This window comes from Collinsella aerofaciens, from assembly GCF_040910245.1.
GTDB lineage: Bacteria > Actinomycetota > Coriobacteriia > Coriobacteriales > Coriobacteriaceae > Collinsella.
Window position 1 is genome coordinate 1 of the sequence record NZ_JBDGAY010000005.1, and the last position, 57,671, is coordinate 57,671.

Here is a 57,671-nt window from a genome sequence, read left to right on the forward strand (position 1 = left end):
ACGTCGACGCCGATCCAAACATGACGCTGTAGTCGTACGGGTGTGGTCCCCGACCGGAGGGGCCGGATATAAGGTTTCCTGCTCTACAGTCCTGCGCAAGACGAAGGCCACATTAAGTGGCCTTCTTTGCGTGCGGAACTCGCGATAAACCTTATATCCGGCCCCTCCGGTCGGGGACCTTTCTGTATCGATATAGCTTCTGAGCTGGTTTGGCGTCGACAACGTCCGGCAAGGTTAACAAACCAGCGTCGAATTTCCGGCGTGCTTTAGCTGAAAGAAACCTACCTGATGATCGACTCAATATCTCGGCTTTTATATAGCAGTCGGCGGACTTCCATAACGTCGTCGATGACGACATAAAAAACCATGTAGTTGCCAACGTAGAAGCGGTAATACGGGTGCAACCGTCTTCTTGTCGAAGGGTATGTTGGTGACATGGTTGGATTCTTGAGATGCTCGAGTATGCCTGCTTCAACATTGTCGACAAGCCTATTTGCTGCAGCGGGGTTATTGAGATCAAAGGCGATATATGACGCTGCTTGGCTGAGGTCCTCCCAAAATAGGGGAAGATAGCGGAGCTTATAGTGCCTGTCCATCGAGACCGCCGTTGAGCATTTTTCTGACAGAGCCAAAGACATCGTCGTGTGTATAGCGAAGTTGCATGCTGGCAGCCTGACGATCAGCGGCATCAAGTGCGCTCTCGATTGTATTGCTCAGTGACTTGTACTGCTCAAAGCTCATGACGACCATAGAGCCCCGCCCGTTTTTAGTTAGAAAAACCGGACCCTCTTGTTCGACTTCGCGTTCAACGTCCGGGTAGTGATTTCTAAGATCTGAGATTGGCCTAATATTCACAGCTACCTCCTGAGCTATCAGGATATTATCGTAATTATGATAACAGAGTTGAGATTTGGGATGGGAGCCCCCGAGAGCGGCGGGAGCCGGGCGGCGCATATGAACTTTATCGCGAGTTCCGCACGCAAAGGAAAGCACTTAATGTGCTTTCCGTCTTGCGCAGGACTGTAGAGCAGGAAAGTTCATATGCGCCGCCCGGCTCCCGCCGCTCTCGGGGGCATCTCTCAAGCAAAAACTGTCGTTGGGTAAAGTCCGAGGTCAGTGGCGTTTTATACCGAGAAATTCAAAAAAAGTTGAAAATTCATTACAAATTTGCGTTGACTTTAGGTAACTAAAGTTTCATACTCCTTTTCAACCACTGGGGGATGTGAACACGCACGGATCGTTCACATCATGATTGAAGAGGATTTCTCAGACATGTTCACGCATCAGCTAAACATTATCAGCGTAGTAATTATCTGATGCGGGTTAGCACATACAGCTAGCCCGTACGATAACGGGCGGCTGATGAAGATGAGGGCCGTCGAGCGCAACCGACGGCCCTCATTTTTTATGTCTGAGTAGTTCTTTTTAGAGGAGGAAATGTAATGAACGGAGTTTTGCTCATGGTTGTGGCTGCGGCGGTGCTCGCCTGCGGCTATCTGGGCTACGGCCGCTGGTTGGCCAACAAGTGGGGCGTTGACAAAGAGGCCCTCACGCCGGCCAAGCGCATGAAGGACGGCAAGAGCTTCTCGCCTGTCTCCGCCTTCACCGCGTTCTCGCACCAGTTCAGCTCGATCTGCGGTGCCGGTCCTGTCACGGGTACGATCGTCGCCATGGCCTTTGGCTGGCTGCCCGTCGTGCTTTGGGTCCTCGTCGGTGGCATCTTCTTTGGCGCCGTCCATGACTTTGGCGCCCTGTACGCTTCGATGAAGAACAACGGCAAGTCGCTCGCTCAGCTCATCGAGAAGTACATCGGCAAGACCGGCCGTCGCCTGTTCCTGCTGTTCTGTTGGCTGTTCTGCATCATCGTCATCGCCGCCTTCACCGACATGGTCTGCAAGACGTTCATGTTCACCCCGGCCGTTGACGCTTCTGGTGCTGCTACCGGTGCCATCGACTTCACCAAGTCCTATGCCGCCGGCTGCGCTGGTACCATCTCCATCCTGTTCACCTTCGTCGCTATCGCCTTTGGTTGGGCCCAGAAGAAGTTCAACCTCACCGGCGCTGCCGAGTTCGTCACCGGCGCGGTCCTCATGGTACTCATGTTCGCCGTCGGCATGCAGTTCCCGGTCTACCTGGATAAGTTCCAGTGGTTCGCCGTCGTCATGGTCTACCTGGTCTTCGCTGGCGCTATGCCCATCCAGATGCTCAAGACCCCGCGTGACTACCTTACTTCCATCATGATGATCGTCATGATCGTCTGCGCTGTCCTCGGCATCGTCGTCCTGGGCGTTAACGGTCAGGCCACTATCACCGCTCCGGTCTTCACCGGCTTCTCCGGTGCCTCCGGCATGATGTTCCCGGTCCTGTTCGTCTCCGTCGCTTGCGGTGCTCTCTCCGGTTTCCACAGCCTCGTTTCTTCTGGTACCTCCTCCAAGCAGGTTGAGAAGGAGCAGGACGCCGTCAAGGTCGGTTATGGCGCCATGATCGTCGAGTCCTTCGTCGGCATCCTTGCCATCATCGTCGCCGGCATCATGTTCTCCGATATGAACACCGCCGGTACCGGCGCCCTCAACGCCGGTGTCGCTTCCACCCCGTTCCAGATCTTTGCCGCTGGCATCTCCCGCGGTATGCAGGCCTTCGGTGTTGACGGCACGCTTGCTACCGTCTTCATGACCATGAACGTCTCCGCACTGGCCCTGACCTCGCTCGACGCCGTCGCCCGCATCGCCCGCACCTCGTTCTCTGAGTTCTTTGCCCAGACCAACGACGCTCTGGCCGTCGACTCCAAGGCCGGCTACATGAAGGTCCTCGGCAACCCCTGGTTCGCCACGGTCGTCACCCTGCTTCCCGGTCTCGCCCTCGCTTTTGGTGGCTATGCCAACATCTGGCCGCTCTTTGGTGCTTCTAACCAGCTGCTCGGCGGTATGACCATGATCACCCTCGCCGTGTTCTGCAAGTGCACCGGCCGCAAGGGTTGGATGCTCTACGTGCCCGTTGTCTTCCTGCTCTGTTGCACCTTCACCTCGCTGGTCCAGAGCGCCATGGGCTGCATGACCGCCGTCCAGGCCTACGGCTTCTTCGGCACCATCCCGGCTACCGCCACCACGGCTGCCGTTTCCGTCGCCGCCACCAAGGGTCTGCAGCTCGTCTTCGCCGTCCTGCTGATGGTCCTGGGCCTCATCGTTGCCGTCAACTGCCTCAAGGAGTTCTTCGGCAAGGAGGCCGGTTCCATGCCCGACGAGGAGCCCGAGTGGTCCGAGATGGGCAAGGCCGAGTATGGCCGCACTGCTGCCGCCGAGGCTCCCGCCGACGCCGAGGCTGCCAAGGCCTAGTCAACTTGATGAGCTAACCGTTCCATCCATATGACTCGGAAAGACCGGGTCCGCAACGACGCGGGCTCGGTCTTTTTTCTTGCGGGAACGGGTGATGCAAAGGCGTCCTCGCAGATGTTTTGCGTGGATAGGCTCGCGCGATGTACCATATAGACGTATATGTGTACATATGAAAGGGGCCCCGTGGCCAAGACGGTATATTCCGATAACCAAAATAATGTCGATGCCCTGGCTGAGCGTCTAAGCAGCCAGACGTCGCTTTCTGCCGAGCGCGCCAAGCTGGTTGCCTACGACCTGCTCTGCCGCAAGGCGCTTAAAATCAAGTCGAGCGCGCTGGCACAGATTTTCCGCTCCGTCGATAAGGAATGCGACACCAAGGCGATGCGCGACGAACTCATCGCGGCAAAAATCGTTACCAAGATCGAGGGCAGCGGCATTAACGGACGTCCGGCGTTCTATACCATTCATGCCGAGATAAGTGATGCCCAGGAGCAGCTTGCCGAGGTTGCCGAAGAGGCCGTCGAGGACGTTGTCGAGGTGCCCGCTTCGGTGGAAACGGCCCCGCGCGAGCATATCGATACCGACGAGCTGCTCGATGAGAGCGTCGTTCGCGCCTTTACGGCTAAGGCCGGTCGCGGCGGTTTTGGCGGGGGCGGCAAGCGCGATGCTCAGCGCCGTGCCCAGCAGGAGCGCTTCCGTCGCGCCGTTGCTCAAAGGGATGAGCTCGATACCGAGGCTGTCGAGACCAAGGTTGCTGCCGAGTCGCAGAAGCCCGCGCAGGAGCAAAAGCCCGTGGAGGCCCAAGAGCCCAAGCGTCGTCGCGGTGCTCACTTTAAGGCTGCGCAGCAGGATGTCGCGCATGAGGTTGAAGAGCCTCCCGAGGTTGCAGACGATGTTGAGGAGTCTGCCAAGAGGGCTCCGGGTTCGTGTCGTCCCGGCCGCGGTTTTGCGGGACGCGCGTATCCCGTAAAGCGTCAGGAGAAGGGCGAGCCGGCTTCGACCGCTCAGGCCGATAAGGCCGAACAAACCGAGAAAACCGTTGAGCCGGTGGCTTGCGAGCAGCAACCTTCCGAGTCGCAGCCTGCGGCCGACGCCGAGGTCAAAGCTCAGCAGTCCGCTGATAAGCAGGCAGGGGAGAGCGCTTCGAGCAAGCCTCGCCGTCGTCGTCACCGTGGCGGTCGTGGCTCGAATGCCGAGGCCGCGGCCGAGAAGGCGGCGACGCAAAGCAAGGATGCGAAGGTTGAGGCCCCGGTGGAGCAACCCAAGCGCCAGCCGGCGAAGGGGGACAAGCCCGAACGTTCGCAAAAGAGCTCGTCCGCGCCAAAGCAAGAGCGCAAAGCTCAGGCAGATTCCAAGCGCAAATCCCAGGCGCAGCCCAAACCGACTGCAAACGATGCGGCCGCCCAGCAGCCTGAGCCGCCCGCTCATGGCGAGGTTTCGGCGTTTGCTCTGGCCCGTGTCCTGGGCAGGCAGCTGCTCAAGGTCGTTCCCACGCCTACGGCGCTCTCCAAGATTAAGGAGCAGCAGACTCAAATCGTTAAGGTCGAGGGCAAGGACGGCAATAAGGCTCCGCAGCGCACTCAGCACAACGAGATGTCCAACCGCAAGATTGCCGAGGAGATTGCGATCATCCAGGCTTGGATAGAGCAGAATCGCGGCGCCGACACGCCGGTCGCTTCGCGTCGCCAGCGCGCCTACCAGATTTTTAACGATGAGAAGGCCTTTGACGGCAAGCATGGCGAGCGTCTGATTCGGCGTATGACCGAAAAGGGCATTAGCATGCAGGCAATCAAGGTTGCTCCCAACCGTCCTGTGCACTTTACGGGCTTCTTTACGCTGGGCGCCGACAAGCCGTTCATTATGGTCGAGAACCTGGACACCTATGACGAGATCGTCAAGCTCCTGCGCGGCCGCAAGCACGCTAAGCTTTTTGGCACCAAGGTGGGTGGCGTGATCTTTGGCGGTGGCTGCAAGGCGAGCGTTTCGCACGCACTGGATGATTATCTGGCCGAGATCGGCTATCGCTTTAACTATGTCTACTACGTGGGCGATATCGACCGAGAGGGTGCGCGCATTGTCGAGCAGACCCGTAATGCCAATGTTGTTGAGATTCGCCTGCATGCCGGTATGTATCGCGCCATGCTCGCCGAGCACAAGCGCCGCGTGAAGTCCGGCGGTGAGTGCGAGCCCGCGGCTGCCAACCAGGGTGTACCGCAGAACCTGGCGGCGACGATCAAGGATCTGCCCATGGTCACGCGCGTACAGTTCCGCAACGTGCTGCGTGAGGGCGGACGCATTCCGCAGGAGATTCTGATGACCGCCGACTATCGGGATGGCGACTCGGGAAGCTTCGACCGCATGCTTAACAACTAGATTCCGCCGGCCCCGGGAGAGCGGGGACACCGGCTTAGGTTTCCTGCTCTACAGTCCTGCTCACGACGGAGGCCACATTAAGTGGCCTCCTGTTCGTGCGGAACTCGCGATAAACCTAAGCCGGTGTCCCCGCTCTCCCGGGGCCTGTGGTTACTTGGTTGTTGCATGCGGCTCGCTTTTCGGAACAGGGCTGATAATTCTAGATGCAAGGCGCTCTTGGTCGTTATGGGCCTGGGGCGTCTGTCTTATATAGGTAGATTCCTTGCGGGTTCGAATCCCTCCGCTTGGCGGCGTTGGCTCGATTTTCTTAACGCGAGGAGCTCTCGGTCGATGTGGGACGGAGGGATTCCGCGTCCGCCTGCCGGCGGCCGCGCCCCGCTGCGTCGCTTCGCTCCTTGCGTGCTGCGCTGGAAAACGCTTCGCGTTTCCTCAGCTCTGCACCCTTGCGGGTTCGAATCCCTCCGCATGCCCACGAAAAAGCGCTCCAGGTTCATAAGAGCCTGGAGCGCTATGTTCTTTGGGGCTGGGACGGAGGGATTCGAACCCCCAACAGCCGGCACCAAAAACCGGAGTTCTACCGTTGAACTACGTCCCAATGTGTGGTGTTGCCCAAAAGCAACCCGTTTAGTTTACCTAATCTGCGAGGGCATCGCAAACGCCATCGAGCAGGCGTACGGCGAGTGTCTGCGCATCACTTGCGGTGAAGGTTCCGTTGTAGCGCGTCATGCCCGTGAGCTCAATGCGGATGCGCGCGGGCTTTTGCTGCGCGGCGACATTGGCGGTGCGGATGCGCTGTGCAAGGTTGTGACACTCGGCAAGGGCGATCGTGGCGCGCGGCGCAGCATCTGCGGGCAGCTCATCGCTTGCAATCTCGAGCACCAGATCCACGTCGGTCGGAACCTCGGAATCGCAAAGCATCATGCCGCTGCTGTCGGTCGTCGCCGTGGCGATGTTCCACATGCGCGATGCAACGCTGCGTGCGATGGGGTCCTCACCGATGACGGCAATCTGGAAGCGCTCGAGCACGTTGGCGGCGCGGGCAAAACCGATGCGCGACTCGGCCTCGGTAACCGAGGGCTTGCCCTCCCACACGTGATGCAGGCGGTTGATATAGGCGTAGGTATCCTGGAACGCCATGCCATCGGCAAACAGGCCGACATTTTCTTGGAACTGCTGCAGAGCGGCCTCGGTGTGCGGGCCAAAATAGCCGTCGTCCTCACCGCAGGCAAAACCCAAAACGTTGAGCGCGCGCTGCAGGGCCTGAACGTCGGCGCCATGGAAATTGGGCATGCGCAGATAGAGCGTGCGGTCGCCCAGTTTATACGAGGCGTCTACCAGGGCGCTCCAACAGGGGATATCGACGGCGCAGCCAGCGGGAAGGCCACTGTCGAGCCTAAAGGTGCCAACAGCCTGCTCGGTGGTGGTGCCAAAGCGCTTGTCGGAGACCTCGGTGTCATCGATTGTATAGCCGAGCTGCAGAAGGCGGGACTGGACGTCCTCGACGGCTGCTCCCTGCATGCCCGTTGTAATAGGTTCCATGAACGAACCCCTTTCGGCGTACCATTCGTACTATTTGAGCGTGTGTCGGATAGACAACGCAAAGGGATGCATAAACATGCACTCAACAGTGTAGCAAGTTGTACCCAAATACGCTGCTGACAGGTTTTATTACCCCCGCTAGTTAAGGCGCTCCACAAAGAAATCTGCCATGGAGAGGAACAGCTCGCGTGCGTGCGGATCAAGCTCAACGTTCTCGATGGCCGCTTTGGCCTTGGCGGTCAGGTCAAGCGCGTAAGTGTGGGCGTAATCGATGGAGCCGGTCTCCTGGAAGATCTCCACGGCGCGTGCAAGTTGCGCGGGGTCCTCGGTGCCCGAGGAAAGGATTGCCTCGACCTCGTCGTGATAACGCTCGTCTGACAGGGCGTGCACGGCGACGAGGGTGCGCTTGCCCTCGGTGATATCGGTGCGGAAGTCCTTGTTGGCGGCCTCTTTGGTGCCGATCAAGTTGAGCAGATCGTCCTGAATCTGAAAGGCAAGGCCCGTGTGTAGACCAAAGGCGCGCAGCGCTTCGATTTGCCCATCGCTGCCGCCGCCGATAATGGCTCCGGCGGCAAGTGGCGTGGCTCCGCTGTAGTACGCCGTCTTGTGTGTTGCCATGTCCAGATAATCGTCGACCGAGATGTCAAAGCGTCCATCGCGGACCCAGCCCAAGTCGAGCGCCTGGCCCTCGATGGTGCGAACGATCATCTCGGTGAGCTCGTGGAGTACACGGAGTTTCACGTCTGCCTCGAGTGTGGGGTCGTCGAGAACCGTCTTGGTGACCATGGTGAGCGCCAGATCGCCGCAGTTGATGGCAAGGCCCGTGCCCTCGGTAAGGTGCATGCAAGGCTTGCCACGACGCAGCTGGCCGTTGTCGGCTATGTCGTCATGGATAAGCGCCCCCGACTGAAAGTGCTCGATAGCTGCCGCCGCGCTGCGGGCGCTCTCAAAGCTGCCACCTACCGCGGTGGCGGCGAGCATGCAGATGAGCGGGCGGTGGCGCTTGCCGGCATTGGCCGTAAATGTCGAGAGCGGGGTATACAGGTAGCGCTCGATATCGGCAGAGGTCGCCTGTCCGTCAAAGAACGTGGCCAGATAGTCGTTGATCTGGCCAAAGTGCTGGGCTAAAAAGCTGGTAAACGGACTGGACACGGGTTCTCGCATTCTTTCTTAGGTTGCATCGTTGCGGTGTGCAGATACCATATTGCCACATTGGAGTTGCCGGCGCGTCTGTTTTGGCGATTTGGGGAAACGGGACGCGTGCGCGTGCCGGCTGCTTATATAAGCCTAAAGTGCTCGAGCGCCTTGACGACGCCATCTTTGTCGACCGAGTCGGTGATGTAGTCGGCGCGCTTTTTGAGATAGTCCGGCGCATTGCCCATGGCGATACCGACATCGACGGCGTTCATCAGCGAGACGTCATTGCTGGCGTCGCCGATGCCGTATACGGTTCCGTGGTGGGGATCGAGGGCGTCGAGTACAGACTGGATGCCCCCGCGCTTCGTGCATTCGCGGGGCGAGATTTCGGTTACCTCGAGTTCGAGCTCGTTAAAGCACAGCAGCGGCTCAAGTGCCTTATCTTGAGCGATGCGGCTGGCGAGCGATGTAGACATCAAGATCTTGTAGGCACTGTAATGTTGCAGCTGCGTGACTGCGTCGCCCAGGGTGCGCGCGTATCCGGGGGCATCGGGGGCATCGGCACTCATGCGCACGACGCCGTTGAGGCCCTCAAAGCGGATGACCTCGCCCGACTGCTCAAGATAGGGGGCAAGGCGCTGCAGCATGCCGGGCGTCATCGCTAAATCGCGAATCACGTGTCCCTCAAGTTCGACATAGCCACCCGCGAGGCAGACGATGCCGGCCCAGGGCAGCTCGAGCAGCTTTGGATGGATGCAGCTCAGTGTGCGTCCTGTGCAGATAAAGGCCATGTTGCCATTTGCAACGAAATCGCGGATGGCCTGCGAGACCGCCTCGTTGGGATAGGGGGACAGGTCTCGCTCGCTCTCGGGAAGCTCTTGTGCCACTCGAGGGTCTTGCCACGCGAGCGTGCCGTCAATGTCGAAGAAGCAGATATCGCCGTGCTTGTGGGTTGGGCTGGCGACAGGGGAGGCCGAGGCGGTGGGCACAAATCCCGGCTCGAGGCCCATGATCTGGTCAAAATGCTCTTTAACGCGGGGAACGGAGATGCCGATGACCACCTGGGCGGTCTTGCCCGTAATGATGAGGCCTTTGGCGCCCGCCGCGACAAACGACGCGTTATCTGCAACGATGGAAGGGTCTGCGACCTCGATGCGCAGGCGCGTGGCGCAGTTGGTTGCGCCCGCAATATTGCCAACGCCACCTAAAAGCTGAATTACCCGCTCAGCGAGGACGTGATCTTGATCGGATTGACTATTGACCTCGTCATTGGGAGATTGCTCTTTGGCAAAGCCGCTTCCCGTTAAATGATCGATTGCCGCGCGATTGGCGACATGATCCTCGCGGCCCGGCGTCTTAAGGTCATAGATCAAGATGAGTGCTCGAAAACTAACAAAAAAGATGAGGCTAAAGGCAAGGCCGATACCGAGCGCCAAAAGATAGGCACCGGCATGCATGCGCATGAGCGGAATAAAGTTGAAGGCTGCCATCTCCATGAGGCCGCCCGAGAAGATGCCGACGATGCCAAAGAGATTCATGGTTGTGGCAAGGCAAGACGATAAGACGGCGTAGAGAAAAAAGAGCCCGGGGTGGGTGAACATAAAGAGAAACTCGAGTGGCTCGGTAACGCCGCAAACCACCGAGGCGATGATGGCGGGAACAAGGATGACCCTGAGGCCGGCGCGGCGCTCGGGTTTTGCGGTGGAGTAGAACGCGGCTGCGATGGCGGGAAGGCCAAAGAGCTTGACCCAGCCAGTGGCGGTAAAACCGGCCCACGGCGCAAGCTCATTAAGGGGGCGCGTGCTATGGGAGAGGATGGGGAGCAAGCTGCTCCACGTGGCGTAGATGCCGTCGTTAATGACCAGGTTGTCGTAGTAGATCGGCATGTAGAGCAGGTGGTGCAGCCCCATGGGCTCGAGCGCTCGCTCCAAAAGCACAAAGATGCCCACGCCAAAGGGGCCGACGCTCGTAAGTGCATGGCGCAGCGTTTCGGTCATTGCGTATACGGAGGGCACGATGGCGGCCGAGATAGCGGCAAGGGCAAACACGGCAAAAAAGCTGATGAGGTAGACCAGCGAGGAGCCCGAGAAGGTGCCGAGCCAATCGGGAACCTTGGCATCGTAGAAGCGGTCATGGATGGCGACGACGGTTGCCGATACCGCCAGCGGGCCGATAATGCCGGTGTCGAGCGTCTTGATGCCGTCGATGATGGTGATGCCGCTAGCGGAGGTCAAAGACGACGGGTACTTAAGTCCAAGATTGTCTCCGCTCAGCTTAATGATTTCGCTCAAAAAGAAGCAATAGGCAAAATAGGCCACGAGTGCCTCGAGGCAGCAGCGTGCCGGTTGCTTTTGGGCAAGGCCGATGGGCAGCGCTACAGCAAAAAGGAGCGGAAGGCGCTTAAAGACCGTCCACGAGCCGCGCTGGATGATGGTCCAAAAAACATACCAAGGGGTTCCGTATACGGCGAGATCGCCGACGATGTCCGCAGACGTTGCGAGGGCGGAGACGCCGACCATAAGGCCCGATATGGAAAACAGCATGGCGGGCGCGAACATTGCCCCGCCAAAGCGTTGGATTTTTTGCAGCATGTTCTGCCTCCCGAATATCGAGGCGCGTTGCGCGTGGTGAAACGTTTAAACAATGGATTCATTGTAGAGGACCAGACGATTGTCATACCGGCAGTTTTGAGCGAAACCGGTTTGGGCGCGACAGAAACCGTCAACGGTTAAATCCTGTCGCTTTGCCGATAATCGGTTTAAACAACTTCAAGAAATGCTATCGTGCCTAGCCATACATATTCATTAGAGGTGAAGTCATGCCAAAAGCGATTTACGAAGGAATCTACCGCGAGATCCGTTCGCGCATCATTAACGGGACTTATGCGTTTCAGGAGATGCTGCCAACCGAAGCCGAGCTGACCGCGGAGTTTGGCTGCACGCGCAATACCGTTCGACGCGCCTTGAGCATGCTGGCCGACCAGATGTTTGTGCAGCCTATACACGGCAAGGGCGTGCGCGTTATTTGGCTCAAGGGCGAAACCGACATGCTGGGCGCACTCGAGGAAGTCGAGTCGTTTGGCGAATTTGCAAAGCGCAATAATGCCGTTGCATCGACGGACGTTAAGTCTTTTGAACATTTGATTTGCACCGAGCAACTCTCTCGTCGCCTGGGCTTTAAGGTGGGCGAGGAGTTGATTCGCGTGGTGCGTGTCCGAAGCCTTAACGGCAATGCGCGCCAAGTAGACCATGGTTACTTTTTGGAGTCAATCGCCAAGGGCCTGACGCCCGAGATCGCCGCAAAGTCAATTTACGACTATCTGGAGCACAAACGCGGCGTCAAGGTGATGGCGAGTCGCCGTACAGTGAGCGTCGAGCTCGCCAACGATGAGGACTGCAGCTATCTTGACCTCGGCAAATACAACTGCGTTGCCGTCATGGAGAGCCAGTCGTACACCTCGGACGGCATCTTGTTCGAGGTCACGCATGCCCGCACGCATCCCGAGATCTTCCACTACCGCGTCAACTCCAAGCGATAGCCGGCTAGCTCGCAGCCTGACGAGACTCATGCCCTCAAAGCGAAAACGCCCGGTCAAACCGACGATGCATCGGCTTGACCGGGCGTTTTCTCTGCATTCGATAACAAATAATTGTTTATACAAAACTTGTCAAGTATCAAGTTGAAATTACCGTTCACCGAAGTTTTTCTACCGCTCTAGTAATACTTGTTCAAACAACTTTCAAAATAGCGTATCGTTCAAATCAGCAAAAGGGGCAAGGTCCCCGAGCCAATCTCCGAAGGCGGCGGCAAAGGGTGCCGCCACGGTGTGAAAGGGTGGATTGTAATGAAGAACGAAATGAGCAGAAGGCAGTTCCTGGGCTTTGCTGGTTCCGCGGCTGCGGTTCTTGGTCTGGGTCTCGTGGGCTGCGGTGGCTCCGCCGGCTCCGGCTCCTCTGCTTCTGGTGACGCTGCCGAGGTCTACTTCCTCCAATTCAAGCCCGAGGTCGACAAGGAGTGGAAGGAGATCGCCAAGGCGTACAAGGAGGAGAAGGGCGTCGAGGTCAAGATCGTGACCGCCGCCTCCAACACCTACGAAGAGAAGCTCAAGTCCGAGATGTCCAAGAGCTCCGCTCCGACCCTGTTCCAGGTCAACGGCCCCACCGGTCTTAAGAACTGGAAGGATTACTGCGCCGACCTGTCCGATACCAAGCTCCGCGGTGAGCTCATTGACGACTCCCTGGCTCTGCAGTCCGATGGCAAGGATCTGGGTATCGACTGGGTCCAGGAGAGCTACGGCATCATCTACAACAAGCAGCTGCTCGAGAAGGCAGGCTACAAGGCCGAGGACATCAACTCCTTCGACAAGCTGAAGGCTTGTGCTGACGACATCCAGGCCCGCAAGGACGAGCTTGGCGTTGAGGGTGCCTTCACTTCTGCCGGCATGGATGACTCCTCCAGCTGGCGCTACACCACCCACCTCGCCAACCTCCCGCTCTACTACGAGTTCGAGAAGGAGCACAACCAGGAGGACGACGAGATCAAGGGCGAGTATCTCGACAACTTTAAGCAGATTTTCGACCTGTACATCACCGACTCCACCTGCGATCCTTCGCAGCTTGCCTCCAAGACCGGCGACGATGCCACCAACGAGTTCGCAACCGGCAAGGCCGTCTTCTATCAGAACGGCTCTTGGGCATACGCTGACCTCACCAAGGCCGGTATGACCGACGACCAGCTCGGCATGCTGCCGATTTACATCGGCGTCGACGGCGAGGAGAACCAGGGCCTGTGCTCCGGCGGCGAGAACTACTGGTGCGTGAGCTCCCAGGCTTCCGAGGATGCTCAGAAGGCCACCGAGGACTTCATGTACTGGTGCGTCACCGCTGACACCCCGACCAGCATCATCGCCGACAAGATGGGTCTGACCGCTCCGTTCAAGAGCGCCAAGGAGACCACCAACGTCTTCTCGCAGCAGGCCGTTGCCATGGCCAAGGACGGCAAGAAGACCGTTGCTTGGGACTTCGTCTACATCCCCTCTGAGGAGTGGAAGAAGAACCTCAAGCAGGCTCTGATCGCCTATGCTGCCGACAACAGCAAGTGGGACGGCGTCAAGAACGCCTTCGTTGATGGCTGGAAGACCGAGAAGGCTGCTTCTGAGTAAGCAGTTGCTGCCCAAGCTATCTGATTAGCGACAGGGGGCGGGCAGACGTTGGTTTGCCCGCCCCCTGCATATTGAAAGGACCCTTTTATGGGCAAAGCACTCAAGCGCTGGTGGCCGCTCTTTATGCTGCCCACGTGCCTGGCGTTTATGATCGGGTTCGTGATCCCCTTTATCCAGGGTTTCTATCTCTCGTTCTGCCAGTTTATTACCATTAACAACGCGCACTTTGTCGGTATCGCGAACTACGTGCGCGCGCTGTCCGATCCGCAGTTTGCCACGTCGTTCTTCTTTACCGTGGCGTTTGCCTTCCTGTCGACGGTGCTCATCAACGTGATCGCCCTGGCAATTGCGCAGGCGCTCACCCGCAAGGCGCTCAAAGGCACCAACATCTTCCGTACGATCTTCTTTATGCCTAACCTGATCGGCGGCATCGTGTTGGGCTACATCTGGCAGATCCTGATCAACTGCCTGCTCTCCAACGTGGGCGCCCAGCTCATTGCCCTTAACTCCGCTGCCGGCTTCTGGGGCCTTATCATCCTGACCCTGTGGCAGCAGGTCGGTTACATGATGATCATCTACATCGCTGGTCTGCAGTCCATTCCGTCCGACTACATCGAGGCCGCCAAGGTTGACGGTGCCACGGCATGGCAGACGTTCTGGAAGGTTAAGATCCCCAATCTGATGCCGACGATTACCATCTGCCTGTTCCTGTCCATCACCAACGGCTTTAAGCTGTTCGACCAGAACCTCGCCCTTACCGGCGGCGCCCCCGCGCACTCCACCGAGATGCTCGCCCTGAACATCTACAACACGTTCTATTCGCGTGCCGGTATCGCATGGCAGGGCATCGGTCAGGCCAAGGCGGTTATCTTCTGCATCCTGGTCGTAGCCATCTCCATGATTCAGCTTAAGGCCACGAGGTCCAAGGAGGTGCAGCAGTAATGAAACGCGATAAGGTTATCAACCGCGCGCTCTCGATTTTCTTTACGATCCTGTCGCTCGCGTGGATCTACCCCGTGTTCATGATCGCGCTCAATTCCTTTAAAAAGGCAACTGCAATCAGCACCACCACGGCATTCGATCTGCTCACGCCCGAGACGTTCAACGGCCTCGCAAACTACATGCATGCCCTTAACGAGCAGGGCTTTGCCTCGGCATTTATGTACTCGCTCATCATCACGGTCACGTCGGTCGTGCTGATTCTGGTGTGCTGCTCCATGTGTGCTTGGTACGTAGTGCGCGTCAACAGCAAGATCTCGAACTTCTTCTATTACCTGTTCGTCTTCTCGATGGTCGTGCCCTTCCAGATGCTCATGTTCACGCTGTCCAATTTGGCGGACCGCATCGGCTTCAACACGCCGTTCAACATCTGCTTTATCTACCTCGGCTTTGGCGCGGGCCTGGCGGTCTTTATGTTCGCCGGCTTTGTAAAGAACATCCCACTCGAGATCGAGGAGGCGGCCATGATCGACGGCTGCAACCCGGTCCAGGTGTTCTTTAAGATCGTCCTTCCCATCATGAAGCCCACCTATCTTTCGGTCGGCATTCTCGAGACCATGTGGGTCTGGAACGACTACCTGCTGCCCTACCTTACGCTCGACTCCACCAAGTACAAGACCATTCCTATCTTGATCCAGTACTTCCGCGGCGGCTACGGCCACGTCGAGCTCGGCCCCATGATGGCTTGCATCATGATGGTCGTTGTCCCCATCGTCGTCATGTACATCCTCTGCCAGAAGTACATCATCGACGGCGTGGTGGCAGGTGCCGTCAAGGGCTGATGCCGTAACTGTTTTGCAAGTTTCTGCGGCGCCCTCAACATGGTGCCGCATATCGAAAGGTAAAGACATGGCCGAGATCGTTCTCAAACATGTTCAGAAGGTGTATCCCAACACCGAGTCCAAAAAGAAGGGCTTCTTTGGCAAAAAGAAGAAGACCGAGGAGAAGAAGCACAACCTCAAGGTTACCGAGGATGGCGTGCTCGCTGTTGAGGACTTTAACCTCACCGTTCACGACCAGGAGTTCGTCGTCCTCGTTGGCCCGTCTGGCTGCGGTAAGTCCACGACGATGCGCATGGTTGCTGGCCTGGAGGACATCACCTCGGGTGATGTGTTCATCGACGGCAAGCGCGTCAACGACGTGGCGCCCAAGGACCGCGACATCGCCATGGTGTTCCAGAGCTATGCTCTGTACCCCAACATGACGGTGTACGAGAACATGGCGTTTACGCTTGAGCTCAAGAAGGTCCCCAAGGACGAGATCGACCGCAAGGTTCGCTCCGCTGCCGAGATCCTGGGTATTACCGAGTATCTCGACCGTAAGCCCAAGGCGCTCTCCGGCGGTCAGCGTCAGCGCGTCGCCATCGGCCGCGCCATCGTGCGTGACCCCAAGGTCTTCCTGATGGACGAGCCGCTGTCCAACCTGGACGCCAAGCTCCGTAACCAGATGCGCGCCGAGCTCATCAAGCTGCGCCACGAGATCAAGGGCACGTTCATCTACGTCACCCACGACCAGACCGAGGCCATGACCCTCGGCGATCGTATCGTGGTCATGAAGGACGGCGTCGTCCAGCAGATTGCCACGCCGCAGGAGGTCTTCAACCATCCCGCGAACATCTTCGTTGCCGGCTTTATCGGCGTGCCGCAGATGAACTTCTTCGATGCCCAGCTGGTGCGCTCGGGCAACGGCTTCACCGTCAAGACCGAGGATATGAACGTGACGCTCGCCCCCGAGACCTGCGCTCAGCTTGCTCTCAACTGGGACGACGGCGACGTGAAGGAGATTACGGCCGGCGTGCGCCCCGAGCAGATTCTGCTTGCCGACAAGGGCGAGGAGGGTGCGCTCCAGGGCACCGTCGAGGTGACCGAGCTCATGGGTTCGACCGAGCACGTTCACGTGACCGCTCCCGATGGCCAGTTCGTCCTGATCATTCCCGTTGTCGACCTTGAGGCCAAGGGTGCGCTCAAGGCGGGCGACTCCATCTGGTTCAAGTTCGAGAAGAACGCGACCCATCTCTTCGATAAGGTGTCTGGCAAGAACCTTATCTAGGCCCGGTGCATCCAGGCCCTCCCTTTGGGCGACTGCGGTATTGCCATCCTTTTGCCGCGGTCACATATAAGACTCCCCTCCCGTCCACTGGGCGAGAGGGGAGCCTTTCTTTATGACGGGGTTGTCTGGTCGGTCGTTTGTCTCGATTTGTAACAAGTAGAGGATCGAATTGGCTTTAGATGTTACAGAACGAGATTGAGTTGAGCCGCCTGTCCTTCCGTCTCGATCTGTAACACGAAGGACTGATTTCGGTAGTTACCTGTTACAGAACGAGATTGTTTTAGCCGGCTTATCCATTTGTCTCGATTTGTAACAGTAAGGGCGGATTTCGGACGTTAGATGTTACAGATTGAGATAAACCCTAGGGAAAGAACCGGTTTGTCTTGATCTGTAGCAGGTAGGACCGTTTTGGCCGAATAGGTGTTACAGATTGAGACGATTTAGTCGAGGCGGCTCACAGGGGCAACGCACGGGCACAAAAAAACGGAGCCGTGTTGCCACGACTCCGTTCCTCAAGAGGATGGTAAGGGGAATGGGTTAGTCCAGGTGCCAAATCTCGTCGTTGTACTGGGAGATCGTACGGTCGGACGAGAAGGCGCCGGCGTTGGCGATGTTGATCAGCGCCTTGCGCATCCAGGCATCCTGGTCCTCGTAGTCGGCCAGCACGCGCTCCTTGGTCTGGATGTACTCCTCAATGTCGAGCAGGGCCATAAACCAGTCCTTGCCCTTGATGTCGTCGTGCAGACGCTGCAGGCGCTCCGCGTTGCCGGTCGCCATAAAGGCGGGGTTGGTGATGAAGTCCACCAGCAGTTTGATGCCGGGCTTGCGGTAGAGCGCGCCGGCGTTATAGCTGCCATTGGCGTAGAGCTGCTCGACCTGTTTGGACGAGGCGCCAAAGGTATAGATGTTCTCGTCGCCCACGAGCTCAGCAATCTCCACGTTGGCACCGTCGAGCGTGCACAGGGTCAGGGCGCCGTTGAGCATGAACTTCATGTTGGAAGTGCCGCTCGCCTCCTTGGAGGCCAGACTGATCTGCTCGGAGATGTCGGCGGCGGGGATTACGCGCTCGGCGGCGGTGACGTTGTAGTTCTCGATCATGACGACCTGCAGGTAGGGGGCCACGTCGGGGTCGTTGGCTATCCACTGGGACAGCGTCAGGATTAGGTGGATGATGTCCTGAGCGATGGTATAGGCAGGCGCTGCCTTGCCGCCAAAGATGATGGTGACGGGGTGCTTAGGCTTATTGCCGTTCTTGATGTCGAGATACTTCCAGATGATGTAGAGCGCGAGCATCTGCTGGCGCTTGTACTCGTGGATGCGCTTGACCTGAACGTCGATGATGGCGCCTGCGGGAATCGTCACGCCCTGCTCCAGGGCCATGAATTCGCGCATGATTGCCTTGGCCTCGGTCTTGGTGGCAGCCAGGCGCTCAAGAACATCTTTGTCGTCGGCGAACTTGGCGAGTTTGCTCAGATCGCCGGTGCTGCGCCAGTCGGTGCCGATCACATCGTCGAGCAGGTTGGCGAGCGCGGGGTTGGCGCCATGGATCCAACGGCGGAAGGTGATGCCGTTGGTCTTGTTGGAGAACTTCTCGGGATAGATTTCGTAGAACGGGTGAAGCTCGGTGTCCTCCAGGATCTTGGTGTGGAGTGCGGCGACGCCGTTGATGGAGAAGCCAAAGTGGATGTCCATGTGGGCCATGTGTACGGTGTCGTGCTCGTCGATGATGGCGACGCGCGGGTCGTCGTGCTCGGCCTTCGCGATCTCATCGAGCTTGACGATAATGTCGGCGATGGCGGGCGAGACCTTCTGCAGACTGGTGAGCGGCCACTTCTCGAGCGCCTCGGCAAGAATCGTGTGGTTGGTGTAGGCGACCATGGAGCGCACGATGGCAACGGCCTCGTCAAACTCGATGTCGTGCTCGGTGGTGAGCAGGCGGATGAGCTCGGGAATGACCATGGTGGGGTGCGTATCGTTGATCTGGACCACGGCGTAGTCGGCCAGGTCGTGCAAGTTGCTGCCGCGCTCGACGGCCTCGTCAATCAGGAGCTGGGCGGCGTTGCTCACCATGAAGTACTCCTGGTAGATGCGAAGAAGACGGCCCTGCTCATCGGAATCATCCGGATAGAGGAACAAGGTGAGGTTCTTGGCGATCTCGGTCTTGTCGAAGTCGATGGAGCTGCCGGGGACCAGGCCGTCATCGACGCTTGCCAAATCGAACAGACGCAGGCGGTTCTTGGTGGGCTGGCCGTAACCGGGCACATCGATGTTGACGAGCTTGGAGGTAACGGCAAAGTCGCCGAACTCGACGGTGTAGGAGCGGTCGTCATCGATCAGGATGTCCTGCTCGCTGAGCCACTCGTCGGGGACGGCCTTCTGCTGATTGTCGACAAAGCGTTGGCGGAACAGGCCGTAATGGTAGTTGAGGCCCACGCCGTCGCCGGTAAGGCCCAACGTTGCGATGGAATCCAAGAAGCACGCGGCCAGACGGCCCAGGCCACCGTTGCCGAGCGAAGGCTCGACTTCAAACTCCTCGACCTTATTGAGGTCGTGGCCGGCGGCGGTGAGCTGGTCCTTAACCTCGTCATAGATGCCGAGGTCGATCATGTTGTTGATGAGCAGCTTGCCGATCAAAAACTCGGCAGAGATGTAGTAGAGCTTTTTCTTGCCGTTGTTGAGCGGACAGGCGGCGGAGCGCTCCTGCACGAGCTTGACCAGCAGTTTGTAAATGCGGCGGTCATCGAGTTGCTCGGGCGAAGTTCCAAAAGACTGCTCGGCAAGATCAGCAAGATTGATACGGGGCATGCTTCCTCCTGTGGTGAGTTGACGACATGTCAGAAATTCAAAAGAAGCCCGCGCGAGGGGATTGGGGTGGCCTCGCGCGGGAAAAGCGGTCACGTCCGCACGGTGGGGTGGGGTCGGGCGCGGTGGCTTCTATTGGGGAAGCTCGATTTCGGCTTCCGACGGGATGCGGAAGTAGGTTTCGGTCCAGTCGGTAAGCTTGTGCTCGAGCTCGCGGGTGATGGCACCATCGAGCATGCGCCAAGTCCAGTTGCCGCCCAGGGTAGCGGGGGTGTTTATGCGTGCCTCGTTGCCCAGGTTGAGCAGGTCTTGCATGGTGTAGATGCAGGTATCGCTCACGCTGGCGGCGATGGTGCGGTTGAGTGCATCGGCCATGGGCTCGCCTGTCTGCTGGTGGGTGTACAGGGCCGCCTGCTCGCGCTGACGCGGGGTGGCCGTTCCCTCAAACCAACCGCGCGCCGTCTCGTTGTCGTGCGTGCCCACATAGGCGACGGTGTTGGCAATGTAGTTGTGCGGCAGGTAGTACGAGTTGGTGCCCTCAAAGGCGAATTGCAAGATCTTCATGCCGGGGAAGCCCGAGGTGTCGCGCATGTCGATGACGCCGGGGGTGAGGAAGCCCAGGTCTTCGGCGATGATGGGCAGCGTGCCGAGCTTTTCCTCGAGCGTCTTGAAGAACTTGAGGCCGGGGCCCTGTGTCCACGAGCCGTAGGACGAATCGGGTGAGGAGAACGGTACCTCCCAATAGGCCTCGAAGCCGCGGAAGTGATCCAGGCGGATGACATCGTACATGTCGAGGGCGGCGCGGATGCGGCCCTCCCACCAGGAGAAACCGTCGGCCTCCATGGCGTCCCAGTCATAGATGGGATTGCCCCAGTACTGGCCGGTGGCAGAGAACTGGTCGGGCGGCGTGCCAGCGACACTCACAGGATTACCGGCGGCGTCGATCTTAAAGAGCTCGGGCGTGGCCCACATCTCAACGGAGTCGCGCGAGACATAGATAGGCAGGTCGCCGATGATGAGGATGTCGCGCTCGTTGGCATAGGCCTTGAGGCGGCTCCACTGACGATCGAAGAAGTACTGCGTCATCTGGTGGTAGAGCATGCGCGCGGGATGGGCGGCGCAGACCTTGGCAGAAGCCTCACCGCGGGTACGGAGCTCTGCGGGCCACTCCCAAAATGCCTTGAGACCGCACTCCTCCTTGACGGTCATGAACTCGCAGTAGGGGATGAGCCAGTCTTCGTTGGTTTGGATAAAGCCGTCGAAGTCGGCCGGCTTGTCGGCGGCAAAGCGCTCGGCGGCGCGGTCGAGAATCTGACGACGGCCACCAAAGATGGCACCATAGTCGACATTGCTGGGGTCGGAGCCCAGGTACACGCCGTCGATATCGCGCTGCTCCAGATAGCCGGCCTCGATGAGTTCGGCAAAGTCAATGAAGTTGGGATTGCCCGCACGGGCCGAGAACGACTGATAGGGCGAGTCGCCATAGCTCGTCGTCGTAAGGGGCAGAATCTGCCAGTAATGTTGTTTGCACGAGGCAAGAAAATCGACAAAGTCGTAGGCATTCCAGCCAAAGCCGCCGATTCCGTACGGTCCGGGCAGAGACGAGATGGGCATGAGGACGCCGCTTGCACGCTCCATGAATGCGCTCACCAACCTTCTTGTTGTGGGGTCAGCCTGCCGATGGAAGAGCAGTCCGCCCCCGGTGTTCTGATTCGATACATCTATTGTAGAACATGTTGTTTAAACATGTACGGGCAAGATAAAAAAGTTGGCCCATTTTCGGTAAATGGTTACGCGCCATGAAAAAAGCCCCGGTCTCACATCGTGAGATCGGGGCAAGAACGGTATGTAGGTTTTTGCTACTCGGCGTCGGCGAAGCCGTTGGGGTTGTGGCTCTGCCAATTCCAGCTGTCACGGCACATATCCGCGATGTCGTACTGGGCCTTCCAACCCATCATGCGTTCGGCCTTGGAGGCATCGCACCAGTTGGCGGCGATGTCGCCGGCACGGCGCTCGCGGATCACATAGGGCAGCTCCTTGCCGCAAGCTTTGGAGAAGGCGGCGACGACCTCGAGTACCGAGGTGCCGGTGCCGGTGCCCAGGTTAAAGATCTCGACGCCGGTTTTGCCGTTCATCCAGTTAAGGGCGGCAACGTGACCAGATGCCAGGTCGCACACGTGGATGTAGTCGCGAACACCGGTGCCGTCGGGGGTGGGGTAATCGTTGCCAAAGACCTGAACGGCCTCGAGCTTACCGACGGCGACCTGGGCGACGTAAGGCACCAGGTTGTTGGGGATACCCTTGGGATCCTCGCCGATCAGGCCCGACGGATGGGCGCCGATGGGATTGAAGTAACGGAGCAGCACGACGTCCCACTCGGGGTCGGCGGTGTGGACGTCCATGAGGATCTGCTCAATCATCCACTTGGTCCAACCATAGGGGTTGGTCGCGGGCTTCTTGGGGTCCTCTTCGGTGACGGGCGGATTGTCCGGATCGCCGTAGACGGTCGAAGAGCTCGAGAAGATGATGGACTTACAACCGTGGTTGCGCATGACATCGATGAGCACCAGGGTGTTCTCGATATTGTTGTGGTAGTACTCGACGGGCTTGCTCACCGACTCGCCAACGGCCTTAAAGCCGGCGAAGTGGATGACGCGGTCAATCTGGTGGGTATCGAAGATCTTGTTCATCGCATCGCGGTCGAGCACGTTGGCCTCGTAGAAGGTGAGGTTCTTGGCGGCCTCGTCGCCCACGATGGTCTTGACGCGGTCGATGGCAACGGCGCTGGAGTTGGAGAGGTCATCGACGACGACAACCTGGTAGCCACCCTCGAGCAGCTGAACGACGGTGTGCGAGCCGATAAAGCCGGCGCCGCCGGTAACGAGGACGCAGGTGTCTTTGGGGTCGAGTGCTTTGGACATGTAGTCTCCTATCGAATCAGGAACACTTCTTGAGGGGAGTATAGCGCAGCTGGGGGCGCCCAAAACACGCGGGGCAGGAAAACCAGAGGATTGATGTTAACGTACTCATAGGGTGTTATTTGCATAATCCTTACCTTTGGTGTGGGACGTATTTGCGAGCCGCTGACCATGCTTTTCCAGCCGTTCGTGGAAATAGTTGGGACAAGCGCGATGTGCGTTAATATGTTTGAGTTGAGCGACATATAAATAAGCATGTAACGGAGTACATATGTCACCAAACAACGATTCCATCTTTACGCAGGAGCTTTCGCGCCGCACTGCCCTTAAGGCTCTTTTCGGTGCTGCTTCCGCGGCTGTTCTTTTTGGCCTGCCCGCCCGCGCCCATGCGGCTGAGGCCAGCCAAGAAACCACCGACAAACTGAATGCCGCCCAGGCCCAGCTCGACGAGGTCCAGGCCCAGCTCGACAGCATCGCTAATGAGTACGCGACGCTCGCCAACAAGAATGCCCAGACCCTCAGCGATATCGAGGGCGTACAGGGCCAGATTGACGAGACGCAGGCTCAGATCGACACCAAGAAGGCCGAGCTCAAAGAGAAGCGCAGCGATCTTTCCGATCGCGTTGCCGCCAGCTATAAGTCGGGCGGCACCAACATCTTGTCGTTGCTGCTCGCTTCTGGTTCGTTTGAGGAGCTCGTCGCCAACGCGCATTACGTCGAGAAGATCAACAAGAGCGACCGTGACGCCATCGAGGATATCCAGACCATCCAGAAAGAGCTCGATACGCAGAAGTCCGAGCTCGAGTCGCAGAAGGCCGACCTGGAGAAGCTCAAGGACCAGCAGACTGCTCAGATGCAGGACATGCAGGCCAAGCAGCAGGAGGTCCAGACGGTTCTGAACGGCCTTTCCGATGATGTTAAGGAGCTCATGGCCCAGCGCGATTCCGAGATTCTCGCTGCCGCTCAGGCCGAGGAAGCTGCCAAGAAGGTTGCCGCTGCCGCGGCTGCCGCAAACAAGAACAATTCCTATTCGGGTGGTTCAAGCTCGGGTGGCGGCTCGTATGCCGGCGGCACCCCGCAGCAGAATGCCGGCTCGGGCAAGCAGCAGGCCGTCGTCAATGCATGCTACTCCACGCCTTCGCCTGGCCTGAACTGGTGCGCCGCCTGGGTTACCAACGTGTTCCGCAACGCCGGCGTGGGCTACTTTGGCGGCAACGCGTGCGACATGTTTAACGCCTGGTGCTACAGCTCCGATCGTTCGGCGCTGCAGGTGGGCATGATCGTGGCCGACTCGTCGCACAGTGGCACCGGTACGCCGGGTCTGCTGTACGGACACGTGGGCATCTATGTTGGCGGCGGCATCGTTATGAGCAACGAGGGCGCCATCACGTCTAAGTCGCTTGACTCGTTCATTGGGTTCTACGGCACTGGCTCTGGCGTGCGCTGGGGCTGGCTCGGCGGTATTGCGCTGTCGTAAAGCCGACTGGGCCGCGTGCCCGCCCGCAATATATTTGATTGCCTGCTCGGGCAGTCCTGCGCAAGAAGAAGGCCACATTAAGTGGCCTTCTTTGCGTGCGGAACTCGCGATCAATCAAATATATTGCGGGCGGGCACGCGGCCCTCTCGGGTTCGGGGCGCTGCACACCGGACTGGTTGTCTGAATATAGGAAAGCGACGGCCCCTTGGGCTAAATACCAAGTTTTACTTTGCGCTGCGCTTTTTCTTTCCGCCGTAAACGGTTGTTAGGATTGCTGTACCGCCGCTGACGAACAACAGGGCGATCCACAAAGCAAGGCTGTTTCTATCGCCAGCCTTCGGAAGCTCATCGGTTGTTCCCGGTTTAGTGCTGGCAGGTTTTTTCTCTTTGGTGCTGGCGGGTTTTTTCTCAAGAGCAGCAATCGCATCTTCGATAGCCTTTGCCATTGCATCAACTTCGCTCTGTTCAGTGATGTTCTTGTCACGGACAACAGCTTTGACGGCAGCTTCTACCGCAGTGAAGTCTTTGTATTCATCTTTGTTCAGGGTATTTGCTTTGGCAATGGCTGCATCGACTTTGGTGTAGTCGGCAGGCAAATAAGTCATTGCAATGGTTTGCGTATGAGTTGCTGTATCAGCCGTAATCGTAATATTGGAATTGAAAACCTCGCAATTATCTGTGCTGACTTCGGCTTGATAAGTACCTGCCTCCAAATTGGCGGGGTTTGTTACTACCTGACCGTTCACTTTGATGGTTACATTTGTCAGTTCAGCAGGTGTTACAACAAAAGAAACTGCATATTTCGGTGCTGGCAGAATAGGTGTGCCATTTGGGTTAAATCGATAATTGCCACCAGCAGCAGTGATTTCATTAAAGAAATCTTCCGTTTTCATGGAGTCAAGGGTCTTTTCTGTTCCAGCATTCTGGTACTTAAAGCAAGCCGGGACATTCTCAGTTCCCACGAAATAATTGTTTTCAAAAGCAGGTGTATCAGAAGAAACACCGCCTGCAATGCCGCCCAAACGCTTATAAGGCGTAGTGGCAGTATATTGAGATAGATTCATTTCACCAGCGAAATAACAATGTTTGATTTCTGTACCTGCACCAACTGTCCCTGCGATGCCGCCGAAATCTGTGGTTCCGTTGCCAAGAGGAACCATTTTCCCTGTGGAATAACAATTGATAATCTTTGAAGCTTGATACAGCTGCCCAACGATTCCGCCGGTACAGGGCGTCCAAGAGGTCATCTCGCCCACATTAGCACAATACTGTACGGTACTGTTTTGAGCAACGCCTACGATACCGCCCATCTGGAAAGAGCTGACATCCTTCGTTATTGAAAAATTCCCCATGTTTTGGCAGTACTCAATCGTGCTATTTATTGCATATCCGCACATAGCCGCAGTACCGTTAATATATTTGTCTGTATCCGTGAACGACACATCTGAAACGCAGTCAGAAATTTTGCTGTCTGCTGCAACACCCGCTATCGTTCCAAAATAGACATACCCCGAATTGGATACATCCAGCTTGCCTTGAATTGTCAAACCGGAAATTTCAGCGCCGTAAACCTCACTGAATAATCCGAAGGACGGATATTCTGTCTTTCCATAGTTTTCGGAAAAATCTAAATTAGAAATCGTATGCCCGTTTCCGTAAAATTTGCCGCTGAAGTAATGCAACAGATTTCCATCAGCATCAAATGTGCTACCAATTGGTGTCCACGCAATACCGGTTAAATCCAAATCTGCATCAAGAGATACAACCGCATCTGTTTTATCGTCGTATTCGCCATTGTCCACAGCTTTTGCAAATTGCAAAAGCTCATCTACTGTTGTGATTGATGTTTTACTGCTTTGAGCGTTCTCTTCTGCAAAAGCTGTCATCGGAACAAGTGCCATCGCGAGACACAACGCAAGCAGAACGCCTAGAAGCTTCTTCTTCATTTTCATTCCTCCAAAATAATTCAATCCGCTACTTACTTCCTCCTACAGCGGACATGCCGGAGAAGATAGAAGGCTTGACCGGAAAAGATTGATTTGCCGGTCGTAGTTAGGACTTCAATATCAAACCACCATCCTTCCGGAAAACGCAAAAAGCCGAAGCCAAGGCATAATGCGCCCTGTCTTCGGCAACTGGATCGTTATTAATTGTATGAAATAAGACTTGAAACGCTGAAAAAGCGGCGCTATGCTCCCGCCGAGCCGAGCCGAGCCGAGCCGAGCCGAGCCGAGCCGAGCCGAGCCGAGCCGAGCCGAGCCGAGCCGAGCCGAGCCGAGAATAGGCGCTGCATTTCCATTCGCCATAGCCAAGCCCTCCTTCCCTCTTGTGATTCTCCACTTATGATTTTACCTACCAATTCAATCATAAGTGGGGGATTACAAAAGCCGAAAGGGAGAGGACTTCTTTACGAAGCCTCTCCCTTTCGGGGCCTTCTTTTTAGAGGAATTCTCCGATTCGGTGGACTTCGGGTTGTAGGTCTACTCCGAATTGGTCTTTGACGGTTGCTTGGATGTGGCGGATGAGTTCGTCGACGTCGGCGGCGGTGGCGTGGTTGGCGTTGACGATGAAGCCGCAGTGCTTCTCGCTCACTTGGGCGCCGCCGATAGCGTGGCCGCGCAGGCCGGCGTCCATGATGAGCTTGCCAGCAAAGTGGCCCTCGGGGCGCTTGAAGGTGGAGCCGGCGCTCGGCATGTCGAGCGGCTGCTTGTCCTCACGGCGTTGGCGGTAGTCGTCCATGTCGGCCTTGATCATCGCGGCGTTGCCCGGGGCGAGGTTAAAGGTGGCAGAGAGCACGATAAAGCCGTCGTCGGCGATGCGGCTCTTGCGATAGCCCAGGTTAAGCTCGTCGGCATCGAACTCAATGATATTGCCGCTGCCGCGGGTGCCGTCGTCGAGCGCGCGGGCGGGCTTATAGACGCGCACGGACTCCAAAACATCGGCCATGCAGGCACCGTAGGCGCCGGCGTTCATGTAGCAGGCGCCGCCGACCGATCCGGGGATGCCCGAGAGGGGCTCCATGCCGGTGAGGTGGGCTTCGGCGGCAGCCGCGGCGACATCGGAAAGCAGGGCGCCGGCTGCTGCCGTAACATGCGTGCCGTCGACGGTGATGTTAGAGAGGCCTTCGCCCAGTGCCACGACGACACCGCGGATGCCCTTGTCACCGACGAGTAAGTCGGAGCCGTTGCCCACGATGGTGAGCGGCAGATCGCAGCGGTAGCAGGTGTCAAGCGTGGCGACGAGGCCCTGCTCGGTATCGGGCGTGACAAAGACATCGGCCGGGCCGCCGATCTTAAACGTGGTGTGCTCGCGCATGGGCTCGCTCATGAGCACGTTGTCCTCGCCGGCAACTCCGGCGAGCGCGCAGAGCAGGTCCTCGTTGAAAAAGTCATTCTCGTGCATACGAATATCCGCCTTATGGTGGTCGTTTTCATTAATCGAATGCAATATACCCCACCCGGATGGATTTGGTGCAAAGCAACCTGACCCCAATGCATCGCATGGCGCAAAGGGGTCAGGTTGCTTTGCGCCAATCGCGGCGATAAAACAGCCGTCTACCGGATTGGTAAAGTGTTTATCATCAAGGTAGAGGGACGGTCGCTATACTTTCAAGAGATTGCGCGAATACTCGGAAGGAGCGAGATGGGCAACAAAGTTACTCTCAAGCAGATTGCCCAGGAGGTGGGGCTTTCCCCCTCGTCGGTCTCGCTTGTCCTTAACAACCGGCCCTGTCGAATCTCGGAAGAAAACCGCAAGCTCATCAAAGAGGTCGCGGCGCGCAACCATTATGTTCCTAACCAGATTGCGCGTAGCCTGGTCATGCGCGAGTCGCGCACACTGGGCCTTATCGTCCCTAACATCGAGAGCCGCTTTTTTGCCTCGCTCGCCGGCAGCTTGGAAAAGCGCTGCCGCGAGGACGGCTACGCGCTCTTTATTACCAGCTCGGGCGGAAGCGCCGAGGACGATCTGGAGCTGCTGCGCCAGCTGGTGACGCGCGGCGTCGACGGTGTGTTCTTGGTCGTGGGCGACGAGTTCTCGGACGACCGCGCCCTGCGCGAAGAAGTCAGTCATCTCCCCATTCCGGCCGTGATGGTTGACCGTGCCATTGAGGGACTCGAGTGCGACAAGGTGATGTTCGATCACGAGATGGGTGGCTACATGGCAACCCGCTATCTAATCGAGCAGGGCCACCGTCGCATTGCCTGCTTGGTTAATGCGCGCCGTTCCAATACGGGTCGTAAACGTCTTGCCGGCTACGAGCGTGCGCTGCGCGAGGTTGGCCTGCCTATTGACGCGCGTTTGGAGTTTGAGAGCGAGTACTACATTCCGAGCGCATACGAGGCCTCGGAGGCGGTGCTCGCAACTGACGCCACCGCCGTGTTCGCAAGCTCGGACAACATTGCCCTCGGTCTGCTCAAGCGCTTGCACGAGATGGGGAAGAGCATTCCGAGCGATATCTCGGTCGTAAGCTATGACAACTCGGCGGCCGACGTTCTCTTTGAGCCGGCGCTGACCGCGATTGAGCAGGATCCTGGTGTCCTTGCGGAGCATGCTTTTGGCTGCATGTCCAAGCGTCTTGCCGGTAGGGGCGGTAGACGTGCCGAAGAGGTCGTTCTGGAGCCGGCGCTTATCGTGAAGGGCAGCGTGCTCGAGCTTACTAAACACAACTAAACACGTTTATCAATTTGCAGAGACTGAATGTGGAACACCTGTGACAGGCAATGCCGCAGGTGAATGTCTGCTTTTGCCTTTCCAGATGGCAAATCAGGATGCTAAAACGTTTTTTCAACATGATAAAACGTTTTAGCAAATATACTAGTCCCAACGAATGGTTGCCGTATTGGAAGGCGACCGCACAGCGAAGGGACATAAACAATGGCTAAAACACTGGGGACGCCGTGGCAAAAGCTGGGCCACGAGGTACCGGCTTCCGAGCTCGAGGGCGTCGACCTGTATTGGCGCGCATCGAACTATCTGTCCGTCGGTCAGATCTACCTTCGCTCTAACCCGCTCATGCGCCCTGACTTTGTCGACGAGAAAACCGGTGAGGTGCGCGACTTTGGTCGCCCGGACGTTAAGCACCGCCTGGTCGGTCACTGGGGCACCACGCCCGGCATCAACTTCCTGTTCGGCCACGTCAACCGCCTTATTGCCGACCACAACCAGAACGCCATTTTCTTGATGGGCCCGGGCCATGGTGGCCCCGCCGGCACCGCCCAGTCGCTGCTCGATGGCACCTACCGTGAGATTCGCCCCGACATCACCAATGATGAGGCCGGCCTGCAGAAGTTCTTCCGCCAGTTCTCCTACCCCGGCGGCATCCCGAGCCACTTTGCGCCCGAGACGCCCGGCTCCATCCATGAGGGCGGCGAGCTCGGCTACACGCTCAGCCATGCCTACGGCGCCGTCATGGACAACCCGAGCCTGCTGGCCGTGGCCGTGGTGGGCGACGGCGAGTCCGAGACCGGTCCGCTCGCGACCTCTTGGCAGTCCAACAAGCTCGTGAACCCGGCAACCGACGGTATCGTCCTGCCGATCCTGCACCTCAACGGCTACAAGATCGCCAACCCCACCATCCTTGCCCGCGTGTCCGACGAAGAGCTCACCAAGTTCTTTGAGGGAATGGGCTATAAGCCGCACTTCTTTGTCGCCGGCTTTGACGACGAGAGCCACGCAAGCATTCACGCGCGTTTTGCCGCGCTGTTCGAGCAGGTCTTCGATGAGATCTGCGACATCAAGGCCACCGCGCAGGCCCAGGCCGCCGCGGGTGAGACCGTGGTCCGTCCGGCCTACCCCATGATTGTGTTTCGTACGCCCAAGGGTTGGACCTGCCCCAAGCAGATCGATGGCAAGAAGACCGAGGGCTCCTGGCGCGCCCATCAGGTGCCGCTGGCGAGTGCCAAGGACACCCACGAGCACTTCCGCGTGCTGCGCGAGTGGCTGCGCTCCTACAAGCCCGAGGAACTCTTTACGCCCGAGGGCCAGGTGCGCCCCGAGGTAACGGCCTTTATGCCGACCGGCGAGCTGCGCATCGGCGCCAACCCCAATGCGAACGGCGGCAAGGTGCGCCGCGAGCTCGAACTCCCCGATATTCATGCCCACGAGATTCCCGTCGCAAGTAAGGGTCACGGCTGGGGCTCCACCGAGGCCGCCCGCGTCTTTGGTGAGTACACCGCCGACGTTCTGGCCAAGAACATGGACGATTTCCGTATCTTCGGTCCCGATGAGACCGCGTCCAACCGCCTGCAGGCTGCCTACAAGGTGACCAAGAAGCAGTGGGATGCTGGCTTCTACGAGGACGATGCCAACGACGAGCTGCTGGCCGGTTCCGGTAAGGTCGTCGAGCAGCTGTCTGAGCACCAGTGCGAGGGCTTCCTCGAGGCCTACGTGCTCACCGGCCGCTCGGGTGTGTGGAGTTCCTACGAGAGCTTTGTCCACGTGGTCGATTCTATGGTCAACCAGCACTGCAAATGGCTCGAGGCCACCAAGCGCGAGATTCCGTGGCGTGCCCCCATTAGTGGTCTCAACATTTTGCTGTCGAGCCATGTCTGGCGCCAGGACCACAACGGCTTCTCGCACCAGGACCCCGGCTTTATCGACCTGCTGCTCAACAAGGCCAACGACACGCATATCGTGAATGCCTACTATCCGGCCGACGCCAACATGGCGCTTGCCGTTGCCGAGCGCGTCTACCAGTCCACCGACTGCGTCAACGCCATCTTCTGTGGCAAGCAACCCGCCCCCACCTTCCAGACGGTCGACGAGGCCAAGTCCGAGCTCGCCGAGGGCGTCGCGACCTGGGAGTGGGCATCGACTGCCGACTCGCTCGCCGAGGCCGACGTCGTGGTCGCCACGTGCGGCGACGTGCCGACGCTCGAGGCTCTGGCTGCAACCGACATGCTGCGCGAGCTGGGCATTAAGGTGTGGTTCGTCAACGTGGTCGACTTGCTCAAGATCCAGAACGTCTGCGAGAACGACCAAGCCATCAGCGATGAGCGCTGGGCTGAGCTGTTCGGCTGCGGCAAGAAGCCCGTGCTCTTTGCATTCCACGCCTATGCCGGCACGATTCGCCGCCTGATTTGGAACCGCCCCGGCCACGACGCCTTCCGCGTCCACGGCTACGAGGAGAAGGGCTCCACGACCACGCCGTTCGACATGCTGCGCCTGAATAACATGGACCGCTGGGCCCTGGCCGCCGACGTGCTGCGCATGGTCGACGCCGATAAGTTTGCCGAGCAGATTGATGAGTGGGAAGCCTTCCGCACCGAGGCCTTTGAGTTCGCGTGCGACGAGGGCTTCGATCACCCGGCCTTTACCGACTGGGTCTGGCCCGACGCCGCAGCCGCAACTACTGCCGACGGCGCACTCTCCGCAACGCAAATGACCGCAGGCGACAACGAATAGCATCCGGGACGGTCTCGCGCTGGGGCCTGCCCCGGGCGGGTTGCCTTGTTCCGGGAAGTGGGCTTCGCGAACTTCCCGGAACAAGGCAACCCGCCCGGAGCAGGCCCTCTCGACCGTTTCGATATGCGGGGGCTGATTATTTTTTATGTAATGGGGACCTTGCTTACGCTGCCTTAGAAGCCGTGCATCTAACTATGGTCAGCCAAGATTACATTGCCGGGGCCGCGAGCGATCCGCTCCTATGTTTCCAAATGAATACGGTGTGAGCGGCTGCGACGGATTTGCCCCGCAAACACTCTAGTATGCTAAAGTACCCAGAAGACCGGCGGAGCTATGCCGGTCTTTCGTTCTATATGAAACACAGCATGAGGAGGCTCACCAGATGACGGCCACACCGTGGGGATTCCGGGACATATTGCCCGAGGAGGCTCAGGCGCGCGAGGAGATTGCGCTGACGGTGAAGGGCTGCTTCAGGGAGCATCGTTACCTTCCGGTCGAGACGCCGCTGCTCGAGGACAAGAGTTCGCTTGAGGAAGGCGGACGCATTGCGGACACGCCGTTTAAGCTCTTTGATGATGACGGTCGCCTGCTGGTGGTCCGTCCCGACAACACGCTGCCGATCGTGCGCTTGGTTTCGACCCGCATGCGCGCGGCCGATTTGCCGCTGCGCCTTCGCTACGAGGCGCCGGTGGTTCGTGAGTGCCAGCGCAATGCCGGCGGCTCGCGCCAGTTTACACAACTGGGCTTTGAGCTAATCGGTGCGGGCGATACCGCGGGCGATGTCGAGATTGTCTCGCTCGTGGCCGAGGCGGTGCGCAAGCTGGCGCTGCCCGATGCACGCATCATCGCAGGTAGCGTACGCCCGTTTAAGGAGCTGCTCGCGGCGTGCGAGGATCGCGAGCTGGCTGCCGAGGCGCTGTGCTGCGTGCACGCCAACGACTTTGTGGGCCTCGATGCCCGCGTGGCGGCAAGCGTCGAGTCCGATGCCGTCAAGGCCGCCATTTGCGAGCTGCCGCGTCTGCACGGCGGTGCCGAGGTGCTCGACCGCGTGGACACGCTGCTGGAGGCCGCCAGCATCGTCGCGCCGCTGACGCGCGAGTTGCGTGCTCTGGTCGAGGGCCTGGCTCCCGAGGACGCCCAGGTGCTGTCGTTCGACTTCTCCATCATGAACTCTTTTGATTACTACACGGGCCTGGTCTTTAAGGCCTACGCCGGCGGTCTGCCCGATCCAGTTGGCTCGGGCGGTCGCTACGACTCCATCTTTACCGGCGCATTTGGCGCGGGGCTCGAGGTGCCGGCGGCGGGCTTCGCCTTTTCGCTCGAGCGTCTGGAGGCCGCGCACACCTCGGCCGAGGACGCCGCTTCCGACGGCGATCACGCCGTGGGCCGTGGCGCCGAGGGTCCGCTGCGCATTGCCGTGCCCAAGGGTTCGCTTAAGGCCGACACCCTTGACGTGCTCGAGGCCGCGGGGCTGGACGTCTCTGAGCTGCGTGACCCCGGCCGTCACCTGATTGTGCGCGGTCGCGACACGCGTGCCGGCAAGGGTACGGTCGGCGATATCGAGTTTGTCATTGTGCGCCCCAGCGACGCGCCCGCCTTTGTGGGCTGCGGCGGCGCCGACTGCGGCATCTGCGGTTGGGACTCGCTTATCGAGGCCGACCTCAACCTGCTGCAGCTGGTCGATCTGGGCTACGGCCTGTGCACCTTTATCGAGGCGGAGCCCGCGTGGCGTGCCGGCCAGGCCGAGCGCAACTATGCCCGCCGCGGGTCGCTTCGTGTGGCCACCAAGTATCCGCGCATTGCGAGCGCCTGGTATGCCGAGCGCGGCGTGAATGCCGATATCGTCTCGCTACACGGTAACATCGAGCTGGGCCCCATCGTCGGTATGACCGACCGTATCGTGGACATTACTGCCACGGGCGCCACGTTGCGCGATAACAACCTGGTTATTACTGGTCGCATTATGGACTGCACGGCGCGCTTCTTTGTCAATCCGGGTGCCGCTCGCCTGGATCCGCGCGTTCGCAACTTGGCCGATCGCTTGGCAGCTGCTGTTAAGGACAAGCATTTTGAGCCCGTCGCGGGCTCGGCACAATAGCGCGAGCACGCACGGGCGCCCCCATATCCGGGCTGCGTGCCGATTGGCGCCGCCGCCCGGCCTTTCGTTTTTCGAACACAACCTCGACCGATAGGGGATACCGATATGAAGACTATCAAGCTTGCTCCCGGTGAGCGCCTCGGTACCAACCAGCTCAACCGCAAGGGCGTGCTGCCGCAAAACATCGTCGACGCCGCCCGTGATATCGTGGCCAACGTGCGCGCCAACGGTGATGCCGCGGTGCGCGATTACTGCCAGCGTTTTGACGGTGTTGAGCTGCAGAGTTTTCGCCTACCGCAGGAGCATATCGATGCTGCGCTCGAAGGCCTTGATCCTGCCTTTGTCGCCGCGCTCGAGAAGGCCGCACACCAGATTCGCGAGTTCCACCAGCGCGAGGTCGAGCAGAGCTGGTTTACCACGCGCCCGGACGGCACGATGCTCGGCGTTAAGGTGACCCCGCTTGCCGCTGCCGGCATCTATGTGCCGGGCGGTCGCGCGCAGTATCCCTCTACCGTGCTCATGAACGCCATTCCCGCCAAGGTGGCCGGCGTCAAACGCGTGGTCATGGTGACCCCGCCGCAAAAGGACGGCCTGATCAGCCCCTACACGCTCGCGGCGGCAAAGCTCGGCGGCGTGGACGAAATCTATATGGTGGGCGGCGCTCAGGCCGTGGCCGCGCTGGCGTACGGTACCGAGACCATTCCGCGCGTCGACAAAATCACCGGTCCGGGCAACGCCTTTGTCGCTGCGGCCAAGCAGATTGTCTCGGGTGACGTGGGTATCGACATGGTCGCCGGTCCCTCCGAGGTCTGTGTGCTGGCCGATGCCACGGCCAAGCCTATGGTGGTCGCGGCCGACCTGATGGCCCAGGCCGAGCACGATCCGCTGGCTGCCTGCTACCTGGTGACCTGCGACGAGCAGTTTGCGCGTGAGGTCGAGGCGGGTATTGACATCCTGGTGGCGCAGTCACCGCGTGCCGAGATCACGCGCGCCTCGCTCGATAACGAGGGCACCATCGTAGTGGCCGCCGACATGGCCGCTGCCGTCGAGGCGGTGAACACCGTGGCGCCCGAGCACCTTGAGCTGCACTGCAAGGACGCGATGGGCCTGCTCGGCGGCATCCGCAACGCCGGCGCCATCTTTGTGGGCGCCTGGAGTTCCGAGCCGCTCGGCGATTATGTTGCCGGCCCCAACCACACGCTGCCGACCGGCGGCACGGCCATGTTCTCCAACTCGCTTTCGGTCGAAGAGTTCGTTAAGCGCTCGAGCGTCATTTGCTATACGCCCGAGGGCTTGCTCTCGGACGCTCCCGCCACACAGCGTCTGGCCGAGGCCGAGGGCCTGTGGGCGCACGCGCTTTCTGTCGCTCTGCGTCGTCGCGTGCTGGAGCAGGGCGAGGATGCCGTGAGTGCCGAGTCTCTGGCCGCGGCCGACCTGACCAAGGTCGCCTGGCCGGGCGATACGACCGCGACGGTTGCCGAGGGTGTGGACCTGGCGGCTGCGGGCGGTGCCGCTGGCGCGGTCGTCGGGGAGGCCTAATATGGCCGAGCTGACGTCTCGTATGAAGGAGCTTGTCCAGCCTTACCTGGCCGGCATTGAGCCCTACGATCCCAACTTTACGCCCACGCGCATCAACCTTTCGGCCAACGAGAACACCTATCCCGTGCCGGCCGGCGTGCGCGAGGCGATCGACGCGGCCCTGGCTGCTACACCGCTCAACCGCTATCCCGATCCCATGTCAAACGACCTGCGCGACGAGCTCGCTGCCTGGCATGGCGTGACGCGCGAGAACATCTGCGTGGGCAACGGCGGTGACGAGCTGCTCTATAACTATCTGCTGGCGTTTGGCGGCGCGGGGAGGACTCTGCTCAACTGCCCGCCGTGCTTTAGCGAGTATGCCTTCTTTGCGTCTCTGTGCCAGACCGAGGTGCGCGACGTTTGGCGCGACCCGGCGACCTTTGAGCTCGACCAAGCTGCTGTGCTCGCGGCGGCGCCGGAGTGCAACCTGGCAATCGTGACCTCGCCCAACAATCCCACGGGTGATGTGGCGCCGCTCGACTTTGTCGCGGCGCTGTGCGATGCGTGCCCCGGCATGGTAATGGTCGACGAGGCCTACGTTGAGTTTGCCGACGATTCGTTTGGCGCGGCCACCACGGCGCAGGGGCTTATTGCCGAGCATCCCAACCTGGTGATTCTGCATACGCTGTCCAAGGCGTTTGGCGCCGCCGGCACGCGCCTGGGCTACGTGATCGCGGCGCCCGAGGTCATCGACGTGTTCGCGGCGATTCGCCAGATCTATTCGGTTAATGTGCTGAGCCAGGCCGCCGCGCTTGCCTGCGTGCGTGCCCGCGATGCGTACGCGCCCGTGGTGGCACAGGTTGCATCCGAGCGCGAGCGCGAGCTGGCTGCTCTGCGCGCGATGGCTGCCGAGGGCTTGCCCGTGGAGGCGTGGCCGAGCGCGGCGAACTTTGTGCTCGTACGCACGCCACATGCCACGCGCGTGCGCGAGCGCCTGCGCGACGAGTATTCGATTTTGGTGCGCGACTTTAGCTATGCGCCGGGTCTTGCGGACTGTCTGCGCATTACCGTGGGCACCCCGCAGGAAAACGATGAGGTGCTGGCTGCGTTTGTCGCGCTGGTGAAGGAGGAGATGTAGATGGGCCGCCATGCCGAGGTAACCCGTAAGACGGGGGAGACCGATATTGTCGTCAAGCTCGACCTGGACGGATGCGGCGTGTGCGATATCTCGACTGGCGTGCCGTTTTTCGACCACATGCTCAACGCTTTTGGCCGCCATGGTCTGTTCGATCTGACGGTGCACGCGGTGGGCGACGTGGAGGTCGATGCGCACCACACCGTCGAGGACACGGGTATCGTGCTGGGCGAGGCGTTTTGCCAGGCGCTGGGCGACAAGGCGTGCATTACGCGCTTTGCCGACGCGGCGATCGCCATGGACGAGACGCTCGTGATGGCCGCCGTGGATATCTCGGGCCGTGGCCAGGCCTACTGCGAGCTGCCCGTACCGACCGAGCGCGTGGGCAGCTTTGATACTGAGCTAGCCGTCGAGTTCTTCTATGCCTTCGCGCGCGATGCCAAACTAACGCTGCACGTGCGCGAGCTGGCGGGCGGCAATTCGCACCACATTATCGAGGCCGCCTTTAAGGCCGTGGGCCGCACGATGCGCCACGCCTGCGAGCTCGATCCCCGCGTGCAGGGCATCCCCAGCACCAAGGGCTCACTGTAACCTGTCCCTTTTTGGCGGGTTTTGAATGAGAAAAGGGAGGGGTCGCGTGGGCGAACCGAAGATCGTGGTGGTCGACTACCACAAGGGCAACTTGTCGAGCGTTGCGCGCGGGCTTGCGCGCGCCGGTGCCGCCGCCTGCACGTCGGACGATCCGGAGCAGATCCGCAACGCCGACGGCCTGGTCATCCCGGGCGTGGGCGCGTTTTACGACGCGGTCGCCTTTATGCGCGAGGGCGGCGAGGCGGACGCGGTGCTCGACGCCGTTGCCGCCGGAACTCCGTTGCTCGGCATCTGCCTGGGCCTTCAGTTGTTTTTTGAGCGCGGCAACGAGGGCGTTCCTGCGAGCGAGAGCGCGGTCGCCGACGGCAACGCCTCCGAGCGGGCCGGTGTCCTCTGGGTCGATGGCCTGGGTATTATGCGCGGTTCGTGCACGCGCCTGGAGTCGAGCCGCCTGAAGGTGCCGCACGTGGGCTGGGACCAGGTGCACATGACGCCCGCCGGTGCGGCCGATCCGCTGCTTACTGGTTTTGCCGAGGGTGCCAACATGTACTTCACCCACAGCTACGCGGTGGCCGACGATTCCGATGCCGCCGATGTGCTGGCGCGCACGCACTATACGCGGAGCTTCCCGTGCATCGTGCGCCATGGCAACGTGTGGGGTTGCCAGTTCCATCCCGAGAAATCCTCCGCGCTGGGTCAGCGCATCCTTAAGAACTTCGTCAACATCGTCGAGGAGGCCGGCCGATGATCCTGTTTCCCGCAATCGATCTGATCGGCGGCAAGGTCGTGCGCCTGGAGCGCGGCGACCGGAGTCGCTGCAAGGTATATTCCGACGACCCCGTGGCCGTTGCTCGCTCGTTTGCCGAGCAGGGCGCAAGCTGGGTGCACGTCGTCGACCTGTCCGCTGCCTTTGGCGAGGACGAGGACACATGCGCTGCCAACTCGGCGGCGATTAAGGCCATCTGCGGCGTCAACGGTCTGTCCGTGGACGTGGGCGGCGGCGTCCGCTCGCTCGCGCGCATCGACGAGTTGGCCGGCTACGGTGCGCGCCGCATCGCACTAGGCACGGTGCTCGTGACCGAGCCGGGTTTTGCCGAGGTGGCGGCCCAAGGCTTTGGCGAGCTGTTGGTGGCAGATATTGCCGCACGCGACGGCCAGGTCAAGGTGAATGGCTGGCGTGACGGCGCGGGCGTGGCGCTCGACGACGCCGTGGCGCAGCTTTCCGAGCTGGGTTTTAAGCATCTGGTGTATACCGACATTGCGCGCGATGGCATGCAGGCGGGCATCGATGTGGCGGCGTATCGCCATGTGGCCGAGGTCGCGGGCTTTCCCGTCGTGGCATCGGGTGGCATCTCGACGCTCGACGACATCCGCGCGCTGGCCGCAGTGCGTGAGGGCGCGATTGAAGGTGCCATTACCGGTCGCGCGCTCTACGAGGGCAACTTTACGCTGGTACAGGCGCTGACCGCCGCCCGAGGGGAGGAGTAGCCCATGCTTACCAAACGTGTGATTCCCTGCCTGGACGTCAAGGACGGCCGTGTGGTCAAGGGCGTCAACTTTGTGAGCTTGCGCGATGCGGGCGATCCGGTGGAGCTGGCGCGCGCCTACGACCGCGAGGGTGCGGACGAGGTCGTCTTCTTGGACATTACCGCCACGAGCGACAACCGTGCGACGACCATCGAGATGGCGGCGCATGCGGCCGAGGAGCTAGCCATTCCCTATACCGTGGGCGGCGGTTTTCGCGACCTGGCGGGCATGCGCACCATGGTTGCAGCCGGTGCCGACAAGGTGTCGCTCAACTCTGCCGCCGTGCGCGACCCGTCGCTGATTAGCCAGGCTGCCGCGGCGTTTGGTAGCCAGGCCGTGGTCGTGGCGATCGATGCCAAGCGCGTCGATTTGCCCGGCGCATCTGGTGCCGACAAGTGGGAGGTCTTCACGGCGGGCGGCCGCAACGCCACGGGCATCGACGCGGTGGCGTGGGCCGAGGAGGCGGCTCGTCGCGGCGCCGGCGAGATCCTGCTCACCAGTATGGACCGCGACGGCACCAAGGCCGGATTTGACCTGGCGCTCACCCGCGCCGTGGCGCGCGCGGTGCCGATTCCGGTGATTGCGAGCGGCGGTGTGGGCGCGCTCGAGCATTTTGCCGAGGGCGTGATTGAGGGCGAGGCCGATGCCGTGCTGGCGGCGAGCGTCTTTCACTTTGGGACGTTCAGCATTCGCGAAGTCAAAGAGTATATGGCCTCTCAAGGCATCCCTGTCAGGTTGGACTTCTAGCGCTGCGGCTTGCCCAGGCACCCGACCTTCCGGCTCCAACCCTCCTCGCGTACTTAAGTACGCGTCGTCGGGCTTGTCGCTCGGAATCTCGGGCACCTGGACAACCCTCGCCGACCTGCGAAGTTTGAATTTGGGGAGAGAAATGGAAGAGATAACCGATCCTTCAAAGCTTACGTACGACGCCCGCGGGCTGATTCCTTGTGTGGTTCAGCAGTATGACACCGGCGAGGTGCTTATGGTTGCTTGGATGAACGAGGAGTCGGTGGGGCTGACGCTCAAGACCGGTACCACGTGGTTTTGGAGCCGCAGTCGCCAGGAGCTCTGGAACAAGGGCGCGACGAGCGGCAATATGCAGGAGGTCAAGGAGCTTTGGGCCGACTGCGATAGCGATACGCTGCTGGTCAAGGTTGACTCGCCGGGTCCGGCCTGCCATACCGGCAACCGTACCTGCTTCTTTAAGAAACTCGCGTAGGGCGGGCGCTCGATTAGACGCTCGGCCAACCAGAAAGGATTGAACTATGGGTGTGCGCACCGCAAACGTTCAGGATGGAAATATCGGTGAGACGCTGACGGGGCTCGCCGAGGTGATTCACGGCCGTCGCGACGCATCGCCGCAGGAGAGCTACACCGCTCGTCTGTTGACCGACGTCGAGGACGAGCTGCTCAAGAAGCTTGCCGAGGAGGCGAGCGAGGTGATCATGGCCTGCAAGGATAACGATCACGATCACATCCGCTACGAGGCCGGCGACCTGGTCTACCACCTGCTCGTGACGCTCGAGCGCTACGGCATCACCCTCGACGAGCTGGCCGGCGAACTCAACGCCCGCCGCCACTAGTCGTTTGGGACAGTCTTTGTTGGTGTAACGGGGTCATGGAAGTTGCGGTGAAATAGGGACTGTTTAAGCGCTTCATCAAGCAAAACAATCCCTATTTCACCGCAACTTATGAAGGGATGGCTAGGCGAGGGGCGTGGATTCCCATTCGCCGGTGGCGTGGGGGATGTCGAAGGTTCGATAACCGCAGTCGTAGGCGTGGGCCTGGGCCTCGCGGATGTTCCAGCAGATGTCGCAGGCGCGGTGCGCGTCCGAGCCAAAGGTAATCGGTACCTCGGCGTGGGCGAAGCAACGCAACAGCCCAGTCGCGGGATAGTAGTCGTCGAGGCCCTTGCGGGGTGCGGCGGTCGAGACCTCAACGCGGCGACCCGTATCGTGCGCGCACTCGGCCATCTGCTGCCAAAACGGTGCGGGGTCAAAGTCGGGCGCAAAGCCTTCCTTCGAAAAGCGCATGACCAGGTCGGGATGAGCCATCACATCAAAGTTAAGTGGGCTTTCGCAGGCGCGGCACCAGTCGTCGACATAGCGCTCCCATACGCCGCGCACGCCCAAGTTTTCCCAAACATGCAGGTTGGTGTCGTCGTCGATCCAACCGCAGCTCGAATCGGGCGTATCGGGACGAGCGGCGTCCTCCGTCCCCGCCGTGCCCGCAGCGCCTGCCGCAATATCGCCTGGGTTGCCAATCCAATGCACACTGCCCAGGCGCACGACGGCGCCCTGGGACCAACGATCAACCAAAGGCTCGCAGCCCTCGTACCAATCGCATTCAAAGCCATAGATAAAGCTGAGCTCCGGCGCAATCTGCGCGGCAAGCTTGCGAGCATCCTCAAAAGCCAGACGATGTGCCGGCAGGTCGCCCTCAGTAACCTGCACTTCGCAGTTGGCATCCATGCTGGCGGGCAGGGTGAGATGGTCGGTTGAGACCATGACGCGGCAGCTGGCCGCAGCAGCGGCGCGAACGTTGTCCTCAAACGAGGCATGACCGTCCGAGAACGAGGTGTGGGTGTGGCAATCGACCAGCGGGCAAGCAGGCATGGCAGCTCCTTTGCGTCAAGCGAATCCGCTTCATTGTAATGGCGCAGCCTCGGCGCGTCGTGCACGCGGGGGGGCCGAAATCGACTGGAAAGGGTGCGCGGTGCGGCTCTACTCCAATACATGTACATCAGCCTCCAAAAGCTGCAGAAAATGACATGTTTGGAGGCTGATGTACATGTTTGGATGAGGCGGTGGAGTGTCGGTTTCTTGCGGGCAAGGAAAATCGCGCTCATCGCGCGCCGTCACATCCGCGCCGCCCGCGATGTGCTAGCGTTTGGATGAACAAAACGAGCCCGCGCGGAAAGGATCCGGACCGTATGCAATGCGATAGCACATCCCCGCTGTCCCGCGAGACCGATGCGCCCGAGACCATCGTCAAGCTGGAATGCGACATCGACGACGCGTCGCCCGAGGTGCTCGCCTACGCTGCCGACCGCCTGCGCGAGGCGGGTGCGCGCGAGGTGCATTGGCTGCCCCTCTATTGCAAGAAAGGCCGTCCCAGTTGGCAGCTACAGGTAATCTGTGCTCACGAGGATATCGAGCGCCTGCAGACGATTATCTTTTTGGAAACCACGACCAACGGCATTCGTCGCCAGGTCATGGAGCGCGTTTGCCTGCCACGCCGCTTTGAGCGCGTAACGACGCTATGGGGCGAGGTGTCCGTCAAGGTGGCAACCCTGCCCGACGGCAGCGAGCGTGCAGCGCCCGAGTACGAGGACTGCGCCCGTCTCGCTCGCGAGCACAATGTGCCGCTCCAGCGCGTGATGCAGGCGGCACAAGCCGTGGCACTGCGATTTGAATAACGCGGCTGGTGGCGACATCCTGCGCCCAGCCATATCAACCTCATTCGAAAGGATCTCCCCATGAAATACCTCATCGCCTCCGACATCCACGGCTCGGCATATTGGGCCGAGCGCCTGGTTGCCGCCATCGAGTCCCAGCAGCCCGACCGCATCGTGCTGCTGGGCGACCTGCTCTATCACGGTCCGCGCAACGACCTGCCGCGCGATTACGCCCCCAAGCGCGTGATCCCGCTGCTCAACGCCCTGGCCGACCGCATCATCGCGGTACGCGGCAACTGCGATGCCGAGGTCGATCAGATGGTGCTCGACTTCCCCGTCATGGCCGACTATGCCACGCTGTTCGACGAGACCGGCCGCGAGCTGTTCCTGACGCACGGCCATGTCTTTGGCGCCGGCATGCACAACAGCGTCGACCACGCGCCCGCGCTGCCCGAGGGCTCCGCGCTCGTCTACGGTCACACGCACATCAAGGTCAACGAGGAGGGCGCCGCGCACCCGGGCCTGTGGCTCTTCAACCCCGGCAGCGTGAGCATCCCCAAGGACGGCACGCATAGCTACGGCATCTACGAGGGCGGTGCGTTCCGCCACGTGATCCTGGAGGAGGAATAACCATGGCGCAGCACATGGCTCAGCAAAATGCCGAGGGTTCGCGTGACCTGTCCACGCTGATAGACGCGTCGGCCGAGCTGCAGCATCTGGTGCAGACCATCTGGCGTCTGCGTCAGCCCGATGGCTGCCCGTGGGATCGCGAACAGACACACCGCAGCATCGGCAAGAACATGATCGAGGAGGCCTACGAGGCACTCGACTGCATCGAGGCGGACGACGCGGTTCACCTACGCGAGGAGCTGGGCGATGTGCTCATGCAAGTAGTACTGCATGCGCAGATTGCGGCGGACGCCGGCGAGTTTACGCTGGCCGATGTGGCGCGCGATATCGACGCCAAGCTCATCCGTCGCCACCCACACGTGTTTGGCGATGCGGATGCCGAGAGCTCCGACGAGGTGCTCAAGATTTGGGACGAGGTCAAGCTTGCCGAGAGGGCTGCCAAGGACAAGGCCGTGGCGGCGGGCGAGGCCGCGCCCGAGGGTCTGCTCGACGGCGTGCCCACGCATCTGCCGGCGCTGATGCAGGCTCAGAAGGTGTCGCGCAAGGCGGCTGCCGTGGGCTTTGAGTGGGAGACGGTCCAGGACGTGTGGGACGAGGTCGCCGAGGAACGTGCCGAGTTTGAGGCCGAGGCCCCCGGAACGCCCGAGCGCGAAATGGAGTTTGGCGATCTGCTCTTTGCCCTGGTCAACGTCGCGCGCAAAGAGGGGATCGACGCCGAGAGCGCCCTGCGCGCCAGCACGGCAAAGTTCCGCCGCCGCTGGGCCGCGATGGAGCAGATGGCGGCCGATGCTCACGTGGATCTTGCCGAGCTTTCGACCCACGGCCTCAACGACCTGTGGGATGCCGCAAAGGCGGAGGAGTAAGACTGCGGGAACGACGGGCTGATACGCCTCATCGTTCCCGCTAAATTTTTCGAAAATCAAGTGTATCCCTCGGCTAACTTAGGGCATAATGCAAAAAGTGCGACATGGCTAACTTACGGAGACGCACCGATGGTGCACGGTCAGCCGGTCGCTTGCATCCACTACGTTTCCAAGTGAGAGGGAGACAACATGAGCGATATTTTGGACGTCTACGGTCGTGAGGTGCTCGACAGCCGCGGCAACCCCACCGTCGAGGTCGAGGTCGTGCTCGAGGACGGCAGCTTTGGCCGCGCAATGGTGCCTTCGGGTGCTTCGACTGGCGCCTTTGAGGCCTGCGAGCTACGCGATGGCGACAAGGGCCGCTACCTGGGCAAGGGCGTTTCGCAGGCCGTCGAGCACGTCAACAACGAGTGCGCTAACGCCGTCGTGGGCCTCGACGCCTTCGACCAGCGCGCCGTCGATGCCGCGCTGATTGCCGCGGACGGTACCCCCAACAAGACCAAGCTCGGCGCCAACGCCATCCTGGGCGTGTCGCTGGCCGTCGCCCGCGCCGCTGCCGAGTCGGCGGGCCTGTCGCTGTACCAGTACCTGGGCGGCGTCAACGCCCACCTGCTGCCCACACCTATGATGAACATTCTCAACGGCGGCGTGCATGCCGACAACAACGTTGACTTCCAGGAGTTCATGATCATGCCCGTGGGTGCTCCGAGCTTTGCCGAGGGCCTGCGCTGGTGCGCCGAGGTCTACCACACCCTCAAGGGCGTGCTGCACGAGGCCGGCCTGGGCGGCGGCGTGGGCGACGAGGGCGGCTTTGCCCCCAACCTTAAGACCAATGCCGAGCCGTTCGAGTACATCACCAAGGCCGTCGAAAAGGCTGGCTTTAAGCCCGGCGTCGACTTCATGTACGCCATGGATCCGGCGTCCACCGAGTTCTACAACGCTGAGACCGGTATGTATGAGCTCAAGGGCGAGGGCGTGGAGTACACGAGTGCCCAGATGGTCGATTACTGGGAGAAGCTCGTCGACACCTATCCCATCATCTCCATCGAGGACGGCATGGCCGAGGAGGACTGGGGCGGCTGGGTCGAGCTTACCCGCCGCATTGGCAACAAGGTGCAGCTGGTGGGTGACGACCTGTTCGTCACTAACACCGAGCGCCTCAAGAAGGGCATCGAGCTGGGTGCCGCCAACGCGATCCTGGTCAAGGTCAACCAGATCGGCACGCTCACCGAGTCGCTCGAGGCCATCGAGACCGCCAAGGAGGCCGGCTATGCCTGCATCGTGAGCCACCGCTCCGGCGAGACCGAGGACTCCACGATTGCCGACCTGGTCGTGGGCGTCAACGCCGGCCAGATCAAGTCGGGCGCCCCGTGCCGCAGCGACCGTATCGCCAAGTACAACCAGCTCATCCGCATCGAGGACGAGCTCGAGGGCAGCGCGCGCTACGCCGGCAAGGCCGCGTTTTACAACATTCGCTAAACAAGTGGTGCGCGCGGGGGCGGGGTTGACTCGACGCCGCTCCACTTCTGATGGCCGCCATTGGGCGCTGGGCCATATGGCTCAGCGCCTTTTTTATGTCGAGCAAAGGCTGGCGAAGGCAGTGCGGGCGCTCGTGCTATAACTAAAGGACTTAGCGCAAACAAACCTCAACCGCACAAGGCGCACATGGATCAGATTTACGACAACAGGTACTATTCCGCCGGTTCGCGTGAGCCGTCGCCTCGCCGTGCGCGCACGGTGCAGCTCGGTGGGTCCGCCTACGCCGGTGCCGACCGCTCCGCGCAGCGCCCGACAAGTACCTCGCGCCCCAATGCTCAATCGAATACTTCGGCAGATGGACCGGTGCGCCCGGCGCACTCGGAGCATGCTCAGCGTTCCTCGGCTCAAACGCATGAAAAGCCGAGTAGGCCCTCGAACCGTCTTTCGGGCTCGGACTTCATGCATTACGCTAACGATAACGCGGTGGTCAAGGCAATCTACGACTTTACCCACGGTCCCCAGCGGGGGCTGTTTGTTGGCATTGTCGTCGCCCTGGCGCTTGTGAGCCTGTATTTCCCCGTGCGCGACCTGTATGTGGCAAAACGCTCGAGCGACATCTTGGCCAAGCAGGTCGAGATTCGCGAGCAATATAACGACGACCTGCAAAAAAGCGTCGACAAGCTGCTCTCGGAGGAGGGTATCAAGGACGCGGCATCCGAGGACCTGGGCCTGGTGATGCCCGGCGAGAAGAGGATTGAAGTGCAGGGCCTGGACGACGATTCGGATGCCTCGTCGAGCAAAAAGTCCTCAAACGCCAAGAAGGCCAGCGAAGTGGCCAAGGAAATCGATGAAGTCGGTAAGGACGCGCCGTGGTACATCCAAGCGCTCGACATGCTGTTTGGGTTTAACGGCGTCGAGGGTCAGACGGTCGTGTCCAACGGCAAATAGCGCCCGGAGGGGAGCTCGCAATGACAAATTGCAAACGCTATAAGGTGGCCGCGATCGACCTGGGAACGGTGTCGTCGCGACTGGTGTTGGCCCAGGTCGAGGGCGGGGCAATCGTGGAATCGTCCAAGCATACCGAGATTACCGATCTGGGTGAGGGCGTGGACGCGACGGGCCGCTTTTGCGAGGCGGCCGTTGAGCGCGTGCTCGCTGCGTGCCGCATGTTTGTGGACGAGGCTCGTGCCTTTGGGGCCGCGTGCATCTGCACCACCTGCACGAGCGCCGCGCGTGATGCGTCCAACGCAGCACTGCTGCTGGACGGCCTGCGCGATCTGGGGCTTGAGCCACAGGTGATTCCGGGCGAGGTCGAGGCACGCCTGACGTTTTTTGGCGTGGCGCACGACTTTGCCGGCGAGCGCATCATTGTTGCCGATTCGGGCGGCGGATCCACGGAGCTCGCGACGGGCGTCTATGCGCCGGAGCGTGGCGTCTTTGCGCTAGAAGGGACGCGCTCGCTGGACATTGGCTGCCGCCGCGTGACGGAGCGGTTTTTCTCGACGCTGCCACCCGCACGCGGCGAGCTTGCTGCCGCTGCCGCGTGGGCAGGCGAGCAGTTCGCCGCCTATTTTGAAGGCCTGCCCAGCGACTTTGAGCGCGCCGAGCGTCTGGTCGCGGTGGGTGGCACGGTGACTACGCTGGTGGCTCTGGTCCACGAGCTGGAACCGTACGATTCGAGCTTTGTTCACCTACGCGAGCTGTCGCTGGAGCAGGTCTCGGCTGCTATCGAGCGCATGTCTGTGTTGGACGCGGAAGGCATCGCCGCGCTACCGGGTGTACAGCCCAAACGCGCGGGCGTGATCTTGGCTGGCGCCGTGGTGATCCGCGAACTCATGCGTGCCGGCGGCTACAAGACGCTCACCGTAAGCGAGAACAGCCTGCTCGCCGGTATGGCCGCCACCATCAACGAGACCCTCGACGGCGCGACCCCCACCATCGGCTGGACCCCCAGCCTCAGCGCCCTCTAAATAATAAGTTGCGGTGAAATACAGACTAAAATCGCCCTTTCGGGCACCAAACAGTCCCTATTCCACCGCAACTCAACAGCCGGCACCTGGGGACGTTCCTTTTCTGCCGGCACCTGGGGACAGTCCTTGCGGGGCGTCCCCATGGCGCCTATGCCAGCTTGTCGATTTGCCCAATCTCCCAAAGCGGAATATTGACGAGCATGCCCTCGTCTCTATATGCCGCTAGGGAGGTCCTCACGCAACGCTCGAGTTTGAATTTTTCGCAGGCTATTTTCAGACTCTTCGCTTTAAGGTTCTCTGCCGCCTTGACCTCAAGCGGAAGCACGGTTCCCGCATGGTCGATGGCAAAGTCGGTTTCGGCATTGCCAGAGGTAGAGGACCAATACGCGGGATTTTTGCCTTGCAGCAAGAGTTCCTGCGCGACGTATTGCTCGGTGAGCGAGCCCTTAAATTCAGTGAAAACAGCGGGCCCGTTAAGGACGATGGCAGGTGGGAGGTTGGAGAGCGCTCCGAGGATACCGGTGTCAATGCAAAACAGCTTGAAGCCCGAGAGGTCCTCGTAGCTCGAGAGCGGTGCCCTGAGGGCGGAAACGCGCGGCACCTTATGAATGATTCCGTAATCCATGAGCCACTGGAGACTCTCTTCGAAATCGCGTGCGCGCGCCCCGGGGCGAAGGGCTCCGTAGACGAACTTTTTGTTTTCCTTTGCAAGCTGGCCGGGCAGGGATTTCCAAACCAACCTCATGCGCTCGACAATGCGGGCGGGTGCATGTTTGCCAAAATCGGATTCGTAAGCCTCGATGATTTGCTGCTGAAGCCTACGGGCTTCGATGAAGTCGCGTGTCTCGGTGAAAGCGGAGACAACTTCGGGCATACCACCGACAACAAAGTATTCCTTAAGCAGGTGCTCGAGCTTTTCGGTAACGTTTGCCAGAAGGTTCATGTCTGCGGCAAGGATAGCGTCGGCGAGCGGGTTGCCGTCGACGGCACGAACGAACTCAGCAAACCCCATGGGACGCATGGTGAGCTGGTCGATTTTACCGACGGGAAATGACTCGTTTTCGCGTCGAAGTGCGAGGCCCATATAGGAACCGGCAGCCACGATGTGGTATTCGGGTGCAAGCTCGTTGAAGTACTTGAGCGAGGTGATGCCGCGTGGCGCCTCCTGGATCTCGTCGAAAACGATGAGCGTGTCCGCCGGCGTTACGGTTTGGCCGCGCAAGAGTTCTATCTGAGAGATGATACGCTTGGGGTCGAGGTCCCCATCGAACAGCGAGCGTGCGCTCGGCTCGAGCATAAAGTCAAAACGAATGACGTTTTGATATTGCTGGCTTGCGAATTCGTTAAGAAGCCAAGTCTTACCTGTCTGGCGGGCCCCCTTAAGCAAGAGAGGTTTGCGATTCGCCCTTGATTTCCAAGCGATAAGTTCACTCATAAGCTGTCGCTGCATATTGCCTCCCAACCCTTTCGGATAGTATAAGGCCATATGCGCATTTCCCTTGAAAAATGTGCGAGACAACCACGTCTTTCCATCGAAAAATGTGTAAGACAACCACGTTTTTCCATCGAAAAATGTGGGAGTATCAACCTAAGTTGCGGTGAAATAGTTCCTAAATAGGCTGGTAAACAGCATAAACAAGAACTATTTCACCGCAACTTAGAGCCCCACCGGCGTTCAAAAGAAACGAGCCCGCATCCCTTGGGGACACGGGCTCGAAAGCTCCATATGGTAGGGGCGGTGGGACGTCCGCGCATTTGCTGCGCAAATACGCACCGGCTTCGGCCGCCTGTCGGCGCCCTCGCCGGCTCGCTTCGGACGCTGCGCGTCCGCTTAACGCTCGCCCCCTCGCGGGTTCGAGCCCCACCGGCATCTTAAAGAAGCGAGCCCGCATCCCTGGGGAACACGGGCTCGCAAGCAATCACATGGTAGGGGCGGTGGGACTCGAACCCACAATCCTTGCGGCGAGGGATTTTAAGTCCCCTGCGTATGCCAATTCCGCCACGCCCCCGTGAGACTAGAAGTCTAGTACAAGCCGTCCGCTACGCGTTGACGGCCATCGAGTGTTTGCCCGACTTCTCAAGGAACTCTTGGAACTTTGCCTCGTCGCCCTTGTTTTGGTACTGCAGAGCCAGCAGGTACTCCAGTCGGCAGCGCTTGACCGGGTCGTCGCCGACATCCTCGAGCATGCGCTCCAGCTCGGGAATGTCGTTGTGGCGCTTGAGGATCATCGTGTCGTACATCAGTTGGCATTCGTGCGCGACTGCCTCGGCCTGACCGCCCTCAAAGCCCTTGATCTCGTGCAACAGCTCTTTGGACTTTTTGCGGTCCTCCTGGCCAACATAGTAGTTAAAGGCCTTAATCACCAGGTCGACGCGCTGCATCTTGGGGAGGTTGAGCCCCAGCAGCAGGTCGAACATCTCGCTGGCACGCTCGTGGTCCTCGCGCAGCAGATAGGAGTTCAGGCGCAGGTAGTCGCGGTTGTAGCGTGGGTACAGCATGCTGGTGAGTTTGCCGTCGAGCAAACGATCGAACTCGTCCCACTGCTTGGCGGCCATCAACTGCTGCAGACGCTTGAACGTGGTGCGTTTTTTGACGCTAAAGAACACCGACACGGCGATGCAAATGATAACGACGGCGGTCCAGAGTGTGCGGGAATCGGGCATATTAGGGTCCTTAGTCACTCATAAAGCGAGCGGTATGACAACACGTACTAGATATATTATACGCAGCGCGCAAGCAAACTGGCATAAAAGCTCATCGAGGCTGAGTGCCATCGCTCGCTGCGGTACACTTACCTAAAGTAAACCATGAAGGGAGACATTACCTATGAAGAAGATCGTTTTGGCTTGCGGTGCTGGCGCTGCTACTTCCACGCTTGTTGCCCAGAAGGTCGCCACCATGCTCGACGCCAACGGTTATGCCGACAAGTACGAGATCGTGCAGTGCGCCATCTCCGAGGCCAAGGATTACTGCGACGAGGGCGCTGACCTGCTGATCGCCACCACCGTTGCCCCCGAGGGCCTCACCTGCCCGTACGTGAGTGGTGTGCCCTTCATGACCGGCATGAACCGCGTCGCTGCCGAGAAGGCCGTTCTCGACGTCATGGCTCAGTAGGCGCTGACTGCATGAGTGAGCAGAACGCCAATCCGGTAGAGCTCTTTGGTATGCGCGTTGCCCATGTGGGCATTAACGCCGCCGACCCGGCAGACGCCCTGGAGATCGCGGAGCTGTTCTCGACGATGATGGGCCTGCCTGTTATCGAGACCCCGGTTTCGTACTTCAACGATTCGCTGGTCGAGGTCATGAAGCAGAACGGTCGTGGCACCAAAGGCCACATCGGCTTTGCCGTTAACGACATCGATGCAGCTGAGAAGTGGTTTGCCGAGCGCGGGCTCGAGGTCAACGAGGAGTCGCGCGCGCTGCTACCCGACGGTGGTACCAAGCTCGTGTACTTTAAGCGCGAGTTCGCCGGCTTCGCCGTGCACCTGTGCCGCGAGTAGCGCACAAGCTGTCATAGCTAGCAAAAAGGGATAGGGCTGCGTGGCCCTATCCCTTTATTTATGCCGAGGGGCTTCCTACCGCGGCAGGCGAATCGTAAAGCGGCTGCCGACGCCCTCGACCGAGGTCACGCCGATGACGCCGCCGTGGCTATCGACGATCCACTTGGCGATGGCGAGCCCCAGGCCCGAGCCCTGCGCTCCGGCATCGCGCGCGTTGTCGGCGCGGTAGAACCGCTCGAACGCGTGAGCTGCGGATTCCTGGTTCATGCCGATGCCCTCGTCCTCAACGCTTATGTCGATCGTGCCCGCGCCCGCATCCGGCGCTACGCCAAACGAGATGGGCGTGCCCGCGTCCGAATACTTGGCGGCGTTTTGCACGATCACGCGCAGAGCCTGCTTCACGAGCGCGACATCGACGGACGCGTCGCAGCGCGGGTCGCTGATAAGCGCAGCGTCAAAGGCCAGCCGATACGTGTGCCCGGCATCGATCATCTGCGATTCTTCGCAAACCTCGCCGACCAGTGCAGCCAGGTTGGTATGCGCACGCCGCAGGACCGTGCGCCCGGCATCGCCGCGCGCCAAAAACAGCAGCTGCTCCACGAGCTCCTGCATGTGCTCGCTTTCGGCCTTGAGGGACGCGATGGATTCCGCCAGCACGTCCGGGTCGTCTTTGCCCCAGCGGTCGAGCATGTTCACGTAGCCCTGAATCACCGCGATGGGCGTGCGCAGCTCGTGGCTTGCATCGTTGACAAAGCGCATCTGCTGCAGCTTGGCCTCTTGCATCTGGCGCAGCAGGCGGTTGAGTGCGACCTCGATGCTTGCCAGGTCGGCGTCGCCGGTGGTGACGCTCGGCGAGTCGACGCTCGCGCGCTCGATGGCTTGCTCCAGCGTTTCCATCTTGCCGCCGGAGAGCTGCATGCGGCCGAGCTCGTCCACGCGCAGGGCCAGGTCGTTGAGCGGCGCCATGGTGCGGCGCACACGGCGAGCGCCGCCGAGCATATCGAGCATGCTGATGACCTGCCAACCTACAACAACGATATAGAGGGGCCAAAGTGCGATGAGGTCCTGCGCGAGGGGGAAGGTCTTGGTGGTACGCGCAAGCTCGACGGTATAGGTGAGCGTTGTCAGGTCCCAGCCGCGCGCGGGCTTCAGCGACATGCCGCGAACGGTGGCGCCGGGGATCCATCCTGCGGTAAACGCGCTGTCGGGCAGTGTCTGGTTGTATCCATAGACGAGGATCGCCGCCGCAATCACCACCAGCAACAGATCGAGCCAGACGTAGCTCATCAGGCGGCGCCACATATAGCTCCAGTTGATGGCGCGGGCGATGGAGGTGACGCGCTTGGCCTCGGCGTTACGCGCGGCAGACATAGCCCACCCCGCGCACGGTCTGGATGATGCGGGCGCCGCCGGCGTCCTCGATCTTGGCGCGTAGATGCGCGATGTGCACGTCGACGTTGTTGGTGTCGCCCATGTATTCGTAGCCCAGCGCTTCGTGCGCGATGCGTTCGCGCGTGAGCACGGTCTCGGCATGCGCCATAAGCAGGGCGAGGACATCGAACTCGCGGGCCGTGAGCACAATGGGCGAGCCGCCGACCGTGACTTCGCGGCGGTCGGGGTCGAGCGCAACCGAGCCCACGGCGAGCGTGGCGGGGGAGAGCGAGGCGGAAACCTGGGTCGAGTCACTGACCGGGGGCATCGCAGTGGCGCCGACACCCGTGCCGCCTGCCGCGCCCGTCCCGATGCCGCCAACGCCCGAAGCCGCCCGCACGGCCTCCGAGCGCTTCAACGCCACGCGGATCCGTGCGAACAGCTCCTCAATCGCAAACGGCTTGGTCAGGTAATCGTCGGCGCCGGCATCGAGCCCGGCCACCTTGTCCATCACGGCATCGCGCGCGGTGACCATTATCACCGGCACATCCTTGTGCTTGCGGACGCGCCGCAGGACCTCCATGCCGTTGAGCTGCGGCAACAGCACATCGAGCAGAATAAGATCGTAGTTGCGCTCCAGCGCCAGGTCCACGGCGGTGCGGCCATCGGCGGCGTGTTCCACCTGGTAGCCCTCGTGCTCCAGCTCGAGCGTCACAAAGCGGGCGATTTTCTCCTCGTCCTCTACGATCAGGATCCGTGCCATGCGTGCCCCCGTCTGCGATTACTTGTCGTCGTTCAGATTTTGCTTGATGTCGTCCGCGGCATCGGCGGCGTGATTCATAAGGTTGTTGATACTGCCGGGCACGTCGCCGTCGCTGTCGATGCGGTAGCGCATGCCAAAGAACAGGCCAATCAGCATCAGCCAAATCGTAGCGCCCCAGGCAAACAGGGCGATGATGGGGATCAGGATGGGGATGTTGAGGATGATTGCATCGCGGCGCGTGGCGATAAACTTGGTGTCCAGGCTCAGGCGGAAGAGCTTTTTGAGGTACTCCCATACGCTGTCCATCTTCTTGGAGAAGTCGGTCTTTTCGCTCGACTTCTCGTAGGCGGCCTGCGCGGCGACCATCTCGGCTGAGGGCTCATCGACTGGCGCGGACTCGGTGGCGGCGTGCGCCGACGTGGTCTGCGTCTTGCCCTGCGACTCGAGCCAAATGATGGCGTCCAAAACGTTGCCGTCGGCGGCGTCGAGCGCGGCCTTGGCATCGGTGTAGCTCACGTTGCACTTGGTGCGGATGGTTTCAACTTTTTCGAGGTCGTCCATGACCTGTCCTTTCGTTCGATGGGCGCGACGCCGGGCGATTTGCCCGGGCGCGAGCGTTGCGTTCGGCGGTCTGCGTTGCGCGGCGCCGCCCCGCCCTTGGTCGAACTCTATAGTGCAGGTTATAGATTAAGCGATTCTTGAGCCAAGATTAACGTTGGATGAGTTTTTGGGTAGCGGTGGGAAAAGTATTAGACCTCGATAGCGGGGGATGTGGTGCCGGTGCAAAACGGCGTCAAAGGTTGGTCGAGCAGGCGGTTTCTCCATTGATGTCCGCACAGCATGTGACACTTACCCTGCCGCCCCGCTCTGTCGCGGCGGCATGTATCTGAACAACGACCCTCTAAGGAGTTCGATATTGATGAGTGACAACACCAAGCATCTCGCAAAGAAGTGCGTCAAGGACGCGTGGCCGTGCCTCGCGTTGCGCCTTGCCGGCACAGCGGTTGCGCTGCTGGCTGTTCTGGGGCCATTCGACGTGCTCCGAAGTGCTAGCTCTCTGCACGTTTGCATGGCCCTTGCCGGCGCCATGATGACCGGTGGCGCGCTCGATTTGATCTTTTGGGTGCTCGACCCGTTTGGATGGAAGAACGAGGGGTAAGCCCTAAGGGATGGAAGGGCTGGAACGGTTGGCTTAGTGATCGTGCAGAATGTGGGCTAGCGACTTACAGGGAAGTGGTAATCCGATGACGGTCTATGTGACGGGCGATATTCACGGCGGCCTCGACATGCAAAAGCTGCGCGACTGGGATCTTGGGGATAGTTTGACGAGCGACGACTATCTGATTGTCGCGGGCGACTTTGGCTTTCCGTGGGATTTCTCTGCCGAGGAATGTGCCGATATCGCCTGGCTGGAGTCGCGCCCCTATACCGTGCTGTTCGTCGACGGCAACCACGAACGTTTCGATCACTGGGCGGAGCGCCCCATGGAGTTGTGGCACGGCGGGCTGACGCAGCGCCTGTCGGATACCTCTCCTATACGGCGCCTGACGCGCGGCGAGGTTTTTGAGCTTGATGGCTCAACGATCTTTACCATGGGCGGCGCCACGAGCGTGGACAAGGAATACCGCATTCCGTATTCCAGCTGGTGGCCGCAGGAGTTGCCGGACGAGCGCAACTTTGAGGAGGCGCGGACAAAGCTCGACAGCGTGGGCTGGAAGGTCGACTACGTGATCACCCACACCTGCTCCACGCGCATGTTGTCGCCCACGCTCTATCCGGCGCCCGGCTGGAATTATCCCGATGTCGATCGACTCACCACGTTTTTTGACGAGCTGGAGGACCGTCTGGACTACAAGCGCTGGTACTACGGGCATTTTCATCGGGATGTCAACCCGGCCGAGCGCCATACCGTGCTCTACGACTGCATCGTTCGCCTGGGCGACGAACTCCAGCCCTGGGATGTTGCGTAGAGGCGGGGTGGCTGGCTACTCGACCGTTACAGTGATGTTCTCCCGATGCGCGCGGATGACGTCCCAGCTAAAGTGCTCGACCAGCTGCTCGGCGGTACGCGGCGTGGTGTCCGGCGCGATGCCTGTTTGCCCGGCGAGCCATCCCAACAGCGCCTCGGGTGTGCCAAAGCGGGTGCGGAGCTCGCCCAGGTCTAGGTCGCGGTCGCGCTTGGAAAGGCGGCGGCCGTCCGGTGACATGAGCAGCGGAATATGTGCGTAGTGCGGTGTGGGCAGTCCCAGCAGATGCTGCAGGTAGATCTGGCGCGGCGTGGAGCCCAGCAGGTCGCATCCGCGCACGACCTCGGTGACGCCCATGGCAGCGTCGTCGACTACCACGGCTAGCTGGTAGGCAAAAACGCCGTCGCTGCGGCGCACCAAAAAGTCGCCGCACTCGGTGGCGAGTGCCTCGCATTGGGCTCCGTACGTGCGGTCAACGAATTCGATCACGTCGTCTGCGAGGTCGTCGACGGTGGGCACGCGCAGGCGTGTGGCCGGGGCGCGCAGGGCGCTGCGGCGGGCAACCTCCTCGGCAGAAAGGCCTCGGCAGGCGCCGCGGTAGATGGGCGTGCCGTCGCTGGCGTGCGGCGCGCTCGCGGCGTGGAGTTCGGCACGCGTGCAAAAACAGGGATAGGTGAGGCCGGCGTCTTGCAGCTGGCGCAGGGCGTCCTCGTACAGATCCAGGCGATCGTGCTGGTAGTAGGGGCCTTCGTCCCACTCGAGCCCCAGCCAGGTTAGATCGTCAATCAGTTGAGCGGCAAGTTCCGGGCGCTTGCAGCGATCGTCCAGGTCCTCGATGCGCAGCACGATGCTGCCGCCCTGGCTGCGGGCCGAAAGCCACGCACACAGGCAACTGAACACGTTGCCCAGGTGCATGCGGCCCGAGGGCGACGGGGCAAAGCGGCCCACGACGGGGATGGGCGCTGCCGTTGCTGGTGCGTCCGCGGCGTGTGTTGCTATGTTGCATGCGTTGATATCCATGCGGACGAGTATAGCGCGGGGCGCGGTGGGGGAGACGCTGCCGTGGCCTGCAAGTTGCCGAGGCCGCGCGTTGCGCGTGCCGGACCACCGGCTCGATAGCTCGATCGCCGCCCGCCAGCCCAACCCCTCAAACGACAGAAACCCCGGCAGCTCTTCGCAACTGCCGGGGTTTCCGCGGAAAAGGGGGACATGATCCTCAAGCGAACGGCAAAGGGGCAAACCGTTTTCGCTCAACTGCTTTATGCCCCTTGCTCGCGGACTCAATCAGTGCGCGTGCGGCAACACAAAGCCGCTACACCTGTGACGGAGCTATGAAGTGGTATCTATTGCCGGAGCGGGCTATGCCAAGGAGTGTCCCAGATTGCCGGCAGATAAGGAACGTCCCCAGGTGCCGGCCGCGGGCGTGACTTTCGTCCCGTTTGATACTCCGCTGGCCTAGATGTTCGTCATGTGCGCCCGTAAACGTGGGACAATGGCGTTGCTGGTATCACAGACAAAGGATGTGCCTATGAACACCCTCGCCGCCAAAGTCAGCCGGCCGCGCCACCTGTTTGCGCGATTCGCTTCCGTCTGCGTGCTCGTCGCGCTTGCGTTGTTGCTGCTGCCTGTCGCCGCGCACGCCGACGGCTACTCCATGACCCAGACCTATATCAGTGCCACGGTCGAGGCCGATGGATCGCTGACCGTTGTCGAGGGACGCCAGTTTGATTTCGACGACGACATCAACGGCGTGTTTTGGGAGATCAATACGGGCTCCAACCAGCAGGGCGGCACGGCGGGCGTCGACGTGCTGAGTGTCGAGGAAGAGGACACCGCGTTTAACAAAGTCGATAGCGCGAACAAGGGCGACTCTGGCGTCTACACGGTCGAGCAGACCGGTGACGGCGTAAGGATTAAGGTGTTCAGCCCTCACGAGAGCGGCGACAGCGCAATCTACTACGTGAGCTACACCATGACCGGTGCGGTTATGAACTGGGCCGATACCGCCGAGCTCTACTGGAAGTTCGTAGGTGACGGCTGGTCTGCGGATTCCGATGACGTCGAGATGGAAGTGTGCTTCGCGAATGCCGCTGCCGGGACGGCGGCCGTCAAGGGCGATAACTTCCGCGCATGGGGCCATGGTCCGCTGACGGGCGACGTGTCGCTCGATGAGGACGAGCCCATGGTCACCTATACCATTCCCTGCGTGCACCAGGGCGAATTCGCCGAGGCACGCATCGCCTTCCCTAGCGACTGGGTGCCATGGCTTTCCGCTTCGAGCGAGGAGCGCATGCCGACAATCCTGAGCGAGGAGAAGGCGTGGGCCGACGAGGCCAACGCCCGCCGCGCCCGCGCGCACATGATTGCCAATGCACTTGCCGCGCTAAGTGTTGTCGCGGCGGTGGCCTTTACCGGCACAATCGTTGCGCTCAAGCTGCGCCGCCGCAAGCCCAAGCCGCTTTTCCAGGACGAATATTTCCGCGATGTGCCTTCGGCCGACCATCCCGCCGTACTTTCGGCCCTCATGAGCTGGAACGAGGTGCCCGATCAGGCATATATCGCAACGCTCATGAAGCTCACTGACGACCGTGTGATCAAGCTGGAGCAGGCGACAGTGACCAAGGCCAAGAAGGGCCTGTTGGGGCGTGAAAAAGAAGAGCAGACGTATCGCGTGACGGTGAGTGATGCGGGCTGGAAGTCGGCCAAGGGCATTGACCGCATGGTGCTCAAGGTCTTCTTTGCCGGTGCTAAGCCCGACGAGAACGGCGATCGCTCGCGCACGTTTGACGAGCTGCAGCACTACGTCAAGCAGCACGCTACGCCCGTGGGCGACAAGCTCGAGGACTATCAGAACACCGTTAAGGGCAAGCTGGCCGATAGCGAGTACGTTGCCTCGGACGGCATCGTTGCAATGGTGTTTTGCCTGGTTCTTGGTATTCTGATCGCCTTTGTTCCCATGGGTTCCATTTTCTTTACCGACGGCGCACAGGTGAACATTATCGCCGCGCTTATCTCGGTGCCGATTGTGCTGGTGGGTATCGGCGTGGGCCTTACCTTCCGCCGCTTTACGCCGGAAGGTGCCGAGGTAGCGGCCCGCTGCAAGGCGCTTAAGCATTGGCTCGAGGACTTCACGCGCCTAAAGGAAGCCGTCCCCGGCGATCTGGTCCTGTGGAATAAACTTCTGGTGATGGGCGTGGCGCTGGGCGTTTCGAAGGAAGTCCTGCGTCAGCTTGCCGAGGCTGTTCCTCCCGAGGTGCGCGAGGCCGACGGTTTCTACGACAATTACCCCTGCTACTGGTGGTACTACCATCATTACGGTATCGATTCGCCGCTCGATTCATTTAACGATGTGTATCACGAGAGCATCCGTGAGCTGGCTTCGAGCTCCGACAGCTCGAGCGGCGGCGGAGGCGGCGGCTTCTCGGGCGGCGGCGGAGGCGGCGTCGGCGGAGGCGGCGGCGGAACGTTCTAACGGTCGTAAGCTATGGGATGGGCTTTTCTCGACAGCTGTCGGGGAAAGCCCATCCCCTTTTTATGCGCTACCTACGAAGACTGTCCCCAGCGACTAGTCATTTAAGAACGTCCCCAACGACTAGGTATGGCTGCTGGGCCTAGACGGTTAGGTCCAGCTCGTAGAGGAAGCTTTCGCGCGGCATGGCGTGGCGGCGTT

Annotated in this window: 48 protein-coding genes and 2 tRNA genes (1 of these 50 running past the window's edge); 30 read left to right on the forward strand and 20 right to left on the reverse strand. The window is 60.3% G+C overall.

Going from position 1 to position 57,671, the window contains the following annotated elements:
* Positions 1-281: 281 nt before the first annotated feature.
* Both AB5Z20_RS02885 and AB5Z20_RS02890 read right to left on the reverse strand, forming a co-directional pair.
* Positions 282-689 (reverse strand): type II toxin-antitoxin system RelE/ParE family toxin, encoded by a 408-nt coding sequence (locus tag AB5Z20_RS02885; RefSeq protein WP_368156180.1) that lies wholly within the window; start codon positions 687-689, stop codon positions 282-284.
* Entirely contained in the window at positions 580-855 is a 276-nt protein-coding gene (locus AB5Z20_RS02890; RefSeq protein WP_368156181.1) for a type II toxin-antitoxin system Phd/YefM family antitoxin, read from the reverse strand. The genes AB5Z20_RS02885 and AB5Z20_RS02890 overlap by 110 nt, the downstream gene beginning before the upstream one ends.
* Before the next feature lie 587 nt (positions 856-1,442).
* On the opposite strand from AB5Z20_RS02890, the gene AB5Z20_RS02895 reads away from it, so the two are divergent.
* Complete coding sequence (locus AB5Z20_RS02895) at positions 1,443-3,332, forward strand: carbon starvation protein A (protein ID WP_368156182.1); 1,890 nt, start codon at positions 1,443-1,445, stop codon at positions 3,330-3,332.
* A 183-nt stretch (positions 3,333-3,515) separates the two neighbouring features.
* Positions 3,516-5,705 carry a hypothetical protein gene (locus AB5Z20_RS02900; RefSeq protein ID WP_368156183.1) on the forward strand — a complete coding sequence of 730 codons (2,190 nt, stop codon included), beginning with the start codon at positions 3,516-3,518 and terminating at the stop codon, positions 5,703-5,705.
* 523 nt (positions 5,706-6,228) lie between these two features.
* Here the strand turns inward: AB5Z20_RS02900 and AB5Z20_RS02905 are convergent.
* The 4 genes from AB5Z20_RS02905 to AB5Z20_RS02920 all read right to left on the reverse strand — a co-directional run bounded on the left by AB5Z20_RS02905 (position 6,229) and on the right by AB5Z20_RS02920 (position 10,972).
* Positions 6,229-6,300: transfer RNA gene (locus AB5Z20_RS02905), tRNA-Gln, on the reverse strand.
* Positions 6,301-6,338: 38 nt separating this feature from the next.
* On the reverse strand, positions 6,339-7,244 hold the full coding sequence (locus AB5Z20_RS02910) for a peptidoglycan-binding domain-containing protein (RefSeq protein ID WP_199574436.1): 906 nt from the start codon (positions 7,242-7,244) through the stop codon (positions 6,339-6,341).
* Positions 7,245-7,382: 138 nt separating this feature from the next.
* A complete protein-coding gene (locus AB5Z20_RS02915; RefSeq protein WP_368156184.1) occupies positions 7,383-8,396 on the reverse strand; it encodes a polyprenyl synthetase family protein in 1,014 nt (337 codons plus the stop codon).
* A 125-nt stretch (positions 8,397-8,521) separates the two neighbouring features.
* Positions 8,522-10,972 carry a PTS transporter subunit EIIC gene (locus tag AB5Z20_RS02920; protein ID WP_368156185.1) on the reverse strand — a complete coding sequence of 817 codons (2,451 nt, stop codon included), beginning with the start codon at positions 10,970-10,972 and terminating at the stop codon, positions 8,522-8,524.
* Positions 10,973-11,199: 227 nt separating this feature from the next.
* On the opposite strand from AB5Z20_RS02920, the gene AB5Z20_RS02925 reads away from it, so the two are divergent.
* From AB5Z20_RS02925 to AB5Z20_RS02945, 5 genes are all read left to right on the forward strand, one after another.
* The gene (locus AB5Z20_RS02925) at positions 11,200-11,919 is read left to right on the forward strand and encodes a GntR family transcriptional regulator (RefSeq protein WP_195247228.1); all 720 of its coding nucleotides are present in this window, start codon (positions 11,200-11,202) and stop codon (positions 11,917-11,919) included.
* A 306-nt stretch (positions 11,920-12,225) separates the two neighbouring features.
* A complete protein-coding gene (locus AB5Z20_RS02930; protein WP_329739133.1) occupies positions 12,226-13,542 on the forward strand; it encodes an ABC transporter substrate-binding protein in 1,317 nt (438 codons plus the stop codon).
* Positions 13,543-13,629: 87 nt separating this feature from the next.
* Positions 13,630-14,484: a carbohydrate ABC transporter permease gene (locus AB5Z20_RS02935; protein ID WP_329739134.1), complete on the forward strand. Its 855-nt coding sequence runs from the start codon at positions 13,630-13,632 to the stop codon at positions 14,482-14,484.
* On the forward strand, positions 14,484-15,323 hold the full coding sequence (locus AB5Z20_RS02940) for a carbohydrate ABC transporter permease (protein ID WP_138341395.1): 840 nt from the start codon (positions 14,484-14,486) through the stop codon (positions 15,321-15,323). The genes AB5Z20_RS02935 and AB5Z20_RS02940 overlap by 1 nt, the downstream gene beginning before the upstream one ends.
* 67 nt (positions 15,324-15,390) lie before the next feature.
* On the forward strand, positions 15,391-16,590 hold the full coding sequence (locus tag AB5Z20_RS02945; protein WP_349090301.1) for an ABC transporter ATP-binding protein: 1,200 nt from the start codon (positions 15,391-15,393) through the stop codon (positions 16,588-16,590).
* Positions 16,591-17,127: 537 nt separating this feature from the next.
* On the opposite strand, the gene glgP is transcribed toward AB5Z20_RS02945, so the two are convergent.
* The 3 genes from glgP to galE all read right to left on the reverse strand — a co-directional run bounded on the left by glgP (position 17,128) and on the right by galE (position 22,313).
* Positions 17,128-19,395: a glycogen/starch/alpha-glucan family phosphorylase gene (gene glgP / locus AB5Z20_RS02950; protein ID WP_368156187.1), complete on the reverse strand. Its 2,268-nt coding sequence runs from the start codon at positions 19,393-19,395 to the stop codon at positions 17,128-17,130.
* Positions 19,396-19,524: 129 nt separating this feature from the next.
* Positions 19,525-21,042, reverse strand: a complete 1,518-nt coding sequence (malQ, locus tag AB5Z20_RS02955) for a 4-alpha-glucanotransferase (protein WP_368156189.1) — start codon at positions 21,040-21,042, stop codon at positions 19,525-19,527.
* Between the two features lie 209 nt (positions 21,043-21,251).
* A complete protein-coding gene (galE, locus tag AB5Z20_RS02960; RefSeq protein ID WP_117564856.1) occupies positions 21,252-22,313 on the reverse strand; it encodes a UDP-glucose 4-epimerase GalE in 1,062 nt (353 codons plus the stop codon).
* Between the two features lie 268 nt (positions 22,314-22,581).
* On the opposite strand from galE, the gene AB5Z20_RS02965 reads away from it, so the two are divergent.
* Positions 22,582-23,787 carry a coiled-coil domain-containing protein gene (locus AB5Z20_RS02965; protein WP_368156190.1) on the forward strand — a complete coding sequence of 402 codons (1,206 nt, stop codon included), beginning with the start codon at positions 22,582-22,584 and terminating at the stop codon, positions 23,785-23,787.
* Positions 23,788-24,011: 224 nt separating this feature from the next.
* Here AB5Z20_RS02965 and AB5Z20_RS02970 read toward each other — a convergent pair whose 3' ends face one another.
* The gene (locus AB5Z20_RS02970) at positions 24,012-25,733 is read right to left on the reverse strand and encodes a GLUG motif-containing protein (RefSeq protein ID WP_368156192.1); all 1,722 of its coding nucleotides are present in this window, start codon (positions 25,731-25,733) and stop codon (positions 24,012-24,014) included.
* Positions 25,734-26,226: 493 nt separating this feature from the next.
* The gene (gene murB, locus AB5Z20_RS02975; RefSeq protein ID WP_349090295.1) at positions 26,227-27,189 is read right to left on the reverse strand and encodes a UDP-N-acetylmuramate dehydrogenase; all 963 of its coding nucleotides are present in this window, start codon (positions 27,187-27,189) and stop codon (positions 26,227-26,229) included.
* Between the two features lie 240 nt (positions 27,190-27,429).
* On the opposite strand from murB, the gene AB5Z20_RS02980 reads away from it, so the two are divergent.
* The 11 genes from AB5Z20_RS02980 (at position 27,430) to hisE (ending at position 39,643) form a co-directional block, all read left to right on the forward strand.
* A complete protein-coding gene (locus AB5Z20_RS02980) occupies positions 27,430-28,458 on the forward strand; it encodes a LacI family DNA-binding transcriptional regulator (RefSeq protein WP_349090293.1) in 1,029 nt (342 codons plus the stop codon).
* 204 nt (positions 28,459-28,662) lie between these two features.
* Positions 28,663-31,191: a phosphoketolase family protein gene (locus AB5Z20_RS02985; protein WP_349090292.1), complete on the forward strand. Its 2,529-nt coding sequence runs from the start codon at positions 28,663-28,665 to the stop codon at positions 31,189-31,191.
* 382 nt (positions 31,192-31,573) lie between these two features.
* Positions 31,574-33,289 carry an ATP phosphoribosyltransferase gene (hisG, locus tag AB5Z20_RS02990; RefSeq protein ID WP_368156193.1) on the forward strand — a complete coding sequence of 572 codons (1,716 nt, stop codon included), beginning with the start codon at positions 31,574-31,576 and terminating at the stop codon, positions 33,287-33,289.
* Between the two features lie 105 nt (positions 33,290-33,394).
* Positions 33,395-34,828: a histidinol dehydrogenase gene (gene hisD, locus AB5Z20_RS02995; RefSeq protein ID WP_368156194.1), complete on the forward strand. Its 1,434-nt coding sequence runs from the start codon at positions 33,395-33,397 to the stop codon at positions 34,826-34,828.
* A gap of 1 nt (position 34,829) precedes the next feature.
* Entirely contained in the window at positions 34,830-35,945 is a 1,116-nt protein-coding gene (gene hisC / locus AB5Z20_RS03000; RefSeq protein ID WP_368156196.1) for a histidinol-phosphate transaminase, read from the forward strand.
* Entirely contained in the window at positions 35,946-36,533 is a 588-nt protein-coding gene (hisB, locus tag AB5Z20_RS03005) for an imidazoleglycerol-phosphate dehydratase HisB (protein WP_368156197.1), read from the forward strand.
* 46 nt (positions 36,534-36,579) lie between these two features.
* A complete protein-coding gene (gene hisH / locus AB5Z20_RS03010; RefSeq protein ID WP_195568488.1) occupies positions 36,580-37,281 on the forward strand; it encodes an imidazole glycerol phosphate synthase subunit HisH in 702 nt (233 codons plus the stop codon).
* Positions 37,278-38,021: a HisA/HisF-related TIM barrel protein gene (locus AB5Z20_RS03015; RefSeq protein WP_195361818.1), complete on the forward strand. Its 744-nt coding sequence runs from the start codon at positions 37,278-37,280 to the stop codon at positions 38,019-38,021. The genes hisH and AB5Z20_RS03015 overlap by 4 nt, the downstream gene beginning before the upstream one ends.
* 3 nt (positions 38,022-38,024) lie before the next feature.
* Positions 38,025-38,807 (forward strand): imidazole glycerol phosphate synthase subunit HisF, encoded by a 783-nt coding sequence (gene hisF, locus AB5Z20_RS03020; protein WP_368156198.1) that lies wholly within the window; start codon positions 38,025-38,027, stop codon positions 38,805-38,807.
* Between the two features lie 142 nt (positions 38,808-38,949).
* Entirely contained in the window at positions 38,950-39,279 is a 330-nt protein-coding gene (gene hisI, locus AB5Z20_RS03025; protein WP_368156199.1) for a phosphoribosyl-AMP cyclohydrolase, read from the forward strand.
* Between the two features lie 46 nt (positions 39,280-39,325).
* Positions 39,326-39,643, forward strand: a complete 318-nt coding sequence (hisE, locus tag AB5Z20_RS03030; protein WP_006235893.1) for a phosphoribosyl-ATP diphosphatase — start codon at positions 39,326-39,328, stop codon at positions 39,641-39,643.
* A gap of 120 nt (positions 39,644-39,763) precedes the next feature.
* On the opposite strand, the gene AB5Z20_RS03035 is transcribed toward hisE, so the two are convergent.
* Positions 39,764-40,675: a PHP domain-containing protein gene (locus AB5Z20_RS03035; RefSeq protein WP_229107764.1), complete on the reverse strand. Its 912-nt coding sequence runs from the start codon at positions 40,673-40,675 to the stop codon at positions 39,764-39,766.
* Between the two features lie 317 nt (positions 40,676-40,992).
* Between AB5Z20_RS03035 and larC the strand changes: the two genes are divergently transcribed.
* From larC to AB5Z20_RS03065, 6 genes are all read left to right on the forward strand, one after another.
* Entirely contained in the window at positions 40,993-41,478 is a 486-nt protein-coding gene (gene larC / locus AB5Z20_RS03040; protein WP_195232708.1) for a nickel insertion protein, read from the forward strand.
* Positions 41,479-41,538: 60 nt separating this feature from the next.
* On the forward strand, positions 41,539-42,087 hold the full coding sequence (gene yfcE / locus AB5Z20_RS03045; RefSeq protein WP_195624857.1) for a phosphodiesterase: 549 nt from the start codon (positions 41,539-41,541) through the stop codon (positions 42,085-42,087).
* Between the two features lie 2 nt (positions 42,088-42,089).
* The gene (gene mazG, locus AB5Z20_RS03050; protein ID WP_195624858.1) at positions 42,090-42,950 is read left to right on the forward strand and encodes a nucleoside triphosphate pyrophosphohydrolase; all 861 of its coding nucleotides are present in this window, start codon (positions 42,090-42,092) and stop codon (positions 42,948-42,950) included.
* A 189-nt stretch (positions 42,951-43,139) separates the two neighbouring features.
* The gene (gene eno, locus AB5Z20_RS03055) at positions 43,140-44,429 is read left to right on the forward strand and encodes a phosphopyruvate hydratase (RefSeq protein ID WP_195624859.1); all 1,290 of its coding nucleotides are present in this window, start codon (positions 43,140-43,142) and stop codon (positions 44,427-44,429) included.
* Positions 44,430-44,615: 186 nt separating this feature from the next.
* Positions 44,616-45,377: a hypothetical protein gene (locus AB5Z20_RS03060; RefSeq protein ID WP_368156200.1), complete on the forward strand. Its 762-nt coding sequence runs from the start codon at positions 44,616-44,618 to the stop codon at positions 45,375-45,377.
* A gap of 20 nt (positions 45,378-45,397) precedes the next feature.
* Positions 45,398-46,399, forward strand: a complete 1,002-nt coding sequence (locus AB5Z20_RS03065) for a Ppx/GppA phosphatase family protein (RefSeq protein ID WP_368156201.1) — start codon at positions 45,398-45,400, stop codon at positions 46,397-46,399.
* A gap of 148 nt (positions 46,400-46,547) precedes the next feature.
* Here AB5Z20_RS03065 and AB5Z20_RS03070 read toward each other — a convergent pair whose 3' ends face one another.
* The 3 genes from AB5Z20_RS03070 to AB5Z20_RS03080 form a co-directional block, all read right to left on the reverse strand.
* Complete coding sequence (locus AB5Z20_RS03070) at positions 46,548-47,849, reverse strand: ATP-binding protein (RefSeq protein WP_195363797.1); 1,302 nt, start codon at positions 47,847-47,849, stop codon at positions 46,548-46,550.
* A 474-nt stretch (positions 47,850-48,323) separates the two neighbouring features.
* Positions 48,324-48,408: transfer RNA gene (locus AB5Z20_RS03075), tRNA-Leu, on the reverse strand.
* 31 nt (positions 48,409-48,439) lie between these two features.
* Positions 48,440-49,063 (reverse strand): hypothetical protein, encoded by a 624-nt coding sequence (locus AB5Z20_RS03080; protein ID WP_368156202.1) that lies wholly within the window; start codon positions 49,061-49,063, stop codon positions 48,440-48,442.
* A 163-nt stretch (positions 49,064-49,226) separates the two neighbouring features.
* On the opposite strand from AB5Z20_RS03080, the gene AB5Z20_RS03085 reads away from it, so the two are divergent.
* Both AB5Z20_RS03085 and AB5Z20_RS03090 read left to right on the forward strand, forming a co-directional pair.
* The gene (locus tag AB5Z20_RS03085; RefSeq protein ID WP_195232718.1) at positions 49,227-49,514 is read left to right on the forward strand and encodes a PTS sugar transporter subunit IIB; all 288 of its coding nucleotides are present in this window, start codon (positions 49,227-49,229) and stop codon (positions 49,512-49,514) included.
* An 11-nt stretch (positions 49,515-49,525) separates the two neighbouring features.
* The gene (locus tag AB5Z20_RS03090) at positions 49,526-49,900 is read left to right on the forward strand and encodes a VOC family protein (protein WP_368156203.1); all 375 of its coding nucleotides are present in this window, start codon (positions 49,526-49,528) and stop codon (positions 49,898-49,900) included.
* Positions 49,901-49,975: 75 nt separating this feature from the next.
* Here AB5Z20_RS03090 and AB5Z20_RS03095 read toward each other — a convergent pair whose 3' ends face one another.
* From AB5Z20_RS03095 to AB5Z20_RS03105, 3 genes are read right to left on the reverse strand one after another with little or no spacing between them, the layout of a single operon-like run.
* On the reverse strand, positions 49,976-51,271 hold the full coding sequence (locus AB5Z20_RS03095; RefSeq protein ID WP_138113387.1) for a sensor histidine kinase: 1,296 nt from the start codon (positions 51,269-51,271) through the stop codon (positions 49,976-49,978).
* Complete coding sequence (locus AB5Z20_RS03100) at positions 51,255-52,034, reverse strand: response regulator transcription factor (RefSeq protein ID WP_368156205.1); 780 nt, start codon at positions 52,032-52,034, stop codon at positions 51,255-51,257. Before AB5Z20_RS03100 ends, AB5Z20_RS03095 begins: the two co-directional genes overlap by 17 nt.
* Before the next feature lie 18 nt (positions 52,035-52,052).
* The gene (locus AB5Z20_RS03105; protein ID WP_117847868.1) at positions 52,053-52,595 is read right to left on the reverse strand and encodes a DUF4342 domain-containing protein; all 543 of its coding nucleotides are present in this window, start codon (positions 52,593-52,595) and stop codon (positions 52,053-52,055) included.
* Positions 52,596-52,953: 358 nt separating this feature from the next.
* Between AB5Z20_RS03105 and AB5Z20_RS03110 the strand changes: the two genes are divergently transcribed.
* Both AB5Z20_RS03110 and AB5Z20_RS03115 read left to right on the forward strand, forming a co-directional pair.
* Entirely contained in the window at positions 52,954-53,193 is a 240-nt protein-coding gene (locus AB5Z20_RS03110; RefSeq protein ID WP_195624861.1) for a hypothetical protein, read from the forward strand.
* Between the two features lie 85 nt (positions 53,194-53,278).
* Positions 53,279-54,004 (forward strand): metallophosphoesterase family protein, encoded by a 726-nt coding sequence (locus tag AB5Z20_RS03115; protein ID WP_195624862.1) that lies wholly within the window; start codon positions 53,279-53,281, stop codon positions 54,002-54,004.
* Positions 54,005-54,019: 15 nt separating this feature from the next.
* Here the strand turns inward: AB5Z20_RS03115 and gluQRS are convergent, their stop codons facing one another.
* On the reverse strand, positions 54,020-55,021 hold the full coding sequence (gene gluQRS, locus AB5Z20_RS03120; protein ID WP_225093955.1) for a tRNA glutamyl-Q(34) synthetase GluQRS: 1,002 nt from the start codon (positions 55,019-55,021) through the stop codon (positions 54,020-54,022).
* A gap of 508 nt (positions 55,022-55,529) precedes the next feature.
* Here gluQRS and AB5Z20_RS03125 point away from each other — a divergent pair.
* Positions 55,530-57,473 (forward strand): DUF2207 family protein, encoded by a 1,944-nt coding sequence (locus tag AB5Z20_RS03125; protein ID WP_368156206.1) that lies wholly within the window; start codon positions 55,530-55,532, stop codon positions 57,471-57,473.
* 139 nt (positions 57,474-57,612) lie between these two features.
* On the opposite strand, the gene AB5Z20_RS03130 is transcribed toward AB5Z20_RS03125, so the two are convergent.
* Positions 57,613-57,671 carry the end of a GNAT family N-acetyltransferase gene (locus AB5Z20_RS03130; RefSeq protein WP_368145676.1) on the reverse strand. 583 nt of this gene lie beyond the right edge of the window, so only the last 59 of its 642 coding nucleotides appear in the window; the start codon falls outside the window, past its right edge; it ends in the stop codon at positions 57,613-57,615.

Bases quoted from the DNA above. Each gene is read 5' to 3' on its own strand.
- hisG (WP_368156193.1), top strand. From the start codon at position 31,574: ATGACGGCCACACCGTGGGGATTCCGGGACATATTGCCCGAGGAGGCT.
- gluQRS (WP_225093955.1), bottom strand. From the start codon at position 55,021: ATGGATATCAACGCATGCAACATAGCAACACACGCCGCGGACGCACCA.
- AB5Z20_RS03080 (WP_368156202.1), bottom strand. From the start codon at position 49,063: ATGCCCGATTCCCGCACACTCTGGACCGCCGTCGTTATCATTTGCATC.
- AB5Z20_RS02940 (WP_138341395.1), top strand. From the start codon at position 14,484: ATGAAACGCGATAAGGTTATCAACCGCGCGCTCTCGATTTTCTTTACG.
- AB5Z20_RS03115 (WP_195624862.1), top strand. From the start codon at position 53,279: ATGACGGTCTATGTGACGGGCGATATTCACGGCGGCCTCGACATGCAA.
- AB5Z20_RS03125 (WP_368156206.1), top strand. From the start codon at position 55,530: ATGAACACCCTCGCCGCCAAAGTCAGCCGGCCGCGCCACCTGTTTGCG.
- glgP (WP_368156187.1), bottom strand. From the start codon at position 19,395: ATGCCCCGTATCAATCTTGCTGATCTTGCCGAGCAGTCTTTTGGAACT.
- AB5Z20_RS03035 (WP_229107764.1), bottom strand. From the start codon at position 40,675: ATGCCTGCTTGCCCGCTGGTCGATTGCCACACCCACACCTCGTTCTCG.
- AB5Z20_RS03085 (WP_195232718.1), top strand. From the start codon at position 49,227: ATGAAGAAGATCGTTTTGGCTTGCGGTGCTGGCGCTGCTACTTCCACG.
- AB5Z20_RS02925 (WP_195247228.1), top strand. From the start codon at position 11,200: ATGCCAAAAGCGATTTACGAAGGAATCTACCGCGAGATCCGTTCGCGC.
- hisC (WP_368156196.1), top strand. From the start codon at position 34,830: ATGGCCGAGCTGACGTCTCGTATGAAGGAGCTTGTCCAGCCTTACCTG.
- AB5Z20_RS03015 (WP_195361818.1), top strand. From the start codon at position 37,278: ATGATCCTGTTTCCCGCAATCGATCTGATCGGCGGCAAGGTCGTGCGC.
- hisB (WP_368156197.1), top strand. From the start codon at position 35,946: ATGGGCCGCCATGCCGAGGTAACCCGTAAGACGGGGGAGACCGATATT.
- AB5Z20_RS03105 (WP_117847868.1), bottom strand. From the start codon at position 52,595: ATGGACGACCTCGAAAAAGTTGAAACCATCCGCACCAAGTGCAACGTG.
- AB5Z20_RS02885 (WP_368156180.1), bottom strand. From the start codon at position 689: ATGCCGCTGATCGTCAGGCTGCCAGCATGCAACTTCGCTATACACACG.
- murB (WP_349090295.1), bottom strand. From the start codon at position 27,189: ATGCACGAGAATGACTTTTTCAACGAGGACCTGCTCTGCGCGCTCGCC.
- galE (WP_117564856.1), bottom strand. From the start codon at position 22,313: ATGTCCAAAGCACTCGACCCCAAAGACACCTGCGTCCTCGTTACCGGC.
- AB5Z20_RS03110 (WP_195624861.1), top strand. From the start codon at position 52,954: ATGAGTGACAACACCAAGCATCTCGCAAAGAAGTGCGTCAAGGACGCG.
- hisE (WP_006235893.1), top strand. From the start codon at position 39,326: ATGGGTGTGCGCACCGCAAACGTTCAGGATGGAAATATCGGTGAGACG.
- AB5Z20_RS02930 (WP_329739133.1), top strand. From the start codon at position 12,226: ATGAAGAACGAAATGAGCAGAAGGCAGTTCCTGGGCTTTGCTGGTTCC.
- AB5Z20_RS02895 (WP_368156182.1), top strand. From the start codon at position 1,443: ATGAACGGAGTTTTGCTCATGGTTGTGGCTGCGGCGGTGCTCGCCTGC.
- AB5Z20_RS02970 (WP_368156192.1), bottom strand. From the start codon at position 25,733: ATGAAGAAGAAGCTTCTAGGCGTTCTGCTTGCGTTGTGTCTCGCGATG.
- eno (WP_195624859.1), top strand. From the start codon at position 43,140: ATGAGCGATATTTTGGACGTCTACGGTCGTGAGGTGCTCGACAGCCGC.
- larC (WP_195232708.1), top strand. From the start codon at position 40,993: ATGCAATGCGATAGCACATCCCCGCTGTCCCGCGAGACCGATGCGCCC.
- AB5Z20_RS03095 (WP_138113387.1), bottom strand. From the start codon at position 51,271: ATGTCTGCCGCGCGTAACGCCGAGGCCAAGCGCGTCACCTCCATCGCC.
- AB5Z20_RS02985 (WP_349090292.1), top strand. From the start codon at position 28,663: ATGGCTAAAACACTGGGGACGCCGTGGCAAAAGCTGGGCCACGAGGTA.
- AB5Z20_RS03065 (WP_368156201.1), top strand. From the start codon at position 45,398: ATGACAAATTGCAAACGCTATAAGGTGGCCGCGATCGACCTGGGAACG.
- AB5Z20_RS02945 (WP_349090301.1), top strand. From the start codon at position 15,391: ATGGCCGAGATCGTTCTCAAACATGTTCAGAAGGTGTATCCCAACACC.
- mazG (WP_195624858.1), top strand. From the start codon at position 42,090: ATGGCGCAGCACATGGCTCAGCAAAATGCCGAGGGTTCGCGTGACCTG.
- AB5Z20_RS02980 (WP_349090293.1), top strand. From the start codon at position 27,430: ATGGGCAACAAAGTTACTCTCAAGCAGATTGCCCAGGAGGTGGGGCTT.
- AB5Z20_RS03100 (WP_368156205.1), bottom strand. From the start codon at position 52,034: ATGGCACGGATCCTGATCGTAGAGGACGAGGAGAAAATCGCCCGCTTT.
- AB5Z20_RS03070 (WP_195363797.1), bottom strand. From the start codon at position 47,849: ATGCAGCGACAGCTTATGAGTGAACTTATCGCTTGGAAATCAAGGGCG.
- AB5Z20_RS02935 (WP_329739134.1), top strand. From the start codon at position 13,630: ATGGGCAAAGCACTCAAGCGCTGGTGGCCGCTCTTTATGCTGCCCACG.
- hisF (WP_368156198.1), top strand. From the start codon at position 38,025: ATGCTTACCAAACGTGTGATTCCCTGCCTGGACGTCAAGGACGGCCGT.
- AB5Z20_RS03090 (WP_368156203.1), top strand. From the start codon at position 49,526: ATGAGTGAGCAGAACGCCAATCCGGTAGAGCTCTTTGGTATGCGCGTT.
- AB5Z20_RS02965 (WP_368156190.1), top strand. From the start codon at position 22,582: ATGTCACCAAACAACGATTCCATCTTTACGCAGGAGCTTTCGCGCCGC.
- hisI (WP_368156199.1), top strand. From the start codon at position 38,950: ATGGAAGAGATAACCGATCCTTCAAAGCTTACGTACGACGCCCGCGGG.
- AB5Z20_RS02920 (WP_368156185.1), bottom strand. From the start codon at position 10,972: ATGCTGCAAAAAATCCAACGCTTTGGCGGGGCAATGTTCGCGCCCGCC.
- yfcE (WP_195624857.1), top strand. From the start codon at position 41,539: ATGAAATACCTCATCGCCTCCGACATCCACGGCTCGGCATATTGGGCC.
- hisD (WP_368156194.1), top strand. From the start codon at position 33,395: ATGAAGACTATCAAGCTTGCTCCCGGTGAGCGCCTCGGTACCAACCAG.
- AB5Z20_RS03060 (WP_368156200.1), top strand. From the start codon at position 44,616: ATGGATCAGATTTACGACAACAGGTACTATTCCGCCGGTTCGCGTGAG.
- AB5Z20_RS02910 (WP_199574436.1), bottom strand. From the start codon at position 7,244: ATGGAACCTATTACAACGGGCATGCAGGGAGCAGCCGTCGAGGACGTC.